Source organism: Mannheimia sp. ZY171111 (genome assembly GCF_017750945.1).
In the GTDB taxonomy this organism is placed as follows: domain Bacteria; phylum Pseudomonadota; class Gammaproteobacteria; order Enterobacterales; family Pasteurellaceae; genus Mannheimia; species Mannheimia pernigra.
Map to the genome: position 1 here is coordinate 1614795 of NZ_CP046532.1, position 57671 is coordinate 1672465.

Sequence of the window (57671 nt, forward strand, 5' to 3'; positions counted from 1 at the left end):
AGATAAAATGTGGCAAGCATATTTAAATGTGATTGCACAAGGTATTTCAACTAGTCTGTCTTTAATGGTGGTAGCATTAGTGATTGGCTTTGTGCTGGCAGTTAGCCTTACTTTCCTGCTTTCAATGGAAAATCGCCCTGTAAAATGGATAATAAATGGGTTTTTAACTTTATTTACGGGTACACCGTTATTAGTTCAGTTTTTCCTAATCTACTATGGACCAGGGCAGTTTGAGTGGATTACGCAAAGTGTAGCGTGGGTATTATTGTCAGATGCCTGGTTTTGTGCGGTATTAGCATTATCATTAAACAGTGCAGCTTATTCGACATTACTATTTTATGGTGCAGTGAAAGCGATTCCAAAGGGGCAGTGGGAAACCTGTGCTGCATTGGGTTTAAGCCGTTTAGATACACTTAAAATTTTAATTCCTTATGCTTTGAAACGTGCGTTGCCTTCTTATAGTAATGAAATTATATTGGTTTTTAAAGGCACATCACTGGCTTCTACCATTACGATTATGGATATTATGGGCTATGCTCGCCAGTTATATGGTACGGAGTACGATGCACTTACTATTTACGGCATAGCTGGTATGATTTATTTAGTGATTACAGGCATTATGACACTAATACTGAGAAAGTTAGAAACTAACGTTTTAGCCTTTGAGCGGTTGGAAATGGAAAAAGCCTAAAAGGCTCATTAATAATAAAGCGGACAAAATATATTGTCCGCTTTTTGCTTTATAGATAACTGATTGCAAAAATTTATGAAAATTTAACCGCTTGTATTTAAGCTTATCTCCAAGCCTTGAATTGGTTAATTAAGCCATTGGTAGAGCTATCGTGGCTGTTAATTTCTTCGTTATTTTCTAACTCAGGTAAAATACGATTAGCAAGTTGTTTACCTAACTCAACACCCCACTGGTCGAAGCTGTAGATATTGAAGATCACACCTTGTACGAAAATTTTGTGTTCGTACATCGCAATCAATGCTCCTAAGCTATATGGCGTGATTTTTTGTACTAAAATTGAGTTAGTTGGTTTATTTCCCGTGAATACTTTGAATGGTACAATTTCTGCTACTTCTTCAAGTGTTTTACCTGCATCTAAAAACTCTTTTTCCACGACTTCTTTTGATTTACCAAATGCTAATGCCTCGGTTTGAGCAAAGAAGTTGGAGAGTAATTTGTTGTGGTGATCGCTTAATGGATTATGCGTTTGAGCTGGTGCAATAAAATCACAAGGAATTAATTTAGTCCCTTGATGGATTAATTGGTAAAACGCGTGCTGACCGTTTGTGCCAGGTTCGCCCCAAATAATTGGACCTGTTTGATGAGTAACCGCTTTGCCATCACGGCCGACAAATTTACCATTTGATTCCATATTGCCCTGCTGGAAATAGGCGGCAAAACGGTGCATATATTGGTCGTAAGGTAAAATAGCCTCAGATTCTGCTCCTAAGAAGTTGTTATTCCAAATGCCGACTAATGCCAAAGTAGTTGGAATGTTTTTTTCAATTGGAGCTGATAAAAAGTGCTGATCCATTGCGTGGGCACCATCAAGCAGCTGCTCAAAGTTCTTGAAACCGATAGAAAGTGCGATAGACAAACCAATTGCCGACCATAATGAGTAACGGCCACCAACCCAATCCCAAAATTCGAACATATTGGCAGTATCAATACCAAATTTTTCTACTTCTTTCGCATTGGTTGAAAGTGCGACGAAATGTTTCGCCACGGCTGATTCATCTTTTGCCGAATCTAATAACCACTTACGGGCAGAAAGTGCATTCGTCATTGTCTCTTGCGTGGTAAATGTTTTTGACGCTACTAAGACTAACGTGGTTTCGGGATTTACCTTGCGTAATACTTCTGCGATGTGAGTACCATCTACATTTGAGACAAAGTGCATATTCAGATGGTTTTTATAAGGACGTAATGCCTCTGTGACCATATAAGGCCCTAAATCTGAGCCACCAATACCGATATTAATCACATCAGTAATTGCTTTACCTGTATAGCCTTTCCATTCACCTGAAATGACACGGTGACAGAAATGGTTCATTTTAGCTAATACCGCATTTACTTCGGGCATAACATCTTTACCCTCAACGGAAATTGGCGTATTAGCGCGGTTACGCAAGGCAACGTGTAATACAGCACGATCTTCGGTACGGTTGATTTTCTTACCTGAGAACATTGCATTTTTAGCTGACTCTAAACCACACTCATTCGCTAATTGGCGAAGAAGTGTTAAAGTGTTGTCATTAATCGCATTTTTTGAGAAATCAATGAGCAGTTCGTTTTCAAAACGAAGAGAATATTTATCAAAACGGGTTGCATCTTCTGCAAAAAGTTGAGGAATGGAGAGGTTATCTGCTTTATGCTCTGTTAAAGCATGCCAAGCAATAGTCTGAACAGGATTGGTTTTCTGCATTTTTATTTCCTTAATTATGAATTTACTCAATTTAAACCAGCTTAGGATTGAGCATCTTGGGTTAATTCATCAAGACGCTTTTCTAATTCGTTTAATTTTTCACGAGTACGGAGTAAAACTTGTGATTGAACATCAAACTCTTCACGGGTGACCACATCAAGGCGAGCCAACTGAGCTTGAAGAATTTGCTTAAATTTTTCGTCTAGATCGTTACCCACATTTTTCAGGCTCTGAGGTAGTGCGCTGTGTAATTGTTGAGCAATGGCTTCTAAATTTTTAGGCGAGAGCATATTAATCTTCCTTTTAATAATAATTTATTCAATTCTAGTTAATTTTAGGTACAAGAGAAAGTAAATTCTGCAATTTATTACGATAGTTAGTCTATTTAAATAGCCATTTTACGCTAATCTTTGTAAAATGCTGCCGCTTGCAAAATATAAGCGAAAAATGACCGCTTGCATTTTCTTGATTTGTGGTTCGTAAACCTCCCACACAAAAAAACTAAGGACACAAAATGACCATTCAAATTCCCAAAGCCGTTGTAATTTTTTCAGGCGGTCAAGACTCCACGACTTGTTTATTCCAAGCGATTGCTGAATTTGGTAAACAAAATGTTGAAGTGATTACATTTCAATATGGGCAACGCCACGCGATTGAACTCCAAAAAGCAGAATGGATAGCCCAAGATTTAGGCGTGCAGCAAACGCTCATTGACACTTCTGTCATTAAAGCAATTACTACCAATGCGTTAATGGATAATAATGCTGAAATTCAGCAACAAGGCAACAGACCCAATACGTTTGTTGATGGGCGTAACGCACTTTTTCTACTTTATGCGGCAATTTATGCGAAAGGGCAGGGCATTCAAACCATTTTTACTGGTGTATGTGAAACGGATTTCAGCGGCTATCCGGATTGCCGAGATGTATTTATTAAGTCAATGAATGTTACGCTTAATCTAGCAATGGATTACAACTTTAATATTCGAACGCCTTTGATGTATTTAACCAAAAAAGAAACTTGGGCATTAGCCGATCAACTCGGTGCATTTGATTATATTCGCCAGCATACTCACACTTGCTATTTGGGCGTTGAAGGTGGGTGCCACGATTGCCCAAGTTGTATATTGCGAGAAAAAGGATTGAATGAATATTTGGCAGAACGACAGTTCGCTGAATAGAAATAAACAGATAGAAAGAGGCACTCGCCGCTTTCTGGCAGATTAAATTTCGATGGAAACCAAATCTACTTTCAGCAATTTTGCAAGACCTTGTGATTTACGTCTAATCTCTTGCCATTCTGAGTGTGGATCAGACGCTTCTACAATGCCTGCTCCTGCATAGAGTGTCACTGAGTTTTGCGAGATCAACGCAGAGCGGAGCGTGACGCAAAATTCAGCTTCATTTTTACTCATCACACCTAAGGTGCCTGCATACCAATGGCGAGCAAAAGTTTCATTTTCGGTAATAAATTGTTTTGCGTTAGGACGAGGAAGACCCGCAACGGCTGCCGTTGGGTGAATGCGGCTTAAACAATCGCTATCTGAAATGCCCTGTTTCAAGGTTGCTTGCATTTGGCGACGCAAATGTTGCACATTATGTAATTGCTTGATTGTAGCTTCAGAAACCTCAAATTCAGTTACGCAATCGGCTAGGTTGCTTTCAATATCGTCAACCACTAATTGATTTTCGTGTATATTTTTCGGATCGCTTAATAACCACTGTGCATTTAATTCAGTTTGGGTTTCACTTGGCGTGACGGCAACGGTTCCTGCTAATGCCTCAGTAAAAAATAGCGAGCCTTTGCGTTGATATAAGCGTTCTGGTGTTGAGCCGATAAATGCCACTTCATCACTTTCTGCCCATAAAAAATGATAACAGCCTTTATTAATTTGCTGACTTTGTGCCATTAAATCATAGCCACAAATCGGAGACTCAAAATGGAGTCTGATAGCATTTGCCAACACTACTTTTTGAAATTTGCCTTGCTCAATAGCCGAAATGGCTTTATTGATATTGCTTTCCCACTGTTCAAAACTACTTGTAGCAGCAACGGATTGCAACTGATTGTCGGGCAAACTCAATTTCACAACATTTTCAAAATTTGCCAAAAATTGCTCAAAAATGCTCGCTTGCTCTGTGGCGTTATCACTATCAAAATAGAAACAAGCGGTCAGATTTTGCGAATTTTTTACTAATGTAAATTGCGGCAAAATAAACAGTGTTTGTCCTTCAAATTGTAAACCGCCGATTAAGGGTAAATGGTGTTGTTGAATAAAGTACTGTGCGTTTTCAAGGGTGTGAAATTGGCGAATTTTCCCGATGGCTAAAATGGTCTGATCTGTATCTCTATATTCTAGAAAAAAGTGAGGGTAGTGCTGATTTTTTGCTTTTAACCAACCAAGTAGTGAGAAGTTTTCTTCAAATAGCGGTACGGAGGCTTGAATTTTTATCAAACCTTTCTTCTCCCCCAGTTTTGAATAACTTTTTATAAGTTCTTGTTTTAATTGATTAAAAATAAGCATTTGCAAAAAAATCAGAAAAAGAAACCGCTTGTTTTTAGCTGATTGAAAAAAAGGAGATCATTTTAACGTATTTTCTCTTTTTTTTCCTCTCAAATTAGAGTAATGTTCATAAATTCATTCTAATATATCCATATTTTAACAGAAAATATCAGCATTAATTATGAGGAAGTCAGCAATGGAACTTTTTCCGAAATCAGATAAATTAGCACAGGTTCGTTACGATATTCGCGGACCTATTCATAAAGAGGCACTTCGTTTAGAAGAAGAAGGACATAAAATTTTAAAATTAAATATCGGTAATCCTGCTCCGTTTGGTTTTGAAGCTCCAGATGAAATTTTAGTCGATGTTATTCGTAATTTGCCAACGGCTCAAGGTTATTGTGATTCAAAGGGGCTGTATTCAGCCCGTAAAGCAATTGTGCAATATTATCAATCGAAGGGTATGCGTGGAATGGATGTAAACGATGTTTACATCGGTAATGGCGTTTCAGAATTAATTACTATGTCTATGCAGGCGTTGTTGAATGATGGCGATGAAATTTTGATTCCAATGCCAGATTACCCGCTATGGACGGCAGCTTCAACCCTCGCTAGCGGTAAAGCGGTGCATTATTTGTGTGATGAGGAAAATGAGTGGTTTCCAGATATCGCTGATATTAAATCGAAAATCACGCCTCGCACAAAAGGGATTTTGGTCATCAATCCAAATAACCCAACTGGTGCGGTATATAGCCGCCAGATTTTACTTGAAATTGCCGAGCTTGCTCGCCAGCACAATTTAATTATTTTTGCAGACGAAATTTACGAAAAAATTATTTATGATGGTGCTGTGCATCATCATATTGCTACTCTTGCACCAGATGTGTTAACTGTGACATACAATGGTTTGTCTAAGGCTTATCGTGTGGCGGGTTTTCGTCAAGGTTGGATGGTGTTAAGTGGGCCTAAACATCAAGCAAAAGGCTTTATTGAAGGATTGGATATGCTTGCTTCAATGCGTTTGTGTGCGAATACGCCAATGCAACACGCGATTCAAACGGCGTTAGGTGGCTATCAAAGTATCAATGAATTTGTATTACCAGGCGGTCGATTATTAGAGCAGCGTAACAAAATGCACGATTTATTGGTGCAGATTCCAGGCATTAGCTGTGTGAAAGCAAAAGGGGCATTGTATATGTTTCCGAAAATTGATACTGAAATGTATGGCATTAAAGATGACCAAAAATTCATTTACGATCTGTTACAACAAGAAAAAGTATTGTTAGTGCAAGGCACAGGTTTTAATTGGCATAAGCCAGATCACTTCCGTGTCGTTACATTGCCTTATGCACATCAAATTGAAGCTGCAATAGGGCGTCTTGCAAATTTCTTAAAAACCTATCGTCAAGATTAGATCAAATCTCTTCTTTCCTCTCTTAAAAAAGAGGGGAAAGGAAGAAAAAAACAATTCAATCCTTTATTGAGTTTGCTATCAAAATTGGTTAGAGAAGTGAGATTCATCAGAGTAGCACTCAATGTGCCTTTACATCGTTATTTTGACTATTTATTACCTGAAGAACGTAATGTTTACAGAGGTAGTCGGGTTGTTGTGCCTTTTGGTCGCCAAATAAAAATTGGCATTGTGGTAGATTTTCCACTAAGTAGCGATGTGCCAACTCATAAGCTCAAGCCAATTCAAGGTGTTTTAGATTTTACTCCAATTTTTGATGACGAAATGTGGCAGCTCCTGATCTGGGCTGCTCACTATTATCACGCCCCTGTTGGTGAAGTGCTAAACAGTGCGTTACCTGTGAAACTGCGTAATGGCGATTCCACCGAGCGTTGTCAGCCAGATTATTTTGTGGTCACTGAACAGGGGAGGAAATCGTTAATACTTGGCGAAAACAAGAAAGCGAGAAAGCAAGTGGCACTTTTAACCGAGCTTGCTGAATTTGCAAAATATTTTGAGAAAACGACCGCTTGTAGCCCTTCGGTTTGGAAAGGGCTATTAGAAAAAGGTTATATTGAAAAAATTGATGTGGATTTTGTGTCGCAATCTTGGCAGCAATCTTTAGGTGAACGGCCATTGGTCAATGTGCAAAATCGTCCTAAGCTTAATAAACAGCAAACTTTAGTGGTGAGTCGTTTGAATGCTCAAAAAAACTTTGCTGCATTTTTGCTTAATGGCGTAACAGGTTCGGGCAAAACAGAGGTTTATCTCCAGCTAATTGAAGCGGTGCTAAAACGGGGAGAGCAAGTGCTGGTGTTAGTACCTGAAATTGGATTGACTCCTCAAACCGTGCAACGTTTTAACGCTCGCTTTAATGTGGAAATTGATGTGCTTCATTCTAATATGAATGAAACCGAGCGTTTAAATGTCTGGCTTCGAGCAAAAAATGGGGAAAGTGCGATTGTGATCGGCACTCGTTCAGCACTCTTTACCCAATTTGAAAAATTGGGCGCGATCATTTTAGATGAAGAACACGATAGCTCTTTTAAACAGCAAGATGGCTGGCGTTATCACGCACGGGATTTAGCCATTGTGAGAGCAAAAAATGTGAATATTCCGATTGTATTAGGTTCAGCAACACCAAGCCTTGAAAGTTTGCAAAATGTGCAAAGTGGTAAATTTATTGAGCTGGAATTGACCGCCCGAGCAGGTAATGCACAAAGTGCGAATCAATATATTATTGATTTGAAAACGCAAAGAATAACCTCTGGCTTGTCTGAGCGGTTACTGTCAATGATGAAGCGACATTTAGAACAAGGTAATCAAGTGATGCTGTTTTTAAATCGTCGTGGTTTTGCTCCTGTGTTGCTTTGCCACGAATGTGGTTGGATTTGTGAATGTGAAGCGTGTGATAAGCCATTTACTTATCATCAAAAGCAGCGGGTGTTGCGTTGTCATCATTGTGCTACACAAAAGGTTATTCCTCGCCAATGTGGGCATTGTGGCTCAACAAATTTAATTACTACGGGTGTTGGCACAGAACAACTTGAACAAGTGCTCAATGAGCAATTCCCAACTTACCAAGTCACTCGAATTGACCGTGATTCGACTTCACGAAAAGGCGCGTTAGAAAATCATCTCACTGCGATTAGAGAAGGAAAAAGCCAAATTTTGATTGGTACACAAATGTTGGCAAAAGGGCACCACTTCCCAAATGTTACCTTAGTGGCAATTGTTAATGTGGACTCTGCACTTTTCTCTACCGATTTTCGTGCGGAAGAAAAATTGGCTCAACTTTATTTACAAGTTGCTGGCAGAGCTGGGCGAGCAGAGAAAAAGGGCGAAGTGGTGTTACAAACCCATTACCCCGAACATCCGTTGCTCAAAACCTTGTTGGAGCAAGGCTATAGCGAATTTGCACAAGAAGCCTTGAAAATGCGAAAACTAATGGGATTACCGCCGTTTTCCTCCCAAGTGTTATTTAAAGCGACAGGAAAAAATAACGAGCAGGCGTTAAAATTGCTTGAGCAGTTGGCGAACGCTTTCCACCAAAAAATCCAACAGCAAAACTGGCAAGGTTTTCAACTTATTCCGCCATTTTCTGCTCCAATGGCAAAAAAAGCAGGATTTTATCGTTGGTTGCTGTTAATTCAACATACAAAAAGAAATGCTGTGCAACAATTGCTTGATTGGTTTGATAAAGAGAGAGAGAGTTTAGATATTCCTGCCAGTGTTCGATTGAGTTTGGATATCGATCCGCAGGAGATCGGATAAGCCGAGCGTGATCAAGCGGTTGTTTTTGTTGAATTTTTTGTAAAAAATAAGGCAGATTAGACCTGCCTTGCTGTTTACTTTTCTTTCCAATATCCAATCCATTCTTTTAGTGCAAGCATATTGCTGTTCATTGCACTTGCTTGTGGAATAAAATGCATAAAGGTTAATTTGTAATGATTAGGGGTGTCACCTGAGCCAACGCTGGCTGGAAGAACCTTAAAGCCTTGTTGGGTAAACAGCATTTCTGCTCGTTTCATATGCCATTGGTTTGTGACTAAAATAATGTGATTAATGTTCTCTTTTTCCAATATTTCGCGGCTAAAAATGGCATTTTCTTTGGTCGTTTTCGCTTTGTTTTCTAACCATTTAGTTTCAATATTAAAGAACATTTTAAACTCACTAGCCATCACTTTAGCTTCAGATGTGCCATTTGGAGCACTGCCTGTGACTAAAAGCGGTAAGCCCGTTTCTTTATGTAAATAAGCAGCATAACGCATTCTTTCTAGTGGCGTGCCAGTAATCGCTAATTTACCGAATAACTCTTGGCTGTCGCGTAATCCGCCACCTAATACAACAATCGCTTGGGCATTTTTGTAGCTTTCGATGGTGGGCTCTTCGCCTTCAAGTAAGGAATTTCCTAGTTTTTGTGATGTGTAAGGAATACTAAAAATATATAAAATCAGCATACCAAGCAGTGCAAAAAAGTAGGCAGGATATTTATAGCCTACTGCAAACAAAATTAATGCTAAAAGCCATAATAGAATAATATTAAATGGCGGTAGGATTATTGCAGTAATGAGTTTAATGAGTTCAAACATAAAATGCTATAGATAGTAGGAGAAAAAGTGTTATTTATTCTCCTAGATTATTTGAGGATTGTCTATTTTTTTGATTATTCATCGGCTTATTTTTTATCCTTATTGAAAAATACGTTATTTAGATAAAAATTTTAAAATAGCTCTGGTATGATGTACTAGGAAGAAACGACAAGACTTTGAAAAATAACGCATTCAAGGTGCTCATATATTGATGGGAAAGTCCCTTATTTTGTAGATAACAAGCGGTTAAATTTATGAAAAAAATTGCAATTATTACAGCACGTGCTGGCTCAAAAGGTTTACCGAATAAAAATGTATTGTTAGCAGATGGCAAGCCATTAATGGCTTATTCTATTGAGGCAGCGATTGAGTCTGGAGAATTTGAAAAAATTATTGTTAGTACAGATTCACAAGAATATATTGATTTGCTTTGCCATTATCCAATTGAATTTATCAAGCGGGCAGAACATTTAGCGAGTGATAGAGCCAGCTCTTTTGTTGTGATTGAAGATGTTTTAAATCAATACCAATCGGTTGATTTTGATTATTTTGTGTTACTACAGCCAACATCGCCTTTAAGAACAGCTCAGCATATTAAAGAAGCTTGTAATAAATTTGAGCGTAACTTTGATCAATTTGATTTCTTGGTGTCGGTGTCTGATGCACATAAGCCAACAACACTGACACGTGTTATTGAAGATGATGAGAGTTTAAAACATTTCCAATTAGATTACTCTAATTACGCTCGCCAGCGTTATCATCCTGAATATTCTCCAAATGGTGCAATTTTTTCAGCAAAACCGACCGCTTATCTAGAGCAAAAGCATTTCTATGGGGCGAAATGTCTTGCTTATTTTATGGATAAAGCGGTTTCTATTGATATTGATGATCGCCAAGATTTTGAATATTTCTATTTTATTCTTCAGCAACGTAACAAAGCAAAAATATTACTTGAAACCATTAAACGCTCAATTTTAATGAAAAAAGAGAACTTTAACGAAGTAAAAGAGATTGCGTTAATTGGTCATTCTATTATTGAATATTGGAATATTGAACGTTTAAACGACAAAATAGTCAACAACTTAGGTATTGCAGGTATTTCAACGAAAGAATATAGCGAACTGATTTTAGATAAAGGTTTAATTTCTGCGTTACCAAAAGAAGTCGTCTTGATGTTTGGCACCAATGATCTGGTGCGTAATGATTGGAGCGATGAAAAAATTCTAGCAGATATAAATCATTTGATTAGCCAGTTAAAAGCAATTCGTGATGATATTAATCTTTATTTCTTAGAAATTACGCCAACAGCTTTTAGAGTGGATCGTAATAACGATGATATTCGCTTATTAAATCAATATTTAAAAGATAATTTATCGGTAAAATGGATTGCGTTAGATAAGCAATTTAGTGATAAATATGGCAAATTAGATTTAAATTATAGCGATGACGGCTTACACTTAAATGAAAAAGGTTATAAAAAATTAACCGCTATTTTAGAAGAAGCACTAAATTAAATGAAAAATATCGAATATATTATCAGCGTTCGTTTTGCGTGCGATTGTTAAATAGATATAAAGCATTTAGTAAATTGGAAAACATTACTACAAGCGGTCAAAAATTTTACATAATTTGTCACTATGAAAGCAGTTAAAGACAGCATTATTTATTTAATTGGGGAATTGGCTTCTAAGTCAATTCCTTTCTTGCTCTTACCTTATTTCTCCCGAAAACTTGGGCTGGAAGGTTACGGAGAGCTCTCCTATTATCAAACTTTTTCAGCTTTATTTGTGATTTTTATCGGTCTTAGTCAAGAAGGGGCTGTAGCTCGTTATTTTTATTTTTATGGTAAACGTTCGTTAAATTTAGTACTTACGACAGGCTATTTATATACTTTTTGTGCGAGCGTATTAATATTGTTAGGCTGTTGGTATTTTAAATCAGAAATTATTGCTTATGTGGCAATTGGCGCAATGTTCCAATCTTTTTTAAATGTGCAGTTAAGTGTAAGGCAATGCCAAAAACAAGCTCTTGCTTATACGGTTATTCAGTTAATGTCAGCAATTTTTTCCGCAGTTATTACCGTTGTTATGATGGAATATTTCAAAACGGATTTAGTGGAAAAACGGATTTTAGCTATTTTAATTAGTAATATGTTGGTCTTTTTTATTGCTTATTTACTTTATGCGAAAAAAACAAAAATAAAGAAATTTAGTTTTGAACGTTATAAAACGGCACTCTTTTATTTAATGGGGTTTGGCTTGCCGCTGGTTTTGCACCATTCCAGTATTTTTCTAAAAGGGCAATTAGACCGTATTTTTATTTTCCATAAATTCAGCGAGGCAGATTTAGGTTTATACGCAATGGGGGCACAAATTGCAATGATTTTAGCGATTATAATTCAAGCTTTAAATAAAGCAATGCTTCCTTATTTTTACGAGGCGTTAAAGCAGAAACGAATTAATGTGAGCCATATTCATAAATGGGCATTTTATGCGTTATTTACGATACCAATTCCAGCATTCGTGATGTGGTTAATTCCTGAAAATGTAGTGGTTTGGATTTTAGGTGATCAATTTATCGGCACAAAATATTACATTATTCTATTTTTAATTTCGACAATGCTGGTTGTGCCTTATTTGATTTTAGTGAATTATTTATTCTTTTACGGCAAAAATAAGTTTATTTCCTTTTGTTCGATTTTATCTACTATTTTCTATTTGCTGGCATTATTCATCTTAACTTTTACTAAAATAGAGTATATTCCTTTTGCAAGCATTATTGGGGCGGTTGTGATTATTCCAATCCTCTATATAATGACCGCAAAAGTAGGAAAAACAGTATGAATTTAATTATTTGTTGTACCCCTTTGCAAGTGCTTATTGCAGAAAAAATCCTTGAAATTCACCGGAATGAACAATTTTTTGGGGTGATGCTTTCAACAGTAAAAAATGCAAAATTTGATTTTTATCAATCTCGTTTAGCGAAAAAATGTCAGCAGTTTTTTGCAATGCAACAGCATAGCGAGCGTATTCAACTGCTCAAAGAAATTATTTATTTAAAATCAACTTTTGGCGGTAAAAAATTCAATAAAGTATTTTTAGCTAATATTAATGAACTGGAAATTCAATTTCTATTAAGTGCAATTAATTTTAATGAAATTAACACCTTTGATGACGGTATAGCCAATATAGTACAAAGTGGAATTTTCTATAAACAAGAATGTTCGGGAATAAATCGTAAGTTAATTAATACCTTTTTAGGTAATAGATATAGTTTAGAGAAATTAAAGAAATTATCAAAAAAACACTATACTATTTATAAAGGCTTTCCGAATATTATAGAAAATACGGTTTATATTGAACTGATTAATTCAACAACGTTACCTGATTCAGAACTAAATAATTCTGAGGTGGTAAATATTTTACTTGGTCAGCCTATTTTTGAGAGAGATGATGAGAAAAATATTATTTTAGCTGAAAAAGTAATTAGGCAATTTAATATTGATCGCTATTTTCCTCACCCAAGAGAGAAATACCAAATCAGTAATGTAGAATATATTAAGACAAACTTAATTTTAGAGGATTATCTTTTCCAAGAGTGTAGTGATAAAAAGTGCCGAGTTTATACCTACTTTAGCAGTGCTGTTATTAATATTTTAAATAAAAGCCCGAATATTGAGGTCGTTGCGTTAAGAGTAAATGTAGATAATCCTACTTATATTGAAAGCTATGTATTGCTTGAAAATTTGGGGATTAACATTATTGATATTAGAGAATAAAATGAAGAAATATTTAATTTCATTAGAAAAAGATGTGAAAAGACGTGAGCTTTTCTTTTTACAGCCCAATACAAGAGATTTTGAAGTGTTTAATGCGATCAATACGATGAGTAGTGATTGGGAAAGATTAAATAATAGCTTTGATTTAGCTAAATTTGAGCAATATTATGGGCGTAAAACCACAAAAGGAGAAATTGGCTGTACTTTAAGCCATTTATCAATTTATCAGAAAATTGCAGATGATCAGACTATTCAAGATGATGATTATTGTCTTGTGTGTGAAGATGATGTGTTATTTGCTCAAGATTTTCAAAAAAATATTCATACTTTATTGGCTCAAAATGTAAAGGCGGATATTATTTTAGTTGGGCAGTCCAAGATCTCAAATTTTGATGATATTGAATTGGAAATTAGTTACCCTACAACTTTTGGCTTTTTACAGAAACAAATTGGAGATAGCGAGTATAAATATGCCTATCCTTATCGTAATTATTTTGCGGGTACCGTTGCATATTTAATTAAAAAATCGACCGCTTGTCAGTTTTTAACGCAAACTTCAAAAGCCTTACCTTATTGGCTTGCAGATGATTTTATTTTATTTAGTCATAAATTCAAATTAGATGTGTTAATTGTTCGTCCGTTAATGGCGATTGAAAATCCAGGATTAGTCAGTAATTTAGAAAATTTGCGTGGCTCAGTAAATAATAATTTTTTTAAAAAAATAGTTAAATATCCGCTTAAAAAATTATTAGCAATTAAACGTAATTTTAACTCATTAAATTTATCATAGGTTGATATGTCAGCACTTTTTAATTTATTTTATATTTATGATCCTTGGTTCTTTCACGTTTTACGCGTAGCATTTTTAGTCGGGATACTGGCTTGTGGGTATTTAGCTTTCCAAGTTATTAAAGGAAAAGCTAGCGGCATTATTATTCCTAAAGACAGCATTATTGTGATTATCGCTTTGCTTATAGCTAGCATTATTCCACTTTTAATTAATGGAACGAAAGAAATAGGTGTGTTGGCAATGTATGTCAAAATGCTGATTTTGTTTATATTTGGCATTGCGGTATATAATATTTTTTATCGAATAGAAGATGGTAAAGCCTTATTTGTGCGTGATTTAAAAATCGGCATTACTATTCAATGCCTTTGTGGCATAGCAGCATTATTAGGTGTGCCGTTTATGGTAGATTTTCTATTATCTAGCAATGCGATGATGCCACGCTTTTTTGGTTCGGAGCAAGAATATAGACTCTATAATATTACCTCATCAGCCTTTTTCCAATTAAGTGCTTTTTACTTAATGCTACTCCATTTTTTATTAGCATATAATAAAAAAACAGATTCAATAAATGGCTGGTTTTTATTCTTAATTTTATGTGTCGGGTTGATTTCAGGTCGAACTTTTTTATTAATATCAGTGGTTAGTATTGTGCTTTATTTTAAATGGAAATATGTATTACCTTTAATCGCTTTTATAGTTTTAATTTTATTTCTAGCGATAGTTTTACCAGAAAATCGTTATGTCGCACACGCTTTAGAGCCAGTAATTAATTTATTATCTGGCACAGGAAAAGTGAGTTCCTCTACCGATAATTTAGTGAAAAACCATTTATTTATTCCAACGCTTAGCCAATTTATCTCAGGAGACGGTCTATATTATACTGAAACGGGTGGCTATTATGGTGCATCGGATTCAGGTTATATTCGCCAAGTCTTATATGGCGGTTTGTTTTATATGTTAACTTGCTTTGCTTTTACGTTTTATTTTGTGCGGAAAGTCGCCATTAATTGGTTTGAGGGAAGTTGGATTTTTACTTTATCGACGATTGGAATTCTTTCCATTTTAAATATTAAAGCGGATACCTTTGCATTCCCAGGGATTATGTTTATTTTTTTAATGTTCTTATCCTTATTTGGTACAAGCGGTCGAAATTTAATATTTTTTTGCAAAAATAAAGAGATAAAAAATGTTTAGTATTATTGTGCCTTCTTATAATCGTAATCAAGAAATTAAGGCATTATTGGAAAGTTTAAAGCAGCAAACGGTTTATAATTTTGAGGTGGTGATTGTTGATGATTATTCAACAATACCTGTTGAGGTAAATAACGATTATCCTTTTGCACTAAAAGTTATCCGTAATAATCCGAATATGGGGGCTGCACAAAGTCGAAATGTTGGAGCAAATAATGCGAGCCAAGAGTGGCTATTATTTTTAGATGATGATGATCGCTTTATACCTGAAAAGTGCGAACGACTCGCACAAGAAATTGCCCAAAATCCAATGGCAAATTTTATTTATCATCCAGCCAAATGCGACATGGTAAATGAAGGGTTTACTTATATCACCACGCCATTTCAACATAAAAGCGAATTAACGAAAGAGAATATGCTAAAAGCGAATAAAATTGGCGGAATGCCGATGATTGGCCTGAAGAAAGCGTTATTTTGCAAAATTGGCGGATTATCTGACCGCTTGCGTTCGCTGGAGGATTACGATTTTTTGTTAAAATTGCTGGAAGAACCAAGTTTTGAGCCACTTTATGTTGATGAAGCTTTAACTTATTGTACTTTCCATACCAAGCGTTCAAGTGTTTCAACCGACACAACAAATACTGAAAAGGCGATTGCATATATTCAACAAACTTATATTAAAACACCTGAGCAGGCGAATAATTTTAAGCTCAATTCACTTTATATTTTAAGTTATCCGCACATAATGAATTTATCTCGTAAGGCGGCTGGTTATTATTTTGAGATGTTTAAACAGACAAAAAATATTAAGCAGTTAGTTATTGCACTTATTATTTTTATTTCGCCGAAATGGGCGATTAATTTAAAAAGGTTTATTTAATGAAATTTTCCGTTTTAATGTCGTTATACATTAAAGAGCAGCCTCAATATTTAGTAGAATGCTTTGAAAGTCTCAAAGCCCAAACTCGCCAAGCCGATGAAATTATACTCTGTTTTGATGGCGCTGTTACGCCTGAGTTGGAAGCGATTGTAGAAGAATATAGTGTGATTTTGCCAATAAAAACAGTAAAGTTCGTACAAAATCGAGGTTTAGGCAAAACGCTAAATGAGGGCTTAACTTATTGCTCGAATGAGTGGATTTTCCGTATGGATACAGACGATATTTGCCTGCCCGATCGTTTTGAAAAACAGGTAGCATTTATTGAGAAAAATCCTGAAATAGTGATTTTTGGTGGACAAATTGCCGAATTTGGACAAGATATTTATGATATTGTCGCTTATCGTAATGTGCCGATAACAGCACAGGAGATTATTCAATTTACCCGTATGCGTTGCCCATTTAACCATATGACGGTCGCCTATCAAAAATCGAAGGTATTGGAAGTGGGGGGCTATCAAGATTTGCAAGAAGATTATTATTTATGGATTAAACTGATTGCTCAGTTTAAACAAGTTGCAAATTTGCCTGATTTATTGGTTTATGCCCGGGTTGGAAATGGTATGGTGAATAGGCGTCGTGGCAAAGCACAAGCAGAAGCAGAATGGCGTTTGTATAAATTAAAAAATCGTTGCCGTATTCACGATCCGATTTCAGGTTTTGGCATTTTCTTAATGAGAGCGGTTCCACGCTTATTGCCATTATCGGTACTGAAAGCAGTCTATGGATTGTTGAGAAAATAAGATTAAGCCACAGATTTTATTCTGTGGCTTTTTTTGCTATTGATTTTTTAAAATTTCATTCATCAACTGAATATCAATGTGGCAATAGCCTGTTGGATTTTTCACTAAATATGCTTGGTGATATTCTTCCGCAGGGAAGTATTGTTCCAACATTTGGTTTTCTATGGCTAAGGGTTTATCAAACTGTGTTTGTAATTCCCTCAAAGCTTGGTTAATAATTGGAACATCTTGCGGATCGGTGTGATAAATCCCTGTGCGGTATTGAATGCCAATGTCGCCACCTTGTTGGTTAATGCTCACAGGATCGATGACTTTAAAAAAATAATCAAGTAATTTAGCTAGACTGATTTGGTTGGCATCATAAGTCACTTTGACTACTTCCGCGTGCCCACTAGCTGAACACACATCTTGGTAGGTTGGGTTGTCCGTGTTGCCGTTGGCATAACCCGATTGAGCCTTAATCACGCCATTAATGCGTTGCATAAAAGATTCTACTCCCCAGAAACAACCACCTGCTAAATAAATTTCACGACTATTTTGCATATTCTCTCCTATCGTCTTTAAATTTAAATCATTTGTAAAAAATAGCTAAAATTATACCGCTTGTAAAATACAAATATCGATTTTGCTGATTTCAGTCATAAATAATTGCATTTTTTACAAGATTTTTTATCTAAAAATAGGTATAGTATTGCCACTTTTTATCACTTTATCTCAGAGGTTCTATGGGTACTCTTAACAGCCTTTTAGGCATTATTGTTTTACTATTCATTGCATTTTTATTTTCGAGCAATAAACGCTCAATAAATATGCGTACGGTGTTAGGTGCATTAGCATTGCAGGTTGCGATTGGGGCGTTGGTACTTTATGTGCCAGCAGGTCGTGATGCATTAAATGCAATGGCAAATGGCGTTTCTAAAGTCATTTCTTATGGTAATGAGGGTATTTCATTCTTATTTGGTGGCTTAGTAAGCGACAAAATGTTTGAAGTTTTTGGTGGTGGCGGTTTCGTCTTTGCTTTCCGTGTGCTTCCAGTCATTATTTTCTTCTCAGCACTTATTTCATTGCTTTACTACATTGGTGTGATGCAATGGGTTATCCGTATTCTAGGTGGCTTACTACAAAAAGCATTAGGCACATCTAAAGCGGAATCAATGTCTGCGGCGGCGAATATTTTCGTCGGTCAAACTGAAGCCCCACTTGTGGTAAAACCATATATTAGCAAAATGACTGAATCTGAGTTATTTGCAATTATGGCAGGTGGTTTAGCGTCTATTGCAGGCTCGGTAATGGCTGGTTATGCTGGAATGGGCGTGCCATTAACTTATTTAATTGCAGCGTCATTTATGGCGGCACCAGCAGGTTTATTATTTGCGAAAATTATGATTCCACAAACCGAACAATTCCGTGATGAATTAGAAGCGGTCGATTTAGAAAAACCAGCGAATATTCTTGATGCAGCAGCCTCAGGTGCGTCATCAGGTATGCAACTTGCGTTAAATGTAGGGGCGATGTTGATTGCTTTCGTTGCTTTAATTGCATTAGTAAATGGTATTTTAGGCGGCATTGGCGGCTGGTTTGGTTATGAAACATTAAACTTGGGTCAAATTTTCGGTTGGGTGTTCAAACCACTTGCTTGGGTAATTGGTGTACCTTGGGAAGAGTCTGAAATAGCTGGTCAAATGATCGGCTTGAAGTTGGCTGTTAATGAGTTCGTAGGTTATTTAGAGTTTGCAAAATATTTAGCTCCTGAATCAACCGTTCAGTTAAGCGATAAAACCATTGCGATTATTACTTTTGCACTCTGTGGTTTTGCTAACTTCAGTTCGATTGCGATTTTAATCGGTGGTATTGGTGCAATGGCACCAAGCCGTCGTGGTGATATTGCACGTTTAGGTATTAAGGCTGTTATTGCAGGTTCACTTGCTAACTTAATGAGTGCAACTATTGCAGGCTTATTTATTGGCTTAGGCGGCGCAGTTTTATAATTTAAATAATCTGTAAAACCACTAGAAATGATCTGCACCTTATCAGTTGGCTGCTTAGTCCAATGTTAGGTGTAGATCAAAAATAGTGGTTTTTATGTTTTTTTAGCGAACGTAAACGGTTGCTTGTCATTTGCCTATTTACAAGCGGTCAAATTTTTATAAAATTTTACTAAGTCATTCATTTAATTAAAAAAGGAGAAATCATGAATGTAAAAAATTCAGCTGAGATTGCACTTTCTTTGATGGATCTCACCACATTAAATGACAATGATACAGACGGAACAATAATAGCTTTGTGCGAACAAGCTAAAACCGATTTTGGCACACCTGCCGCAGTGTGTGTTTATCCACGATTTGTACCGCTAGCACGCAAGATTCTTAAAGCACAGGGCATAGAGCAAGTCAAAATTGCTACTGTGACTAATTTCCCGCACGGCAATGATGATATTGCAATTGCGATTGCCGAAACCAAAGCTGCATTGGCTTACGGTGCTGATGAAGTTGATGTTGTTTTCCCTTATCAAGCATTAATTGCAGGTAATGAACAAATTGGTTTTGAATTAGTTAAACAAGCTAAAGCAGTTTGCCAAGAAAAGGGTGTTTTACTTAAAGTCATTATTGAAACGGGTGAGCTAAAATCAGCAGACTTAATTCGCAAAGCAAGCGAAATTTCAATTCGTGCAGGGGCAGATTTTATCAAAACCTCAACAGGTAAAGTGCCAGTAAATGCAACGTTAGAATCTGCTCGCATTATGCTTGAAACTATTCGAGATTTAGGGGTGGCAGAAACGGTTGGCTTTAAAGCTGCGGGTGGCGTGAAAACTAGCGAAGAAGCGGCAAAATACCTCGCTTTAGCACGTTCAATTTTAGGTAATGATTGGGTAGATAGCTCACATTTTCGTTTTGGTGCCTCTAGTCTTTTAGGCAATTTGTTAGCAACATTAAAAGATGAACAGCAACAATCTGTTCAAGGTTATTAATTATTCATCATAAGAGGAAATTAAAAATGGCAACTCCACATATTAATGCACCTGAAGGGGCGTTCTCTGACGTTGTACTTATGCCAGGCGACCCGCTTCGTGCAAAATATATCGCAGAAACTTTTTTAGAAGATGTTAAAGAAGTCACTAACGTACGTAATATGTTAGGTTATACGGGTAGTTATAAAGGTCGTCGCATTTCTGTAATGGGACATGGTATGGGAATCCCGTCTTGTTCAATTTATGCGAAAGAGCTCATTACTGAATATGGAGTGAAAAAAATCATTCGTGTTGGTTCTTGTGGTGCTGTGCGTAGTGATGTTCGTATTCGTGATGTCATCATCGGGTCGGGAGCTTGTACTGATTCTAAAGTAAACCGTATCCGCTTTCGTGATAATGATTTTGCCGCGATTTCAGACTTTGATATGACTTTAGCCGCATACCAAGCGGCACAACAGAAAGGCGTTAATGTGCGAGTAGGGAATTTATTTTCAGCAGACCTATTTTATAGCCCAGATGTTGAAATGTTCGATGTGATGGAAAAATATGGCATTTTAGGGGTAGAAATGGAAGCTGCCGGTATTTATGCTGTTGCGGCGGAGTTCGGTGCGAAAGCATTAGCAATTTGCACAGTTTCAGACCATATTCGCACAGGCGAACAAACCAGTGCTGAAGAACGCCAATTAACTTTCAATGAGATGATTGAGATTGCATTAGAGTCAGTATTGATTGGCGATAAATAATAAGCGATAACTGATTTATCTTAAAATTGACAAGCGGTTAAATTTTGCAAAAAAATTGCAATATTTGACCGCTTATTACTTTCAGTATGATGTATAAAATATCAAGATATTCTTTAACAAATTTTGTGTACTCATAGAAAATAATGTTTGAATATAAAATCAATATTATTGAATATTTATTCAAAATAAAGATTGAGTTTGCTTACAATTAGGCTTAGACTACAGCATAAAAAGTGAAAATATAAGGATATCTAATGAGCAAATACAAAATTTTTGTAGATGGGGCTGTTGGTACAACAGGATTACGAATTCACGAACGATTGAGTCAAGCCGAGGATATTGAGTTATTAACATTGCCTGAGGCACAACGTAAAGATCTAAACGCTCGATTAACAAAATTAGCAGAAGCTGATTTAACTTTTCTTTGCTTGCCTGATGAAGCCTCAAAAGAGTTAGTTGCCAATGCACCATCGGATGCCAGAATTTGTGATACGTCTACTGCCCATCGCGTGAATGCTGATTGGGTTTACGGTTTTGCTGAATTAACCGGGCAAACTGAAAAAATCAGAAAGGCTAACCGCGTAGCTATACCAGGCTGTCACGCAACAGGCTATATTGCCTTAGTCCGCCCGTTAGTCGAAATGGGCATTTTATCCGCTGATTATCCGTTGAGCTGCCAATCTTTAACAGGCTATTCAGGTGGCGGAAAATCAATGATTGCTGATTACGAAAACCCAAATCGTGTTGATGCCTTAAATGCACCTCGTGTTTATGGATTAGCGTTAAAACATAAGCATTTACCTGAAATGCAAATGCTCACTCAAATGAAAATTCCGCCGATTTTTACTCCAGTAGTGGCAGATTTTTACAGTGGTATGCTAGTGACTGTTCCGCTTCCCATTTCTGCGTTACAAGCGGTTAAATCTGGTGAAGAAATTACAAAGCTATTTGCAGACTATTATCAAAATAGCAAATTAATCACAGTCCATACTTTCCAAGATTTACCAGAAGACGGTATGCTTTCTGCGAATGCTTATTCAGGCAAAGACAGTTTGGATATTTTTGTATATGGAAATGACGACCAAATTTTACTTGTTGCTCGTTTTGATAATTTAGGTAAAGGGGCATCAGGTGCGGCGGTGCAGTGTATGAATATAATGCTTGGGAGAGATGAAATCTCGGGGTTAGAAATTTAATTGGTTACTTTCTTTGCACAAGCAAAGAAAAGTGACATAAAACTGGAGATATTATGGATATTCAAGAAATCAATCAATTCGCAAATTTATTAGAAAAATCAACCGCTTGTCTTGCTAAATGGCAAGATAAAATCATTGTTGTGAAATATGGCGGTAATGCGATGATTAATGAAGATCTGAAAACATCGGTAATGGAAGATATTTTATTGCTTAATCGTTTAGGGATAAAAGTCGTGCTGGTACACGGCGGAGGGCCTGAGATTTCACAAGGTGTAAAATTATTAGGTAAAGTGCCTCAGTTTATCAATGGGTTAAGAGTGACTGATAGCGATACGATTAGCGTGGTGTTGCAAATGTTAGCGGGCAAAGTGAATAAAAGTCTTGTTGCCTTATTGAAAGGTAAAGGCATTGGGTTGTGTGGTATTGATGGAGCAATGTTGCAATGCAAAAAATTAGAAGCTGAGGTGGATTATGGCTTTGTAGGTGATATTGTCAAGGTTAATCCAAAAGTGATCGAAATTGCCTTAAATGCGAGTTTAATTCCTGTGATTTCAACTATTGGTGTGGATGAAAACGGGCAGGCTTATAATATTAATGCCGATACGGCAGCAAGTGAAATCGCAATAGCGCTTAATGCAGCGAAATTAGTTTCAATGACGGATATTGCAGGTTTATTACAAGATCGTTTTGATGAAAGTACGCTTATTCCAGAGGTTGATGTCTGTGATGTGCAAGGACTGATTGATCAGGGTATTATTGCAGGCGGTATGATCCCTAAAATTGCTTGCTGTACGGATTTTATTAATGCAGGCGGTATTGAAGCAAATATTATTGATGGAAGAATCGAACACGCTATTTTAGTTGAACTATTTGGTGGTAAAAATGGAACACGTTTTTACAAAAAATAGATTAGGAAGAAATATATGACAAGTAACAACATCAAACAACTAGATAAAGAATATATTGCCCAAACTTACGGCAGATTTGACCTCGCACTTTCACACGGTAAAGGCTGTGATGTGTGGGATGTTGAGGGTAAGCAATATTTAGATTTTACCAGCGGCATTGGCGTAAATAGTTTAGGGTGGGCTGATGACGATTGGCTTTCAGCGATTACGGCTCAAGCAGGCAAATTGCAACACACTTCAAATTTATTTTTCACTGAGCCATCAAGCCAATTAGCTAAAAAATTGGTCTCTACAAGCGGTCTAAAAAGAGCATTTTTTTGCAATTCAGGCGCAGAGGCAAATGAAGGGGCAGTAAAAACAGCTCGCAAATATAGCCACGATAAATATGGCACTGGGCGATCCACAATTTTAACCTTAGTGAATTCATTTCACGGTAGAACTATTTCAACACTGGCAGCAACAGGGCAAGATGTGTTTCACCAACACTTTTTTCCGTTTACGGATGGCTTTGAATATGTGCCAGCAAATGATATTGATGCACTTAAAATCCGTTTAAATACTGATGATGTCTGTGCTATTTTAGTTGAAGTGCTACAAGGCGAAGGTGGAGTTTGTGCGTTAGATAATGATTACTTGCAAGCAATGCAATCGCTCTGCCAAGAAAAAGATTTAGTTTTTATAATAGATGAAGTACAAACAGGTATTGGGCGAACAGGCACAATGTTCTCTTATCAACAATTTGGCTTACAGCCTGATATTGTGAGTCTGGCTAAAGGTTTAGGCGGCGGACTACCAATAGGGGCTTTTCTATTAGGCAACAAAGTTGAACATACTTTAGGTAAGAGCGATCACGGTTCAACATTTGGCGGTAATCCTGTTACTTGTGCTGGCGCAAATGTGGTTTTAGATAAAATAACGCCAGATTTTTTAAAAGAAGTGCAACGTAAAGGGCAATCTCTGCAACAAAGATTAAATGCTTTGCCAAAAGTAAAATCTGTTTCTGGCTTAGGTTTAATGATTGGTGTGGAATTTGAAGAGGGTATTTTAGCCTCCGATATCGTGACAAAATGTATTGAACAAGGTGTGCTGTTTTTAACTGCAAAAAGTAAATTAAGATTACTGCCACCGCTGATTATATCTGATGAACAGATTGAACAGGGAATAAAGGTATTGAAAGAGGTTCTTGAATCAAGATAGTTTAGTTTTGGCGATGAGATCATTTATAGAAGCATAGAACTCTTACAAAAGATACATTACAATTCTGGCAAGAGCACATCTATCGGTAATGAATATGCAAGGTAGAAATGAACAATATTATGAAGCGTATTTAAATCATAAGCAGATTTCAAGGCGGGGGCTATTACGCACGCTGTTTCAGTCTGTAAATAAAGTGCAGAAAGAGCAGCATATCCGTTTAGCTCATCGCCCACCTTTTGCGGCAGAGGAACATCTATTTCTTGCTGCTTGCAACGGCTGTGGTGATTGTACGCAGGCTTGTCCATATAATTTGATTCAGATTCAGCAACAAAAAGCAGTTTTAGAGTTAGATTATATGAGTTGTGACTTATGTGGAAAATGTGCTGAAAGCTGTTCAAGCAATGCTTTAAATACCCTCTTTAAACGAGATACCGAGCTTCGACCAAATTTTTTTAACACGTGCCTAGTTAAGCAGAATCAGTTTTGCACTGTGTGCCAAGAGAAATGCCCCCAGCAGGCGATTTCTGAACATTTAGTGGTAAATGATGAGTTATGTAATGGATGTGGGGAATGTAAGATAAGCTGTTTTTTATCAGCAATTCAATTAGTTTAATCTTTCAAAAAAGAAAATCAGCACCTCAATGGTGCTGATTTTTTAGCGATATTTATCACGAACGTTTCATAATTTCAAAAAACGCCTCGTTGGTTTTAGCCATCATTAATTTATCAATTAACCATTCGATTGCATCGACATCATCCATTGGATTAAGCACTTTACGCAACATCCACGTTTTTTGTAGTTCATCAGCAGCCATTAATAGATCATCTTTACGTGTACCAGAACGATTGAAATCAATCGCAGGGAAGATTCGGCGTTCTGCAATTCGGCGAGATAGATGTAGTTCCATATTACCGGTACCTTTGAATTCTTCAAAAATGACCTCATCCATTTTAGACCCTGTATCAACAAGCGCCGTTGCGATAATCGTTAAGCTACCGCCTTCTTCTACGTTACGTGCAGCCCCGAAGAAACGTTTAGGACGATGTAACGCATTTGCATCTACACCACCAGAAAGAATTTTACCTGAAACAGGCGTAACAGTGTTATAAGCACGAGCAAGACGTGTGATGGAATCTAATAAAATCACCACATCTTTTTTATGTTCAACAGAACGTTTTGCTTTTTCTATTACCATTTCTGCAACTTGAACGTGTCGTGAGGCTGGCTCATCAAAGGTAGATGCAATAACTTCGCCACGCACCGTGCGTTGCATCTCGGTGACCTCTTCAGGACGTTCATCAATTAACAGAACGATAAGCTCACATTCTGGGTGGTTATGGGTAATACTTTGTGCGATATTTTGTAGAAGAACAGTTTTACCTGCTTTAGGTGGGGCTACAATCAACGCTCGCTGACCTTTACCGATGGGAGCCGCTAAATCTAAAATACGAGCAGTTAAATCTTCTTTTGAGCCATTACCACGCTCCATTTTCAAACGGGAATTTGCGTGTAAAGGCGTTAAGTTTTCAAATAAGATTTTGCTACGAGAGACTTCAGGCTTGTCATCATTAACGGAATCGACTTTTAATAATGCAAAGTAGCGTTCGCCTTCTTTGGGCGGGCGGATTTTCCCTTCTACCTTATCACCAGTTTGTAAGTTAAAGCGGCGGATTTGGCTTGGTGAAACATAAATATCATCGGGCCCAGCTAAGTATGAGCTATCTGATGAACGCAAGAAACCAAAACCATCGGGTAAAATTTCTAACACGCCTTGACCGAAAATATCTTCACCACTTTTTGCGTGTTGTTTAAGAATAGCAAAAACGATGTCTTGTTTACGTAAACGAGCTAAATTTTCTAAGCCCATTTGGTTTTCACCCATTTCGACTAATTCTGAAACTGGCGTATTTTTAAGTTGAGTAAGATGCATAATTTGAATGTTAAATTGTGATTAAATAAGGTTGGAGTTGTTGGTATTGATTTGATATGGCTAAGCCACAAAAGATGAGGCGAAGCATACCTTAATAGAGGCGAAATTGCAAATTTTTTATAAAAAATGACCGCTTGTAGCAATAGTAGCAATAAAAATGCTGATAAAACATCAGCATTTTTATTGGATAGGCTTATTAAGCCTCAACCCCCTCAAATAAAAGGGTGCTTAAATAACGCTCTGAAGCAGATGGTAGTATTACGACGATTAATTTATCAGCAAATTCGGGTAGTCTCGCAATGCGATCTGCTGCTGCAACGGCAGCACCTGATGAAATGCCACCTAAAATTCCTTCTTCTGCCATTAAACGGCGAGCGGTTGCAATGGCTTCTTCGCTTGAAACCTGCTCAACACGATCTACTAACGCTAAATCTAAGTTTTTCGGGATAAAACCTGCACCAATGCCTTGAATTTTATGTGGGCCTGGTTTTACTTCTTCATTATTTAAAGTTTGTGTGATAACGGGAGATTCTGCTGGTTCTACTGCGACAGAAATAATGGGTTTACCTTTATCTTGTTTAATCGCACGAGATACGCCAGTAATGGTGCCGCCTGTTCCTACGCCTGCAACTAAAACATCAATGTTGCCTTGCGTCGCCTCCCAAATTTCAGGGCCCGTGGTTTGTTGGTGAATTGCTGGGTTTGCTGGATTTTCAAACTGTTTTAAGGTGACATAACGGTTTGGATCAGAGGCTGCAATCTCTTCTGCTTTTGCTATGGCGCCTTTCATTCCTTTTGCACCTTCAGTTAAAATCAGGTTTACGCCTAAACCACGTAATAAGCGTTTACGCTCAGTACTCATTGTTTCAGGCATTGTAAGTGTTAATTTATAGCCACGAGCTGCCGCAACGTAAGCTAATGCAATACCAGTGTTACCGCTGGTTGCATCTACGATTTCTTTATCTTTCGTTAAAATACCGTCTTTTTCCGCCTGCCAGACCATATTCGCCCCAATACGGCATTTCACGCTAAAACTTGGGTTACGCCCTTCCACTTTAACTACGATATTACCATTACCGAAATGTTTTAAACGTACAAGTGGAGTGTTGCCGATGGAATATGAGTTGTCTGAATAAATTGTCATAGAAAATTCCTCTCAAAGTAGGTATTAAAATTGTATTTCATCATACTGATCTTTTTGAGCTTGGCTAGTAGCAGAAATTTATTTTGTATAACCAAAAGGAATATAAGAGATGGGTTTACATAAAAAAACGGTCTGTTTTGCAAAAAATAAGCAAAATCAGACCGCTTGTAATAGATTATTTCAGTTCCCTCGCCCCTTGGTTATCCACTTTGCAGATGTGGATAAACCCTTCGTTGTTTTGCAGATACTCTCTCTCCAAATAGTTTACTAAGCGTTGGGCGTGCTCCAAGTCGGGTGCGATGGCAAACATTGTTGGGCCTGAACCTGAAATACCAACCGCTAATGCACCTAAATCTTTACAGCCTTGACGAACAGCAGGGAAGTTTGGGAGTAATCCTTCACGATAAGGCTCGGCAATTAAGTCTTTCATCATAGTGGCAGCTAATACATCTTGATGTGTATGACAAGCGTGAACGAAAGAGCCTAAGTAACGCGCTTGCTGAATCATATCTTGACGCGTATAGCTTTTAGGCAAAATGGCTCGTGCTTCTGCAGTAGAAACCTCCACACCTGGGTAAGCAAGCACCCAATACCATTCATCAAAAAAAGGTAAAGGTTGGCAAATATTGCCCAGAGATTGCGTCATTAATTGCAAGCCACCTAAGTAGCAAGGTGCAACATTATCGTAGTGAATTGAACCTGAAATTCTCCCCTCAAGCTCTCCCATCATTTCTAATAATTCCATTTTTGAAAATGGTTCATTATGGAATTGATTAAGTGCCACTAATGCAGCCACAATTGAACAAGCACTTGAGCCAAGCCCTGAGCCAATCGGCATATTTTTTTCAAGTGTTAAGCGTAAATTTTTTACACTGCCGTTACGTAATTTCAAGCGTTCGCTAAATAGCACATAGGCTTGATAGACAATGTTTTTTTGTGGTTCTTTGGGCAATTTACGTACAAAATAACCTGCACTTTCTAGCTCAAAAGTTTGTTCGCAATCTTCAATTTGAACAACATCGCCTAATAAAGAACCATCAATAGGTGAGATTGCCGCCCCTAATGAATCAAATCCCACACTAATATTCGCACTTGAGGCAGGTGCATAAATGCGTAAGGTCATTAGCTTGCACCTCCTGGTAATGTACGAAGAATATCAGCAAAAATACCTGCTGCAGTTACGCTATTACCTGCACCATAACCACGCAAGAGAAGGGGGATTGGGCTGTAGTAGCGAGTTAAGAAGGCAAGAGCATTTTCGCCATCTTTTACTTTATAAAGTGGGTGATTGTCATCAACAGTTTCAATTGCCACACGGCATTTTGTCCCTGTAATTGAGCCTACATAGCGTAAAACTTTACCTTCTGCTTTTGCTGCTTCTACACGTTTGTTAAATTCTTCATCTAATGCAGGTAATGCTGCTAAAAACTCATCACGGTTCATTCCTTCGGAGAAGCCTTTTGGTAATATGCCTTCAATTTCAATATCTTCAAATTCAAGCGGCAAGCCAGTTTCACGAGCTAAAATTAATAATTTGCGAGCAACATCAGCACCAGATAAATCCTCACGAGGATCAGGCTCAGTAAAGCCTTTTTCCTTTGCCAATAGGGTAGCTTGAGAAAGCGTTAAGCCCTCTTCTAATTTACCGAAAATGAATGAGAGTGAGCCTGAAAGAATCCCCTCAAATTTCTCTACTTCATCGCCAGCTGCTAGCAAGTTTTGCAGATTTTCGATAACGGGCAAACCTGCCCCTACGTTAGTTTCATAAAGGAATTTGTGCTGGCTTTGACGAGCATTCTCACGCATTTCTAAGTAATAGTTATAGCCTGACGTATTGGCTTTTTTGTTTGGTGTAACTACGTGGAAGCCTTCTTTTAACGCTCGGGCGTAAAGGTTTGCTACAGATTGTGCTGAGGTGCAATCAACAAACACAGGATTGACCACGTGGTGGAATTTGATAAAAGAAAGTAGTACATCAAAGTCTGAAGGTTGGATTGCTTTTTCTAAATCTTCTTTCCAGTTATCTAAATTTAAACCGCTTTCGTTAAGCAACATTTTATCTGAATTAGCTAAGGCACAAATACGAATTTCAATATCCTTTTTGGCTAGAAACTCTTTTTGTTGTTTTACTTGCTCAATTAACTCACTTCCAACACCGCCAACGCCAACTAAAAAAATATCTACAACACGTTTGCTATTAAATAATGATTTATGGGTGGCTTTCACGGCTTCAATGGCTTTATTCAGTGGCACCACTGCTGAAATTGAACGCTCTGATGAACCTTGTGCGATCGCGACAATACTAATGTTTGCTTGAGCAAGTGCAGAGAAAAAGCGTGCTGCGATACCTTTAGCGGTACGCATACCGTCACCTACTACAGAAACGATGGATAAATCTTTAATAATATCAATCGGATCAAGTAAGTTTTCAGCTAATTCTTGGGCAAATTCCGCATTTAATGCAAGTAACGCTTTTTCTGCCGATTTAGCAGGCACACAGAAACTAATACTATATTCTGATGAAGATTGGGTAATTAAAATCACTGAAATGCCTGATTTCGACATTGTAGAGAAAACACGAGCAGCCATACCCACCATTCCCTGCATACCTGCACCTGATACGTTAAACATTGCGACGTTATCAAGGTTAGTAATGCCTTTTACTTTCAAGTTATCATTTGCAACATTACCATCAATCAAGGTGCCTTTGCTTTCAGGATTACCTGTATTTTTAATTAAGCACGGAATATTTAATGATACTAAAGGCCCGATTGTGCGAGGATGAATCACTTTTGCCCCGAAGTAAGAAAGCTCCATCGCTTCTTGGTAGCTCATAGATTCCAAACAAACCGCATTGGGCACTAGGCGAGGATCGCAAGTATAAACACCATCCACATCTGTCCAAATTTCACAGACATCTGCTTTCAAGCAAGCGGCTAAACACGCGGCAGAGTAATCAGAACCGTTTCGCCCTAATAGCACTAATTCACCTTGCTGATTGCCTGCAGTAAAACCTGCCATTAATACCACATTCTTCTTTGGAATCGAGTCTGCATCAACACGCTTGGTTGATTCTGGAATATCAACTGAAGATTCCAAATAGCTCCCGTGAGCCAATAATTTTTCAACAGGGTCGATGCGAGTAACGGTGTAGCCTTTTGCTTCAAACCACGCTTGCATCATTGCAATAGAAAGTTTTTCACCACGGCAATGGATTGTTGCTGCAATATCATCCGAGAGTGATTTACTTTTTGCAGAATCTGCCGCAACTTGCTGAATTTGGGTTAATTCAGCATCAACCAATGCTAATAGTTCATTTTTGGCAAAGTTATTGTTTGCTTCATATAAGCCGTTAATGATGTTGTGGAAAATCTCGGTTGCTTCAGAAAGGTTAGATTCAAATGATTCGCCAGCAATTGCTTTATCAACAATGGCGACCAAGTGGTTAGTGATTTTGGCTGGAGCGGATAAAACCCCTGCCGCCTGATCAGCTAAATGGGCTTTTTCGATAATATCCGCCGCTTGCATAAAGCGTTCTGGATTGGCAAGAGAGGTGCCCCCAAATTTAAGAACTCGCATAGTTACTCCTGATGAATATTGGTAAATTTTTCTATAAAAAAACCCGCTTGTAGCGGGTTTCAGTTTATTCTTTTTGTAGCCAATAAAAAACCCGCACTATGCTGGAAACATAATGGTGGTAATAATCATTGTAATTACAGAAAAATGACTCATTGGCTGTTTTCTATGTAATAGAATTAATAATGGGTGAAGAATGCGTGAAAATAACTACTTTGTCAATGGGGGAATGAGAATTTCTTTATTTTTCGTATTTACTTTTAAGATGATTGAATAATCTTGCTCTAGATCAAAAAAATATGCCTTTTCTGGTTATTTCTTGTTAGAATGCGTTTGGAGTTTAACTCTGATTAACCTATTGATTGATTACTATTTGAAAGGAATGAACTATGGCATACACATTACCTGAATTAGGCTACGCGTATGATGCGTTAGAGCCACATTTTGATGCAAAAACAATGGAAATTCACCACACTAAGCACCACCAAGCATATATTAATAATGCAAATGCAGCATTAGAAGCCCATCCTGAATTATTAGAGCAATGCCCAGGCAAATTAATTGCAGATTTAAACCAAGTCCCTGCTGAAAAACGTGTTGCAGTGCGTAACAACGTAGGCGGACACGTAAACCACACATTATTATGGAAAGGTTTAAAAACAGGCACAACTTTACAAGGTGCATTAAAAGATGCGATTGAGCGTGATTTTGGCTCTGTGGATAATTTCAAAGCAGAATTTGAAAAAGCAGCAACTACTCGTTTTGGCTCAGGCTGGGCGTGGTTAGTTGTAAATGAAGGAAAATTATCGGTAGTCTCAACCGCAAATCAAGACAACCCACTAATGGGTAAAGACGTAGCAGGGGTTTCTGGCTACCCAATTTTAGGTTTAGATGTATGGGAACACGCTTACTACCTGAACTACCAAAACCGCCGTCCGGATTTCATCAAAGCGTTCTGGAACGTGGTAAACTGGGACGAAGCGGCAAACCGTTTTGAAAAACAAACGCCAGGCTGCGGCTGCGGAAAATAAATCTAGTTTAGTACGATAAATACAAGCGGTCATATTTTGTAAAAATTTTGCAAAATATGACCGCTTGTTTAATATGCGTTCTGCAACTTAAATTCACATTAAAAAAAGCTAAATTTTTAGTATTCATCACACAAAAAATAGATTAAAATCGCCTTTTTTATTTACAGAGAGATAATTATATGATGAACTCACTCACTCACTCACTCACTCACTCACTCACTCACTCACTCACGGCGTAGTGTAGCCTCGTTGCTACTCACGGTGCTAATTTCAGGCTCGGCGTATGCAGCTGGTAATGGTTACGCTGTCGGTACCAATTCAACTGCGAATGGGGCAGGTAGTTATGCCACTTCAGAAAATGGTGTTGCCACAGGGCATAATGCCGTTGCCACAGGTGGGGGAATGAGCCGCGAGCAATTTGCTGAACGCCGTAAAGTGACAGACGAAATTGTACGCCAACTAGGCGAAAAACAAACTGAAATCAACAAAATTGATGCTCAAATCTCCTCTGTTCAAAGCCATATTGATAATATTGAAGCCAGTATTACCGATATTAACCAACGCCAAGCGCAAATTGCCCCTTTACTTAAGGAATACGCAACTCTTCAAAATCAACGCGATGAGGCTCAAAAGAGATTAGCTGAACAGCAAAACCAATTACAACAAGCGAATGATGCCTATAACCGTTTGCCACAAGATATTATCCGTGGTAGTACTGTTAATTATGATGGAATATTTAAAAAATTAGACTGGAGTAAATTAGGTAACGCATCAGGTAAGGGGCGAGATGAATTAGCGGCTGATATTAAAGTTATTATAGAAGAGGCTTTTCCTGAATTTAAAGGGAATTTTACCGCTCCACAATATAGACAATTAATTGATGGCTATGTTGCGAGTAAAGCGACAGCAGATCCAACTGCTCAATATTTAGATAGCGTTATACGTGACAATATATATGGAGTTAGCCAAGGCTCATCATATAAATTTAAGGCAGATCTATTTAGATCGGTTTTCTACACGGAAGATGATTTAAAAACCCCGAATAAATTGCCAAGATTTAATCCTCGTAGTGATTTAGAGACGCATCTTTCTCCGAATAGTGACCGAACAGAGATTGAAAATTTTAAGTTGAAACTTTATTTCTATCTTTCAGCTAAAAAGAAAGATTCAAATGCCAATATTTTATTGAATACTTATGGTCTTGTTAGCCGTTATTATGACACCATGATAAAGATGCCACCATTAAAAGAAAATAAAAAGATTGATTTAAACTTGATATCAGAGTATGGGTTTAGGTATCGAAATAGTGTTTTGACCGATGGCTATCGAGGCGAGGTTGATGGCTTTAAGAAGCTTAATCAAGAGATAAAAGACCTCGTTAAGCATATTGATGATACTAAAAATGACAGTTGGTGGTTTGATTTAACTGACTATAAATCAAAGCTAGATAGAATTATAAAATTTAATGATACTGTTGAAGAGTGGTTAGAGTTAGATAAAAAATTACAACTAGAGCTTTCCAAACCTTTGGATGAGCAAGATAAAATAGCAATAGATAAAATGAGTCAAGGCATAATAGAAAAGACTGCTTTTATCAATAAAGAGAAAAATAAGCCCGAAAATGATTTTAATACATATACTCCAACATATAAAAATGATGTTATTGAAAAGGAATTCAGCCAAGTTAAACCAATAGTAGAAGAGCTGTATAATCAAACCAGAGAGCGTATTCACACTTACAATCAAAATAATGAGGTAGTTAAAGCCACTAGCGAAAAAGTGAAGCAATTATATGATGCACTCTCAAACGCTAAAGGTTCGATAGATAGCACAGAACAAGATATCAGATATATTATTGATGATATTTCTCGTTTAGGCTTAACGCCCCATGATGAAGCTTTAGCAGAACGCAAACAACAGCAAGAGCAAATGTTAAATCAGCGTAAGGCTGAACTGGAAAAACAAAACCAAGATCTTGCTGCTAAACAAGCGGAATTAGCACAGTTAAATCGACAGTTAGCGAATTCACCAATTAAAAATATCGGTAAAAATTCGCTCGCAGAAGGCGAAAGTGCGTTTGCCTCAGGCGAAAACGCTATTGCCTACGGAGCAAATACCTTAGCCACAGCTGAAAACGCAATAGCATTCGGCAGCAATGCAATCGCTACAGGCAAAAACGCTGTTGCATTAGGTGCAGGTTCGTTAGCGGTTAGCGAAAACGAGGTTTCAGTTGGGGTGGGTAAAAATAATTTAGGTAAAACTGAATTTACCCGAAAAATTACCAATGTTACCGCAGGTGAGGCAGATACAGATGTGGTAAATATTTCACAACTTAAGTATGTGATAGGTGCCGTTGCTAAAGTTGCAAATCAGGTACAAGCAGTGGATGCAAAAATTGACACTGAAGTAGGTAAAGTAAATACTCAACTGAAGGAAGTGATAGGCGCAGTTGTTGAAGTTGACAATAAAGTAAGTAGCCGAATTAACGGCATTGATCAAAAGATAGATAAGGAAATCCTGAAAGTTGCTAATGTGTTAGGTGCAACGCTAGCCGCAGATGGTTCAGTAGAGGTAAAATACGACTATTACGAACAAGGCGAGAAGAAGACGACGAATAATGTGAAAACGGCGTTAAATGCAGCAGCTCAAAATACGAAATATGTTTCTGTAAATAGCACAGGCAATAGTGCGAAGGCAGAGGGTGCGGAGAGTGTTGCAATCGGTGCTAATAGTGTCGCGAAAGGCAGCAATAGCGTTGCAGTAGGCACTGGTTCGGTGGCGATGAGCGACAATGAATTTTCTGTTGGTAATGCCAATGCCGCACGCCGAATCACCAATGTGGCAGAGGGGGTATCGGAGACCGATGCGGTTAATATGGGGCAATTCACCCGAGGGATGAATGCGTTAGGGGGGCAACTGAATCAGTTAGAGAACAAGATAGCCCGCACAGAAAAACGGATGAGTTCAGGGATTGCTGGGGCGTATGCGGCGGCAAGTTTAATCAATGCACCAGGTGCAGGAGACAGTATGTTATCGGTCGGTACAGGCACCTTTAATGGTGCAACGGCAGTGGCATTGGGGTATTCAAAGGTGTCAAATAATGGCAAAGTTTCGCTGAAATTGATAGGCTCAGCGAGCAATAAAGGCGATGTAGGCGGGGGGGCATCAATTGGATTTAAATTCTAATTGATGTGCAAAAAGTCTGCATAGTAGATCGCTTGTAAGCAATCAAAAGAGCGCTTACAAGCGTGGTTTTTTTGAATGAAATATTCAAGAAGCGTTAAAAAGTAAAAATGCACAAGCGGTCATATTTTGTAAAAATTTTGCAAAATATGACCGCTTGTTTATTATTTCTATTGCCTATAATGTAGATTGTTACGAGCAAAACTTAACTAAATTGCTCTTTTAGGCTAATATTTGGCTACATTTATTTTGCATTTGGATTCACTATGGAACAATACTATTCACCACTTACTCGAATTATCGGCTCGCTGTTTTTTTACCCGCCTAATGAGCCTCAAAATAAACCGCTTATTGCTCTGTTTCAAACGGGGGCTTGGCAAGCAGACTGTCACTTTCTCAATGAAAACAAGCGGTCTGAAATTCAGCAAAATTTGCAAAAGGTGGCGGATGAGCAGATTGAGGCTGACTATCAAGCCTTATTTATCGGGCCGAATAATTTGCCAGCTCCGCCGTGGGGATCGGTCTATTTGGATAAAGAGAGCGTTGTGTTTGGCGAGAGTTTGCTAGCGTTGCGAGCTTTTTTGCAACATAGTGGCATTGATTTTTCTTTAAATCAAAATGAGCCAGAAGATCATATCGGCTTAATGTTAATGCTCACCGCTTATTTGCTTGATGAAAATCAGCATTTGCTCAAACCATTTTTGGCAGAGCATTTTCTGCCTTGGGCATATCGCTTTTTTGAGTTATTTAATGCTACATCAACCCCGTTTTATCAAGGCTTGGGCATTCTTGCTGAAGCGTTATTGCTTGATTTGCAAAAAAATTTGGAAATTCAACCGCTTGCTCTGCAACTTTATCGTTAATTGAGCTTCACTTGGCAACAAAGCCAAAGAAAATGTTGCTGTGTGGTTAAAACGTTAAGCAACTTGCCTGCACAATAGTCTAAACCTTTTGCGGTTTAGTCCAACCTTTTGGGGAAATTGACGTTGATCAATAACCCCTTGCCGATGAAACGGTATAGTTTTCCTGTTTTTATTGATCTTTTGTGGGGGAAACTATGCAGAATAAATCTGAAACACCTCTGTGTCTGGATAGACGTGCCTTTTTAAAAGGCTCCGCTGCGGTGGGCGGTGTTGCATTAGCAGCAAGCGGTGTACAAATTCCGATTGCTAAAGCTAAAGCAGAAATCAAGCCAGTTGCTAATTTAGGTGAAGAAAAATTGGTTTGGAGTGCTTGTACGGTTAATTGTCACAGTCGTTGCCCGTTGCGTATGCACGTTCAAGATGGCGTGATTAAATATGTGGAAACCGATAATTTAGGCTCGGATGTTTATGGCGATTTCCATCAAGTGCGAGCCTGTGCAAGGGGGCGTTCTATGCGTCGCCGTGTGTATAATCCAGATCGTTTGAAATATCCGATGAAGCGGGTAGGCAAGCGTGGCGAAGGTAAATTTAAACGCATTTCGTGGGATGAGGCTTTTGAAGAGATTGCTTCCAATTTAAAACGCATTATTGCCCAATATGGTAATGAGGCGTTATATCTACCTTTTGCAACGGGTACACTCGGTGCAACCGTTGCGGCGAGTTATCCGCCACCTCGTAGTATTTCTAGTCGTTTTATGAATAGTATTGGTGGCTGCCTCGGACACCACGGCACTTACAGCTATTCGCAAATTTTTGAAGCCATTCCGTATATGTACGGCAGTAATGCAGGTAATAGCCCAACCGATATCGAAAACGCTAAATTGGTTGTTTATTTTGGTAACAACCCTGCGGAAACTCGGATGAGTGGAGGAGGAGTGACTTATCTTTATCAGCAAGCTCAAGAGCGTTCGCAAGCTAAAACCATTATGATTGATCCTCGTTATAATGACACTATTGCAGGGCGTGGGGAATGGGTGCCTATTCGTCCTGGTACGGATGCAGCATTAATCGAGGGAATGGCGTTTGTTATGATTACCGAAAATTTGGTCGATCAGGCATTCCTAGATACCTATTGTATTGGCTATGATGAGAAAAGCTTACCCGAATCAGCCCCTAAAAATGGGCATTACAAAGCCTATATTTTAGGCGAGGGTGATGATAAAACCGCTAAAACGCCAGAATGGGCAGAAAAAATTACGGGTATTCCACAAGCTCGTATTATTGAGCTTGCTCGTGAAATTGCTACGACTAAACCAGCCTATATCTGTCAAGGTTGGGGGCCGCAACGCCACGCAAATGGTGAACAAGCCGCTCGTGCGATTGCAATGTTAGCGTGTTTAACGGGGAATGTAGGAATTAGTGGCGGTAACAGTGGTTCTCGTGAAGGATTCTATACCATACCTTTTGTACGTATGCCTGTGCATAAAAATCCGATTAATGCGAAAATCCCCATCTTTATGTGGACAGATGCGGTCACTCGTGGTGAGGAAATGACTGCCCTCAAAGACGGTTTAAAAGGCGCGGAAAAACTTAATCAAAATATCAAGTTCATTATGAACTATGCAGGAAACTGCATTATTAATCAACATTCCGACATCAATCGCACCCACGAAATTTTGCAGGATGAAAGCAAATTAGAAATGTTGGTCGTGATTGATAACCATATGACTTCTACCGCTAAATATGCAGATATTCTTCTGCCAGATTGTACTACATCGGAGCAACCTGATTTCTGTATGGACGGTTCGGCAGGTAATATGGGTTATGTAATTTTTGCCGACAAAGCGATTGAGCCACAATTTGAGTGTAAACCAGTCTATGAGATTTACTCAGGCATTGCGGAAAAAATGGGGGTGAAAGAGATATTCACTGAAGGTCGAACTCAAGAAGAGTGGCTACGTCACCTTTATGCTCAAACCCAAGAGAAAAATCCGTTTTTTAAAGACATTACCTTTGAAGCATTCCGTGAGCGTGGAATTATCAAGCAGAAAGATCCGAGCGGGCATCTGGTTGCGTTTAAGAAATTCCGTGAAGATCCGATCAATAATCCGCTGACGACACCATCGGGCAAAATTGAGATTTATTCTGAACGATTAGCGAAAATTGCCGCAACATGGGAGTTACCAGAGGGCGATGTAATTAGCCCATTACCGATTTATACTCGCCAATTTGAGGGGTGGGACGATCCTAAACGTGAACAATTTCCACTGCAATTAGTTGGCTTCCATTATAAATCACGCGTTCACTCTACTTATGGCAATGTAGATGTATTACAACAGGCGTCTTTACAATCGGTTTGGATTAACCCGATTGATGCACAAAAACGGGGTATTAAAAATGGAGACACTGTGCGGATATTTAATGATCGCGGTGAAACTCGTGTTATGGCAAATGTTACACCAAGAATTATGCCTGGCGTAACGGCAATGGGAGAAGGTGCTTGGTATATGCCAGATGGTAATCGTGTAGATCACAATGGTAGTTTTAACGTGTTAACTACGCAAAGACCATCGCCATTATCAAAAGGCAATCCGCAGCATACCAATTTAGTTCAAATTGAACGAGTTTCAGGATAAGGGGGAGAGAAATGAGTAAAAAACAGTATGGTTTTTATATTGATTCTCAGCGTTGCACGGGTTGCAAAACGTGCGAATTAGCCTGTAAAGACTACAAAGATTTAAGCCCTGATGTGAGTTTCCGCCGTATTTATGAATTTTGTGGCGGAGATTGGAAAGCAGAAGGTGATGCGTGGACACAAGATGTGTTTTCCTACTATCTTTCAATCTCTTGTAATCATTGTGATAACCCTGCTTGTGCGAGTGTTTGCCCAAGTGGTGCAATGCACAAACGTGAAGATGGCTTTGTAGTGGTAAACCAAGATGTTTGTATTGGTTGCCAATATTGCTCAATGGCTTGTCCATACGGTGCACCGCAATTTAACCAACGCACAGGCCGAATGACGAAATGCGATGGTTGCTTTGAGCGTGTAGAACAAGGTTTAAAACCGATGTGTGTGGAATCTTGCCCATTACGTGCATTGGATTTATTGCCAATCGATGAGTTGCGTGAGAAATATGGCGACATCAAAGATGTTGCTCCATTGCCACCATCTAGCTATACCAATCCAAATATAGCCTTACGTTTAAACAGTAATGCTAAACCGACAGATTTTGATGGCGGTTTCTTAGCTAATCCGAAGGAGGTTTAAAATGGGTGCAGGATTACACGAATTACCCCTTGTTTTCTTTACCGTCTTTGCTCAAGCGGTAGTTGGTGCATTTATTGGACTATGTGTGGTGCTACTTACCCCGCAAGGAAAGGCGAGTGCAGATCGTTTACACTACGCAATGACGGTGTTATGGGTGTTAATGGCACTTGGCTTTGTAGCTTCTACCACCCATCTTGGCTCGCCTGAGCGTGCCTTTAATGCGTTAAACCGTGTTGGGGCATCAGATTTGAGTAATGAAATTTTCACTGGTTCAATATTCTTTGCCTTAGGCAGTGCTTATTGGGTGGTGGCAACGTCTGGTTTTTTGCAAAAAAATGGCAAAAAATTACCGCTTGCTAGTGCTTTGGCTCACTTTATCGTGCCGATTACTAATAAATTGCCACAAGGCTGGGCTGGGTTTGGGCGAGTTATCGTTGCACTTAGCGGTGTGATTTTTATATGGGCAATGGCTCGCCTTTACTTAATTCCAACTGTACCAACGTGGAATACCCTTTTTACCCCACTTTCATTCGGTTTAACAGCTCTTTTAGCGGGTTCAGCATTAACAGTTACTTTGTTACAACTGGCAAAAGTAGAAAGGGGGCAGAAAGGCTTTGCGATCTTGGCTGCTGTGTTTGCTGCGGTGGCGTTAGTGGTCTCTTTCTTTCATTATCAACATCTGGCCCAAACTAAAACAGCTATTTTTAGTGCATTAGAACTTATACCAAGCTATGCCACTTATAGCGTAATCCGCTTCATTTTGATTGTAGTTGGGTTAGGATTATTGTTTGTGAGCGTAAAAAAACAGCTGGTCGCATTGAGTAGCCTTGGTTTTGTATTGGTTATCGCTGGTGAATTGATTGCCAGAACACTGTTTTACGGCACACATATGACGGTAGGTTTAAAAGCCTTAGGCGGCTGATACTGGGTTGAAAATAGACAAATCCGCTGTGTTATCAGCGGATTTTTTATACTTTACGGAATTGGCTTGGTGAGCTGTTCTTGTAGGTTTTAAACAACTTACTGAAATGAGCTTCAGACTGGTAGCCTACGGCTAGAGCAATTTGTTGAATGGAAAGCTCGCTATGTTGCAGCAGTATTTCCGCTTTTTGTAATCGAAGTTCGGTCAGAAATTGCCCTGCTGAAATGCCACATTTCTCTTTGAATGTCCGAATAAAATTGGAGCGAGACATTGCACAGCGTTCAGCCAAGACGTCCATTGACCAAGCTGCTTCAGGCTGATTGAGCATTGCCTGCACGGCATTTTGTAATCGTTTATCTTGCAGTAGGCTCAATGTGCCACTTTTCAGCTCGTAATGATTCATATAATCTCGAACAAGATAGGTAAAAAGCACACTAGCAAGCGCATTGATGACGGATTTATTACCCAGCTGGCTTTCGCTTTCTTTTTGCAACAGTGACAGTAACGCTAAAATGGAAGCATTATCTGAAGATAAGTGCCATTTCGGCAACTCAAACAACGGGGTATTTGAGGAGTTTCTATAATGAAAGGTGCCACAAAACATTTCAAAATCACTTTCTTGCTGATTATGGCAGAGCATAAATGGCCCGATTGGCTCTTGTTTAATCGGGATCAGCTGACTGTCTGATACCGATAAGAGTGTCGGACAGCTTGCTAACTCGTGCTGAGTGCCATAAGGCAAAAATACGACATCGCCCACTTTCAAATGGTGGCATTCATTTTCGAATTTTACGCAACATTGCCCTCGGGAAATAATATGAAATACCCCGATTGGTTGCTCGGTTTGCGGATTTTTAATTTGCCAATCACCTTGAAAGCGACAAATTACTTGGATCTCACCTTCAATTTGGTGGAGTTTGATAAGATTATCTAAATAGTCCATATCATCATTCGTATTATTTATATTCAAAAATCACTCTTGGTGTGAGTTTGGTAATTAACTCGTAGCTAATTACGCCGATATGTTTTGCTACCTCTTCAATCAGTAATTTTTCTCCCCAAAAAATGGCGTTATCGCCCACTTTATCTTGGCTGTTTTGTCCTAAATCGACAGTGAGCATATCCATTGAAACACGCCCAACAATCGGCACAAGTCTGCCGTTAATTAACACAGGTGTGCCTTCAGGTGCATTACGAGGATAGCCATCGCCATAGCCCATTGCGATCACGCCAAGTTTAGTGTCTTTAGGGCTAACCCAGGCGCCGCCGTAGCCAACAGGTTCACCCGCTTTGTGGGTACGAACGGCAATAAGTGAGGATGAGAGCGTCATTACGGGTTGAAAGCCTAAATCGGTAATTGGAGTATAATGTGGAGAAATACCGTGCATAATAATGCCTGGGCGAACCCAGTCATAATGGGCTTGTTTCCAATAAAGAATACCGCTTGAGGCAGAAATGCTGCGGTCGTGTTGGGAATATTTTTCGGTGGCTTGTTCAAAAACGTCAATTTGCTTTTCGGTATAGCGACAATCTAATTCATCTGCACGGCTAAAATGGCTAACAAAGCTGATGGAATTAACCAGCGAGCAATTTTTCAACCGTTCTACAAACAGATCCACCTGCTCGGGGTGAATACCCAAACGGTGCATACCAGTATCAATTTTTAGCCAGATATGAATGGGAAAGTATATTTTTGTCTTACGTGTCCAAAAGCCTTTTTTTTGCTCTTCATTCCACTCGTTTGCGACTTTTTCTAGCAGCTCAAGTTGCTCAATGTTATGAATGACAGCATCAAATTTGCGAGAAAGAGCTTTGAGTAGCTCTTCACGGTCAAAAAAACCTTCTATCAACACAATTTTGCCCGTGTAGCCAGTTTCTTGAATTTCTAAAGCCTCACGCAAGCGAGCAACACCGAAACCATCCACCATATCCGCTAAAGTGCTGGCAGCAGGTAACAACCCTTGCCCATACGCATTTGCTTTAATCATCGCCAATAATTTTTGATTGGGTGCAAATGATTTAATGAGCTGGATATTATGCCTGAGTGCCTGGCTATCAATAGTTGCTGTTGCTGGTTTCATATTTTTCTGAACAATAAAATAATAAGAACGCTAAATTATACGCCGAAAATGAAAAATCCCTTAGAAAATAATGCAAAAAAGATTAGTATTATTGTAAGAAGAATTCTAATAGGACGATGGTTCAATTATGCTGAATTTATTATTTGAATTAAAAAAAGAGAAGATTATTTCTGATTTAAACTACCAATTTGCTTGTTTTATTGAGAGTAAACAAAAACAATATAATTATTCAGAGAAGCAGAGAGAGCTTGCACTATTGTTGGCGGCATTGATCTCATATCAAGTTGGTCTAGGGCATACAGCATTGCGATTAAATTCTCTCACGCTTTCAACACTGTTTGAACTCAACGCAAAGCCTCAATACCACCTTTTGCTTGAGAAAATTTTGCAAAAAATTGGAAAAATTTCACCGCTTGAATGGCAATGTACCTTGAAGGATCATATTGCTTTTAGCGATTCGCCTGAAAAAATTGCTCCTATGCTCTTCCAAAATGGATTGCTTTATTTTTATCGTTATTGGCAGGCAGAACACCAAGTTGCGGTTTATCTACAACAAGCGGTCAACTTTTCTGAAAAATTACCCAATACAGTATTAAATAATAAAATCATTCAACAGTTATTTGACAATCACACAAGCCCACAACAAGACATTGATTGGCAAAAAGTGGCTATTGCAACCGCACTTGAAAAGCAGTTCACCCTGATTTCTGGTGGGCCAGGAACAGGTAAAACGACCACAGTTGTAAAATTATTGCTCGGGCATCAGCTCAAACAACTAGAGCAAAATGCCCCTTTTCTACAAATTGCCTTAGCTGCCCCAACAGGAAAAGCCGCATCAAGAATGAAAGAGTCGATTGAGAGTAAGTTAGCAGAAGAAAATAAGCTATCGCCTGCCATAATCAAATCCATTCCAACGGAGGCAATGACGATTCATCGCTTACTTGGTGCCAGACCATTAACAGATAACACAAAATTCAATGCGAAAAACCCTCTGCATTATGATTTGGTGGTGCTAGATGAAGCTTCAATGATTGATTTATCTATGATGGCAAAAATGGTACAAGCACTTAAGCCAACTACTCGTTTGATTATGCTAGGCGACAAAGATCAGCTCGCTTCGGTGGAAGCTGGATCTATTATCGGTGAACTCGGTTCTTTATTAGAATATGGTTATAGCCAAAAGCATTGCGATTATTTAAACGCCGTTACAGGCTATCAGATAAATGCGGGTAATGCGTTGCCTATTTGTGATTCACTCTCTCATTTAAAACACAGCTACCGATTTGGTGAAAAAATATGGATTGGGGAGTTAGCAAATGCGGTTAATGAGCAAAAAATTAATCGCTCTTGGGATATTTTTAGCGAATATAAAAATAGCGGGAAGTTGGAAAATGTTCGCTATCCAGAAACGAAAGAGATGTTAGATAAATCAAACTGGGTAGAGAAAAGTGTAAAAATGATAGTTGATAAAGCGATTGAGCTTTACCGTGATTATTTGCAAGCAGTTAAACAAAGAGAAGCGCAGCCGCAATCAATAAGTATCAAAACGATTTTTGACAAATTTCAAAAAGTGCGTTTTCTTTCTGCTTTGCGTGTGAGTGAATTGGGTGTTGAGCGATTAAATATTGCAATTGCGGAAGGGCTGCGAAAAGCTGGATTAGTTAAATTTAATCATAGTCGGGATCGCTATATCGGCAAACCGATTATGATTACCGAAAATATGCCATCAAATAAAATGGCTAGTGGCGATATTGGCATTATTCTGCCAGATGAAAATGGAGAGACAAGCGTTTATTTTGATTCACTACAAGCAGACAACCAATATCATCGCTTACCGCTCAGTCGCATTTCAAATTATGAAGCAGCTTACATAATGACAGTGCATAAATCACAAGGATCGGAATTTGAACATACTATTTTAATTTTGCCACTTTCCATATCACCTGTCTTAACTAAAGAATTGATTTACACAGCAATTACCCGTGCTAAAGATAAATTTACGCTATTTGGCAATGAAAAAGTATGGAAATACAGTGTTGGTACGAAAACAGAAAGACAAAGTGGACTAAAAGAACAATTAATTAACAGATTTTGATAATAGAATAAGCAAGTTGTAGTAAAAATATGCAAGCGGTGATTTTTTTGAAAATTTTTACAAAAAAGGGGTTGCAAGGCATTTTGTTTTGCGTATAATGCACGGCACACAACGACGCGCTGTTGTGAATTATTTAGATGTTGATTACGGTGCGTCGTTTTGTTTTGTTCTTTAACAAATTATCAGACAATCTGTGTGGGCACTTGTTGATAGACTTGATTTAAAACTATTTTTATTTTTAAAACTTGAAGTCTTAATAGGTGCTTATAACTAGAAATTCATTATGTTTGATTTCTTGACTTAAGTTAAGTTTAGAAGTTGAAGTGAACTTTAGCTAAGCAGTTTATTGAGCGATTGAACTTTTAATTGAAGAGTTTGATCATGGCTCAGATTGAACGCTGGCGGCAGGCTTAACACATGCAAGTCGAACGGTAGCAGGTTAGTACTTGTACTAATGCTGACGAGTGGCGGACGGGTGAGTAATGCTTGGGAATCTGGCTTATGGAGGGGGATAACGACTGGAAACGGTCGCTAATACCGCGTAATCTCTAAGGAGGAAAGGGTGGGACTTTCGGGCCACCTGCCATAAGATGAGCCCAAGTGAGATTAGGTAGTTGGTGAGGTAATGGCTCACCAAGCCGTCGATCTCTAGCTGGTCTGAGAGGATGACCAGCCACACTGGAACTGAGACACGGTCCAGACTCCTACGGGAGGCAGCAGTGGGGAATATTGCACAATGGGGGGAACCCTGATGCAGCCATGCCGCGTGAATGAAGAAGGCCTTCGGGTTGTAAAGTTCTTTCGGTCGCGAGGAAGGCGTTGATTTTAATAGAATCGGCGATTGACGTTAACGACAGAAGAAGCACCGGCTAACTCCGTGCCAGCAGCCGCGGTAATACGGGGGGTGCAAGCGTTAATCGGAATAACTGGGCGTAAAGGGCACGCAGGCGGACTTTTAAGTGAGATGTGAAAGCCCCGGGCTTAACCTGGGAATTGCATTTCAGACTGGGGGTCTAGAGTACTTTAGGGAGGGGTAGAATTCCACGTGTAGCGGTGAAATGCGTAGAGATGTGGAGGAATACCGAAGGCGAAGGCAGCCCCTTGGGAATGTACTGACGCTCATGTGCGAAAGCGTGGGGAGCAAACAGGATTAGATACCCTGGTAGTCCACGCTGTAAACGCTGTCGATTTGGGGATTGGGCTTTAAGCTTGGTGCCCGTAGCTAACGTGATAAATCGACCGCCTGGGGAGTACGGCCGCAAGGTTAAAACTCAAATGAATTGACGGGGGCCCGCACAAGCGGTGGAGCATGTGGTTTAATTCGATGCAACGCGAAGAACCTTACCTACTCTTGACATCCAGAGAATCCTGTAGAGATATGGGAGTGCCTTCGGGAGCTCTGAGACAGGTGCTGCATGGCTGTCGTCAGCTCGTGTTGTGAAATGTTGGGTTAAGTCCCGCAACGAGCGCAACCCTTATCCTTTGTTGCCAGCACGTTATGGTGGGAACTCAAAGGAGACTGCCGGTGATAAACCGGAGGAAGGTGGGGATGACGTCAAGTCATCATGGCCCTTACGAGTAGGGCTACACACGTGCTACAATGGCGTATACAGAGGGCGGCGAGCCAGCGATGGTGAGCGAATCTCACAAAGTACGTCTAAGTCCGGATTGGAGTCTGCAACTCGACTCCATGAAGTCGGAATCGCTAGTAATCGCAAATCAGAATGTTGCGGTGAATACGTTCCCGGGCCTTGTACACACCGCCCGTCACACCATGGGAGTGGGTTGTACCAGAAGTAGATAGCTTAACCGCAAGGGGGGCGTTTACCACGGTATGATTCATGACTGGGGTGAAGTCGTAACAAGGTAACCGTAGGGGAACCTGCGGTTGGATCACCTCCTTACCAAAAAAAATCAAGTGCGAGGCTAGGCGAGAGTTTAGCGTCGCGACGACAGCAAGTGTTCACACAGATTGTTTGATAGAAAGTAGAATAAACAGAAACATCCTTTTGGGTCTGTAGCTCAGGTGGTTAGAGCGCACCCCTGATAAGGGTGAGGTCGGTGGTTCAAGTCCACTCAGACCCACCACTCAATGACGTGAGTAAGCGAAAGCGAAAGCACAGAATGTGAGTGAAAACTAAAAGGAAGTGGTAAGTCAATGATGTCTGGGGATATAGCTCAGCTGGGAGAGCGCCTGCCTTGCACGCAGGAGGTCAGCGGTTCGATCCCGCTTATCTCCACCAAGCATCGTGAGTCGTCATACCTAAGGTAGCAAGCGGTTGAATTTGAGCAAAGATTTGCAATATTCAATAAAAAAGAGACCGCTTGTTAATTTAGGTATGATGAGAGTCGAAAGACATTATCATCGTTGTTCTTTAAAAATTTAGAAACAAGCTGAAAAACTGAGAGATTTTCGAAAGAAAGTCTGAGTATGTAATAAAATCTTAGCTGAACAAAAGCAGCTAAGTGTTTAGTTTAAAACAGACTTTAAATGTGTTGTTATGTTGTTTTTTCTTTCCTTTTGATTGAAATACAAAAACAAAAACATTTGAGGTTGTATAGTTAAGTGACTAAGCGCACAAGGTGGATGCCTTGGCAATCAGAGGCGATGAAGGACGTGCTAATCTGCGAAAAGCTTGGATGAGTCGATAAGAGGCGTTTAATCCAAGATGTCCGAATGGGGAAACCCAGTAGATGAAGAATCTACTATCACTTGCTGAATACATAGGCAAGTGAAGCAAACCGGGAGAACTGAAACATCTAAGTACCCCGAGGAAAAGAAATCAACCGAGATTTCGTTAGTAGCGGCGAGCGAACGCGAAAGAGCCAGTGAGTAATAGCGGATTTATTAGAGGAATGAGCTGGGAAGCTCAATCATAGAGGGTGATAATCCCGTACTCGAAAATATTTCCGTGGTACTAAGCTCACAACAAGTAGGGCGGGACACGTGATATCCTGTTTGAAGATGGGGGGACCATCCTCCAAGGCTAAATACTCCTGATTGACCGATAGTGAACCAGTACTGTGAAGGAAAGGCGAAAAGAACCCCGGCGAGGGGAGTGAAATAGAACCTGAAACCTTGTGCGTACAAGCAGTGGGAGCAGATTTATTCTGTGACTGCGTACCTTTTGTATAATGGGTCAGCGACTTATATTTTGTAGCAAGGTTAACTGAATAAGGGAGCCGTAGGGAAACCGAGTCTTAACTGGGCGTATAGTTGCAAGGTATAGACCCGAAACCCGGTGATCTAGCCATGGGCAGGTTGAAGGTTGGGTAACACTAACTGGAGGACCGAACCGACTAATGTTGAAAAATTAGCGGATGACTTGTGGCTGGGGGTGAAAGGCCAATCAAACCGGGAGATAGCTGGTTCTCCCCGAAATCTATTTAGGTAGAGCCTTATGTGAATACCTTCGGGGGTAGAGCACTGTTTCGGCTAGGGGTCCATCCCGGATTACCAACCCGATGCAAACTGCGAATACCGAAGAGTAATGCATAGGAGACACACGGTGGGTGCTAACGTTCATCGTGGAGAGGGAAACAACCCAGACCGCCAGCTAAGGTCCCCAAGTACTAGTTAAGTGGGAAACGAAGTGGGAAGGCTTAGACAGCTAGGATGTTGGCTTAGAAGCAGCCATCATTTAAAGAAAGCGTAATAGCTCACTAGTCGAGTCGGCCTGCGCGGAAGATGTAACGGGGCTAAAACTAGTCACCGAAGCTGCGGCATCAATGGAAACATTGTTGGGTAGGGGAGCGTTCTGTAAGCGGAAGAAGGTGAGTCGAGAGGCTTGCTGGACGTATCAGAAGTGCGAATGCTGACATAAGTAACGATAAAACGAGTGAAAAACTCGTTCGCCGGAAGACCAAGGGTTCCTGTCCAACGTTAATCGGGGCAGGGTGAGTCGGCCCCTAAGGCGAGGCTGAAAAGCGTAGTCGATGGGAAACGGGTTAATATTCCCGTACTTGGTGTAATTGCGATGTGGGGACGGAGAAGGTTAGGTTATCAGGGTGTTGGATTACCCTGTTTAAGCTGGTAGTTGGGAAGATTAGGCAAATCCGGTCTTCTATTAACAACGAGAAGTGATGACGAGACTCTACGGAGTTGAAGTAACCGATACCACGCTTCCAGGAAAAGCCACTAAGCGTCAGATTACACTAAACCGTACTATAAACCGACACAGGTGGTCAGGTAGAGAATACTCAGGCGCTTGAGAGAACTCGGGTGAAGGAACTAGGCAAAATAGCACCGTAACTTCGGGAGAAGGTGCGCCGGCGTAGATTGTAATCCCTCGCGGATGAAGGTTGAACCGGTCGAAGATACCAGCTGGCTGCAACTGTTTATTAAAAACACAGCACTCTGCAAACACGAAAGTGGACGTATAGGGTGTGATGCCTGCCCGGTGCTGGAAGGTTAATTGATGGTGTTATCGAAAGAGAAGCTCCTGATCGAAGCCCCAGTAAACGGCGGCCGTAACTATAACGGTCCTAAGGTAGCGAAATTCCTTGTCGGGTAAGTTCCGACCTGCACGAATGGCATAATGATGGCCAGGCTGTCTCCACCCGAGACTCAGTGAAATTGAAATCGCCGTGAAGATGCGGTGTACCCGCGGCTAGACGGAAAGACCCCGTGAACCTTTACTATAGCTTGACACTGAACATTGAATTTTGATGTGTAGGATAGGTGGGAGCCTTTGAAGATGACACGCTAGTGTTGTTGGAGGCGTCCTTGAAATACCACCCTTTAACGTTTGATGTTCTAACGAAGTACTCGGAACGAGTACTCGGACAGTGTCTGGTGGGTAGTTTGACTGGGGCGGTCTCCTCCCAAAGAGTAACGGAGGAGCACGAAGGTTTGCTAATGACGGTCGGACATCGTCAGGTTAGTGCAATGGTAGAAGCAAGCTTAACTGCGAGACAGACAAGTCGAGCAGGTGCGAAAGCAGGTCATAGTGATCCGGTGGTTCTGAATGGAAGGGCCATCGCTCAACGGATAAAAGGTACTCCGGGGATAACAGGCTGATACCGCCCAAGAGTTCATATCGACGGCGGTGTTTGGCACCTCGATGTCGGCTCATCACATCCTGGGGCTGAAGTAGGTCCCAAGGGTATGGCTGTTCGCCATTTAAAGTGGTACGCGAGCTGGGTTTAGAACGTCGTGAGACAGTTCGGTCCCTATCTGCCGTGGGCGTTGGAGAATTGGTTGGGGCTGCTCCTAGTACGAGAGGACCGGAGTGGACGCACCGCTGGTGTTTCGGTTGTGTCGCCAGACGCATTGCCGAGTAGCTACGTGCGGAAGAGATAAGTGCTGAAAGCATCTAAGCACGAAACTTGCCAAGAGATGAGTTCTCCCAGTCTATAAGACTGTAAGGGTTGTTGGAGACTACGACGTAGATAGGCACAATGTGTAAGCGTAGCGATACGTTGAGCTAATGTGTACTAATTGCCCGAGAGGCTTAACTATACAACGCTCAAGTGTTTTTATAGAAAAAATAAGAAAGCACGAAGCGAAGTAACGTAAAGTAAAGACTAAACAAACAAGACAGACAAACAAATAAACTCAGAAAATAAATAAATAAACTCAGAATCAACAGCTTGTTTTTAGATTAAAGAACAAAAAATAGAAAGACAGAAAATCAACAAGATTTTCCCGACGACAATAGTGCTGTGGTTCTACCTGACTCCATACCGAACTCAGAAGTAAAACGCAGTGACGCCGATGGTAGTGTGGTGATTCGCCATGTGAGAGTAGGGCATCGTCGGGATTTATTTTAAACGACCTCAAGCTTAGTGATAGGCTTGAGGTTTTTGCTTTTTTATTTTTAAAAAGCCAAAAAGCGAAAATTGCAAAAAATATAACTAAAATGACCGCTTGTAGGAATACTTGCGGTCTGAGTGGGAGAGATTGAATATGCAAATTTAGAGCTATAATCTGGCTGCAGATCTTAATATTTCTGCTTTATCTGTTTTTTCCCAAGGGAAATGCTCACGCCCAAAGTGGCCGTATGCAGCAGTTTCACGATAAATTGGTTTGATTAAATCTAACATTTTGATTAAACCATAGGGGCGTAAATCAAAGTGTTGATAAATTAATTTAACTAATGTTTCGTGGCTGACTTTGCCTGTGCCGAAGGTTTCGACCATAATTGATGTTGGATCAGCGACACCGATAGCGTAAGAAAGCTGGATTTCACAACGATCTGCTAAGCCCGCAGCTACAATGTTTTTGGCTACATAACGTGCAGCATAAGCTGCTGAGCGATCAACTTTTGATGGATCTTTACCAGAGAACGCACCACCACCGTGACGAGCAGCTCCGCCGTAGGTATCTACGATAATTTTACGGCCAGTTAATCCACAATCTCCCATTGGTCCACCAATGACGAAGCGGCCTGTTGGATTAATAAAGTATTTGGTATGTTGATTTAGCCAATCAGTTGGAAGTACAGGTTTGATGATTTCTTCCATCACGCCTTCGATTAATTCCTTTTGTGAGATATGCTCAGCGTGCTGGGTAGAAAGTACCACAGCATCAATGCCAATAATTTTATTGTTTTCATAAGCAAAGGTTAATTGGCTTTTTGCATCTGGGCGTAGCCAGTCTAATTTACCTGATTTACGAACGATCGCTTGCTGCTCCATTAAGCGGTGAGCATAAGTAATAGGAGCTGGCATTAACACTTCGGTTTCATTTGTGGCATAGCCGAACATAATTCCTTGGTCACCTGCCCCTTGTTCTAATGGATCAGTTCTATCTACACCTTGATTGATGTCTGGTGATTGCTTACCAATTGCGTTTAATACAGCACAAGAGTGAGCATCAAAGCCCATATCTGAATGGGTATAACCAATATCGCAAATAACTTGTCGAGTTAAATTTTCAATATCTACCCACGCAGAAGTGGTAATTTCACCGCCTACTAATGCCATTCCTGTTTTAACGTACGTTTCGCAAGCAACACGAGCTTTTGGATCTTGTTTTAGAATTTCATCTAACACCGCATCTGAAATTTGGTCTGCGATTTTATCTGGATGCCCTTCTGAAACAGATTCAGAAGTAAATAAATTAATTGCCATTGTTATTCCTCATATTGATTTTAACCCTCACAAGCGGTCATTTTTAGTCAAAAATGAGCAAATGTAACCGCTCGTTTCATTGTTTAGATGTTTTTCCGTCTAGACGGCTATAATAGATTTTTTCAGTATTTTAGGCAAACAGAATTTCACTATTTAGTTTTAGCCTCATATTTTTATTGACAAAATTTTGTTAAAATCGAACCGCTTATTAAGATAAGAAATTATTCAGGGGTCTTTATGTTCTATCGAGTGTTACTTTATTTAAAACAGCCGAGCAATCGTTTATGGATTTCAACTATTCTATCTGTTTTTTGGGCGATTTTATTTGCTTTTGTCGCCAAATTATCAAACTTATTTTTCCCACCTGAAATTTTTCCGAAAATTGAATTAAGCACGTTAGAAAGTTTATTAAATGTGATTGCTTCAACCATGTTTGCAGTGAGTACATTTTCACTTTCTATAATGGTATCTGCATTTAGTTCAGCCGCAAATGGTGCAACGCCAAGAGCCACAAATTTAGTGATTGATGACAAAACCAGTAGGAGAGCGGTTTCAAGTTTTATCTCTGCTTTTATTTATTCAATTATTGCAAAGACTGCATTAGGAATGGAATTTTTTGGGCAAAATGGACGATTTGTCTTATTTATCACAACCCTCGCAGTGTTAAGCTATGTTATTTTCACGTTAATTAAATGGATTTATGTACTCTCTCATCTAGGGCGTTTAGGGAATACTATTGATAAAATATATGATTCTAGTGAAAAAAGTTTACAAAATTATCGAGCAGATCCCTCTTTAGGGGCGACTTGGAAAGGCACTTTAGGCTTACAAGCGGAATCTATTTATGCTCAAGATACAGGCTATTTAACGCATATTGACTTTGCACAATTACAAAAAATAGCTCAACAACTTTCGACCTATATTCATATTGCGATTCGACCAGGTGAATTAATTATGCCTGATACACTTCTCGCTAAAATTGATTGTGTCAGTGATAAAGCAAATACCATTCGTGAATGTTTTATTCTTGATAAAGATCGTGGATTTGACCAAGATCCATTGTGGGGCATTATTGTGTTAAGCGAAGTTGCTCAGAGGGCGTTACCCCCCTCTGCAAATGATCCTGGCACCACGATTAAAGTGATGATGCATATGATGAAGCTCCTCGTGACACCACATACAAATAATCACCCACAGCGCAAGCATTATGACCGCTTATCTATCGTAGATCTCAATATTGGAAAGATTATTTCACACAGTTTTTCGCCTATCGCTCGTGATGGCGGAGCAATAATGGAAGTAGGAATAACGTTACAAAAAGTACTGGCAAGTATTTGGCGTAATGCACCTGAAATAGAGCTACGGGAGGCTGCGATCATTGCGGCTGAAAATTATCTAAAACGTGCCGAAACATATTTAACCTTTAAGGAAGATTACGATCTTTTACGGCAAAAACATCTCACACTATTTAACAAAACAAAGTACTTCAATTAAAAGCAGGTGATTGTGTATTTATCAAATGTTTAAAACGGATTGAGATTACAATGAATAATAAAAAAATACTTTTTTTCACCATATTGGCTATTTTGGGTGCTGCCACTCTGCTTTTTACTCAACCAGATAAAAAGCCCAAAACAATACATCGCCCCGAAACACAACATACAATATCGCAAACCTCCTCATTAGGTAATTACGATATACAGATGAAAAATGACCGCTTGAAGCAAAACCTTGTGGAAACCGATTATTATTTATTAGCCCTTTCTTGGTCGCCAGGGTTTTGCCAAAGGCAAAAACGTAACAATAATGGCAAAGTATTGCCACATTTTAAATATCAATGTGACGGCACCAAGTCATTTGGTTGGGTCATTCACGGATTATGGCCACAAAGTGCGAAGGCTCATGCAATTGACGAACACCCTCGCTACTGTCAAGGTGATTTACCTATGGTTGCAGAAAATACGATCAAACACTATTTGCCAGAATCGCCTGCGGCAACCCTTTTACAAGGTGAATGGGAAAAGCATGGAGCTTGTGCCTTTCATGATGCAAGGGCTTATTTTGAAAAGCAGAAAACGCTTTTCAACGCATTAAATTTACCGAATTTTGCGACGCCAAAATCAGATTTATTCAAATGGGTAAAAGCACAAAATCCACCGTTAAGAGATATTTACTTAGGCGGTGGCAAAGATGAACTTTACATCTGCTATAACAAGCAATGGCAGCCAATGGATTGCCCTAATGGTTGATTTACGCCAATTAAAAATGCAAGTGCAACGCCAATTAGTGCGTGATTTAGAACGTGCGAATATCTACTTTGAGAAAAGATTTATCCAACCAACCATTCATTACAATGTGCGTGGGGTAAAAGCAGGCGTTGCGTATCTTGAACGAAATGAAGTCCGTTTTAATCCTGTATTATTACAAGAAAATGCACAACTATTTATTCCTCAAGTGGTGCCACATGAACTTGCTCATATTTTAGTTTATCAACAATTTGGGCGTGTTCAACCACACGGAAAAGAGTGGAAAATGATGATGGAAACCGTGCTTGGTGTGCAGGCAGAGATTTATCATCGCTTTAATACTCAAAGTGTGCAACAGCAATTTACTTACCAATGTGGTTGCCAAATTCACCTACTTTCTATTCGCAGACACAATGCGACTATACGTAATACACGAAGCTATATTTGTCGTTTATGCAAAACACCCCTGCGTTTTGTGGGCAAATGATGTGTAAAGAATCGTAAATATGTTCGATTTCACTCACTAATTTAGTAATAATTTTAATGTGTTGCTATCACTCTATCAGGGTGATGGCTTTAAATTATTAAGTTACTGATACACTTAGAGGAAATATGAACCACATTTACAAAATCGTCTTTAACAAAGCCACAGGTACGATGACCGCCGTCTCCGAGTTTGCCCGTGGACACGGCAAGGGCAGTTTACGCACCAAGATATTTCGCCCTGTGGTGTTTCGTCTGTCGCTACTGGTAGTAGCCCTAGGACTGGCAGGCGCGGCACAAGCAAATGAAGAGAGCGAAACATCTTTAATATTGAATATGCAACATCAAGATGGAAGGGAAATTAATATATATATGAACCATATGACCGATCGTGTGGTTATTGGTAAAGCCGCTGCAGGGAAGGGAGAAAAATCCACAGTTGTCGGTGATAATGGTCAAGCCAGCGGTGAGCGAGCCACGGCTATTGGCTCGAATACCCATTCTTTTGGCAACCAAGCGACTCTTTTGGGTTATAATGCATTTACCCATGGCGACAACAGCACCGCCATCGCCGCCAATGCCGTCGCCAATGGCGTAGGTGCTATAGCGATGGGCAATGGGGCGCAAACAGGTGGCACTAAGCCTGCTCTAGGTGGACGAATTCAAACTCTAGACCCAGACCAAGGTGTTGAAAACGCCATTGCCATCGGTACACAAAGTAAAGTCAAAGCAAACAATGCCATAGGACTGGGTGCAAACACCCAAGCCAAGCAAGTGGGGGCGGTGGCACTAGGCAGTGGTTCGGTTGCTGATCGTGTAGGGTTGACTGTTGTAGGGTTGACTGCCATTACTACGGCTGATGTTGCTCAAAACAGCGTGTATTCGCCAACTGATACCACAGAAGATAACGCAGAGATTTTGGCAACCGTCAAAGGCACAAACAATGGTGCGGTATCAGTAGGTAATACCAACACAACCCGTCAAATCATCAATGTGGCCGCAGGCAGTGCCGACTCTGATGCGGTCAATGTGGCACAGTTAAAAGCCACGGCCGCCAAATACTTTGCCGATAAAGATTTGTCTGCTGACAAGCCTGCCACTGATAAAGCCACTGCCAAAACTATGGCTAATCGTGTGCTAGGAATTAAGGGTAAAGACACTGCTATAGAACTAGACCCAGACAAAGATAAAACCAACAAAGAACGTAAAAATACAAATAACATCACCACCACCCTTGATACTGCTAACAACACCGTCTCAGTGGAACTCAACTCGCATGTGAGGGGCTTGTCTAGCTTGCAGTTTGGTGATGGGGTGATTTACACTACAGAGAATACTGAAAAACAGCCTGGTATCACTATTGGTAATGCTAAGACAAAAGCCACTCATACCAATATCGCTATCGGTGATAATGCCCAAGCGATAATAAATAAAGATTCTTGGAACGAAGACGCCATTGCCATTGGTTCATATGCTAAGGCAGGTACTGATGATTATTATGTGGATCTCATAAGAAATGGTCACTTACACATTGACGAGATTCGAAATTTAGCTTATTTGGAGGAACTAAAAAAACAAAACAAGACGGAAGATGAGCTCACTTCAGAGGAAAAAAGAGGGATTTTGGTTGCTGCTTATGAAAAAGCCGACGAAGAGATTAAAAAGCTACCAAAAGGCAATACTCAAAAAGTTAAATCTGGGTTCGGAAGCATTGCGATTGGTGGGGGTTCATTAACCAATGGAGACGAAAGCATTGCGTTAGGCGCCCAAGCAATCGCTCAAAAACATCGTGCAATGGCATTGGGTCTTAATTCCGAGGCCTTCGGCGAGAGTAGCATTGCCTTTGGTGTAGACTCAGAAGCGGGGGGCTTGTTCTCTACCGCTTTAGGGGCTCGTGCACATGCAAATGCCAAAAGTGCCACCGCTTTGGGTGAAAGGGCAGAAGTAGCCCACGGTGCTACAGCTGGCACCGCATTGGGTGCGGGTGCTTATGTTTCAGTTTTAGGCGAATCTGGTACTGCCATCGGTACAGTAGCACAAGTTTATGCACAGGATAGCACGGCGGTTGGTTCAAATGCTCGAGCAAGAAAACAAGGTGCGGTCGCATTGGGTGCAAACTCTTTGGCAGATCGTGCTGGACTGACAGAAGGTGCAACCACCGCCAGCACCACAGCTGATGCCGCTCAAAACAGCGTGTATTCGCCAACCAATACCGAAGCAGATAATGCTGGTATTTTGGCAACCGTCAAAGGCACAGAAAATGGTGCAGTGTCGGTAGGTGCAACAGATGAAACCACTCGCCAAATCATCAATGTGGCCGCAGGCAGCGCCGACTCTGATGCGGTCAATGTGGCACAGTTAAAAGCGGTGGCAGGTACCCCTACTTACTTCCATGTCAATGATGGTACAGATACTCAAGAAGCGGGTGATCCTGATACTAACAAGGGCAGTATCAAATCCAAAGGCGGTGCTGTGGGTAGTAAGTCATTGGCCGCAGGTGTAAATGCAAAAGCCAGTGTTCAAGAATCTACAGCTGTTGGTTATGAAGCCATAGCTGCTCGAGAGGGTAGTGCTTTTGGTGCTTCGGCCAAAGCAACTGGTTTACAATCCTCTGCTTTTGGTATTAGGGCTAATGCTACTGGCAACGCCGCCGCTGCATTTGGCAGTGATAGCAAGGCTTCGGGTGCTCAAACAGTTTCTATTGGTTATGCTACTGTTGCTGATGGTGATGGGGCAACAGCATTAGGTAATTACACTAATGCTAATGGCTATGGGTCAATCGCGATTGGTAGTGTAACAAACGCTAAAAAAATATATAGCACAGTGGTTGGCTCAAGAAGTACTGTAGAAGGGGCTAATTCAGGGATATTTGGTTCAAATTCTGTTGTAAAAAGTGAAAAATCTTATACAAGCGGTGTTAATAATGTCGTCGGTGCAACCTCTAATAATGTGGGTGCATTTGGTAACAATAACCAAATTGGTGCAATGACCACTTTTGATACTGAGGGTACGCTCAAAGAGCCTGTAGAATTAACTAGCGAAGTTGATGCTTCAGGTTCTCGTGTGATTGGTAATTATAACATTATTACCAGCCAAAATACTTATGTGCTAGGTAGTGGTATTAATAGTAAAAACAAATATACTAAAGTTGGCGATACTGTTGCTAACTCCGTTTATCTGGGAGATAACAGCACTGCACGTGCCACCGCAGGCTTGAACTATCTGCCTAATAGCGATCAAGTTGGTGCGACCACCACAGGAGGTGTTGGTGCACTTAAAGTAATGCCAATCGTTGGTGAATCTGGTACTCTAGAATTTAGAGGAGCTTTTGCGGGCAATAATGCAGTAGGTGTGGTTTCTGTGGGTGCCAGTGGTGCGGAGCGTCGTATTCAGAATGTGGCAGCAGGCGAACTTAGTGGACAAAGCACCGATGCCGTCAATGGCAGTCAGCTACATAATGCCTATACTATGATTGCTGATATAGCAGCTGCGGCCAAAGTTGAAGAAGGCCTTGGTATCAAAGTAGATGACCAACAACAACCCAACGGCTCAACCATATCTACCGTATCTGTCAAAGTTGATGATAAAACCATTAAGATAAATGGCGAAGGTCAGCTGTATGCGGAAGTTGGTGGTGGTGCTGATGTCAATACTTATTTCCATTATAATGATCATACAAATCAAGAAGCAGGCGATGCAACTACCAACTATGGTGGTATTAAAACCGCAAGCGGTGCCTTAGGGCAACATTCATTGGCGGCAGGTCGTGGTGCAAAAGCCAGTGTTAAATATTCTACAGCAGTGGGCTATGAAGCCATAGCTGAGCAAGAAAGTAGTGTATTT

At 39.7% G+C, this 57671-nt stretch carries 42 protein-coding genes, 2 tRNA genes, 3 rRNA genes and 1 riboswitch (2 of these 48 cut by a window edge); of the genes, 35 read left to right on the top strand and 12 right to left on the bottom strand.

Annotated elements, in window-relative coordinates; translation table 11 throughout:
- Positions 1–6 carry the 3' end of an arginine ABC transporter permease ArtQ gene (gene artQ, locus GM698_RS07805; RefSeq protein ID WP_176810288.1) on the top strand. Its footprint begins 666 nt before the window's first position, so only the last 6 of its 672 coding nucleotides appear in the window; the start codon falls outside the window, past its left edge; its stop codon occupies positions 4–6.
- 1 nt (position 7) lies between these two features.
- Entirely contained in the window at positions 8–691 is a 684-nt protein-coding gene (artM, locus tag GM698_RS07810; protein WP_209289218.1) for an arginine ABC transporter permease ArtM, read from the top strand.
- A 103-nt stretch (positions 692–794) separates the two neighbouring features.
- Here the strand turns inward: artM and pgi are convergent, their stop codons facing one another.
- The gene (pgi, locus tag GM698_RS07815) at positions 795–2435 is read right to left on the bottom strand and encodes a glucose-6-phosphate isomerase (protein WP_176808890.1); all 1641 of its coding nucleotides are present in this window, start codon (positions 2433–2435) and stop codon (positions 795–797) included.
- A gap of 41 nt (positions 2436–2476) precedes the next feature.
- On the bottom strand, positions 2477–2725 hold the full coding sequence (locus tag GM698_RS07820; protein WP_159631018.1) for an accessory factor UbiK family protein: 249 nt from the start codon (positions 2723–2725) through the stop codon (positions 2477–2479).
- A gap of 176 nt (positions 2726–2901) precedes the next feature.
- A riboswitch (PreQ1 riboswitch) is annotated at positions 2902–2946 on the top strand.
- 3 nt (positions 2947–2949) lie between these two features.
- Here GM698_RS07820 and queC point away from each other — a divergent pair.
- A complete protein-coding gene (queC, locus tag GM698_RS07825) occupies positions 2950–3615 on the top strand; it encodes a 7-cyano-7-deazaguanine synthase QueC (RefSeq protein ID WP_159631016.1) in 666 nt (221 codons plus the stop codon).
- A 42-nt stretch (positions 3616–3657) separates the two neighbouring features.
- Here queC and GM698_RS07830 read toward each other — a convergent pair whose 3' ends face one another.
- The gene (locus GM698_RS07830; protein WP_209289219.1) at positions 3658–4959 is read right to left on the bottom strand and encodes an isochorismate synthase MenF; all 1302 of its coding nucleotides are present in this window, start codon (positions 4957–4959) and stop codon (positions 3658–3660) included.
- Positions 4960–5134: 175 nt separating this feature from the next.
- Between GM698_RS07830 and GM698_RS07835 the strand changes: the two genes are divergently transcribed.
- Together GM698_RS07835 and priA are read left to right on the top strand one after the other, a co-directional pair.
- A complete protein-coding gene (locus GM698_RS07835; protein WP_159631012.1) occupies positions 5135–6352 on the top strand; it encodes a pyridoxal phosphate-dependent aminotransferase in 1218 nt (405 codons plus the stop codon).
- Positions 6353–6448: 96 nt separating this feature from the next.
- Positions 6449–8662 carry a primosomal protein N' gene (priA, locus tag GM698_RS07840; RefSeq protein ID WP_176808887.1) on the top strand — a complete coding sequence of 738 codons (2214 nt, stop codon included), beginning with the start codon at positions 6449–6451 and terminating at the stop codon, positions 8660–8662.
- A gap of 74 nt (positions 8663–8736) precedes the next feature.
- Here priA and GM698_RS07845 read toward each other — a convergent pair whose 3' ends face one another.
- Complete coding sequence (locus tag GM698_RS07845; protein ID WP_159631008.1) at positions 8737–9480, bottom strand: YdcF family protein; 744 nt, start codon at positions 9478–9480, stop codon at positions 8737–8739.
- 254 nt (positions 9481–9734) lie between these two features.
- On the opposite strand from GM698_RS07845, the gene GM698_RS07850 reads away from it, so the two are divergent.
- The 7 genes from GM698_RS07850 to GM698_RS07880 all read left to right on the top strand — a co-directional run bounded on the left by GM698_RS07850 (position 9735) and on the right by GM698_RS07880 (position 16919).
- Positions 9735–10994, top strand: a complete 1260-nt coding sequence (locus GM698_RS07850; protein ID WP_176808886.1) for a cytidylyltransferase domain-containing protein — start codon at positions 9735–9737, stop codon at positions 10992–10994.
- 123 nt (positions 10995–11117) lie between these two features.
- The gene (locus GM698_RS07855) at positions 11118–12323 is read left to right on the top strand and encodes an oligosaccharide flippase family protein (RefSeq protein WP_176810285.1); all 1206 of its coding nucleotides are present in this window, start codon (positions 11118–11120) and stop codon (positions 12321–12323) included.
- Positions 12320–13258 carry a glycosyltransferase family 52 gene (locus GM698_RS07860; RefSeq protein ID WP_176810284.1) on the top strand — a complete coding sequence of 313 codons (939 nt, stop codon included), beginning with the start codon at positions 12320–12322 and terminating at the stop codon, positions 13256–13258. The genes GM698_RS07855 and GM698_RS07860 overlap by 4 nt, the downstream gene beginning before the upstream one ends.
- A gap of 1 nt (position 13259) precedes the next feature.
- On the top strand, positions 13260–14048 hold the full coding sequence (locus tag GM698_RS07865) for a glycosyltransferase family 25 protein (protein WP_209289220.1): 789 nt from the start codon (positions 13260–13262) through the stop codon (positions 14046–14048).
- A 6-nt stretch (positions 14049–14054) separates the two neighbouring features.
- Positions 14055–15242 carry a hypothetical protein gene (locus GM698_RS07870; RefSeq protein ID WP_176808882.1) on the top strand — a complete coding sequence of 396 codons (1188 nt, stop codon included), beginning with the start codon at positions 14055–14057 and terminating at the stop codon, positions 15240–15242.
- Positions 15235–16119 (top strand): glycosyltransferase family 2 protein, encoded by an 885-nt coding sequence (locus GM698_RS07875; protein ID WP_176810281.1) that lies wholly within the window; start codon positions 15235–15237, stop codon positions 16117–16119. The genes GM698_RS07870 and GM698_RS07875 overlap by 8 nt, the downstream gene beginning before the upstream one ends.
- Positions 16119–16919, top strand: coding sequence for a glycosyltransferase (locus GM698_RS07880; protein WP_209289221.1), 801 nt, complete (start codon positions 16119–16121; stop codon positions 16917–16919). Before GM698_RS07875 ends, GM698_RS07880 begins: the two co-directional genes overlap by 1 nt.
- 36 nt (positions 16920–16955) lie before the next feature.
- Here the strand turns inward: GM698_RS07880 and msrA are convergent, their stop codons facing one another.
- Positions 16956–17462, bottom strand: coding sequence for a peptide-methionine (S)-S-oxide reductase MsrA (gene msrA / locus GM698_RS07885; protein ID WP_159630992.1), 507 nt, complete (start codon positions 17460–17462; stop codon positions 16956–16958).
- A 182-nt stretch (positions 17463–17644) separates the two neighbouring features.
- Here msrA and GM698_RS07890 point away from each other — a divergent pair, with 182 nt between their 5' ends.
- The 7 genes from GM698_RS07890 to napF all read left to right on the top strand — a co-directional run bounded on the left by GM698_RS07890 (position 17645) and on the right by napF (position 24544).
- Positions 17645–18907, top strand: coding sequence for a NupC/NupG family nucleoside CNT transporter (locus tag GM698_RS07890; protein WP_176810279.1), 1263 nt, complete (start codon positions 17645–17647; stop codon positions 18905–18907).
- A 203-nt stretch (positions 18908–19110) separates the two neighbouring features.
- A complete protein-coding gene (gene deoC, locus GM698_RS07895; RefSeq protein WP_176810278.1) occupies positions 19111–19887 on the top strand; it encodes a deoxyribose-phosphate aldolase in 777 nt (258 codons plus the stop codon).
- 26 nt (positions 19888–19913) lie between these two features.
- Entirely contained in the window at positions 19914–20630 is a 717-nt protein-coding gene (gene deoD / locus GM698_RS07900) for a purine-nucleoside phosphorylase (protein ID WP_176808877.1), read from the top strand.
- A gap of 254 nt (positions 20631–20884) precedes the next feature.
- Complete coding sequence (gene argC, locus GM698_RS07905) at positions 20885–21826, top strand: N-acetyl-gamma-glutamyl-phosphate reductase (protein ID WP_209289222.1); 942 nt, start codon at positions 20885–20887, stop codon at positions 21824–21826.
- Positions 21827–21879: 53 nt separating this feature from the next.
- Positions 21880–22734: an acetylglutamate kinase gene (argB, locus tag GM698_RS07910; RefSeq protein WP_176808875.1), complete on the top strand. Its 855-nt coding sequence runs from the start codon at positions 21880–21882 to the stop codon at positions 22732–22734.
- Between the two features lie 15 nt (positions 22735–22749).
- Complete coding sequence (locus tag GM698_RS07915) at positions 22750–23931, top strand: aspartate aminotransferase family protein (protein WP_209289223.1); 1182 nt, start codon at positions 22750–22752, stop codon at positions 23929–23931.
- Between the two features lie 94 nt (positions 23932–24025).
- Complete coding sequence (gene napF, locus GM698_RS07920) at positions 24026–24544, top strand: ferredoxin-type protein NapF (protein ID WP_209289224.1); 519 nt, start codon at positions 24026–24028, stop codon at positions 24542–24544.
- Between the two features lie 55 nt (positions 24545–24599).
- On the opposite strand, the gene rho is transcribed toward napF, so the two are convergent.
- From rho to thrA, 4 genes are all read right to left on the bottom strand, one after another.
- A complete protein-coding gene (rho, locus tag GM698_RS07925; RefSeq protein WP_159630976.1) occupies positions 24600–25862 on the bottom strand; it encodes a transcription termination factor Rho in 1263 nt (420 codons plus the stop codon).
- Between the two features lie 196 nt (positions 25863–26058).
- Positions 26059–27006 (bottom strand): cysteine synthase A, encoded by a 948-nt coding sequence (gene cysK / locus GM698_RS07930; RefSeq protein ID WP_159630974.1) that lies wholly within the window; start codon positions 27004–27006, stop codon positions 26059–26061.
- Positions 27007–27181: 175 nt separating this feature from the next.
- Positions 27182–28129, bottom strand: coding sequence for a homoserine kinase (gene thrB, locus GM698_RS07935; RefSeq protein WP_209289225.1), 948 nt, complete (start codon positions 28127–28129; stop codon positions 27182–27184).
- The gene (gene thrA / locus GM698_RS07940) at positions 28129–30585 is read right to left on the bottom strand and encodes a bifunctional aspartate kinase/homoserine dehydrogenase I (RefSeq protein WP_209289226.1); all 2457 of its coding nucleotides are present in this window, start codon (positions 30583–30585) and stop codon (positions 28129–28131) included. The genes thrB and thrA overlap by 1 nt, the downstream gene beginning before the upstream one ends.
- A gap of 386 nt (positions 30586–30971) precedes the next feature.
- Here thrA and sodA point away from each other — a divergent pair, with 386 nt between their 5' ends.
- The 6 genes from sodA (at position 30972) to GM698_RS07970 (ending at position 39849) form a co-directional block, all read left to right on the top strand.
- Positions 30972–31613: a superoxide dismutase [Mn] gene (sodA, locus tag GM698_RS07945; protein WP_176810270.1), complete on the top strand. Its 642-nt coding sequence runs from the start codon at positions 30972–30974 to the stop codon at positions 31611–31613.
- Between the two features lie 249 nt (positions 31614–31862).
- A complete protein-coding gene (locus tag GM698_RS07950; RefSeq protein ID WP_209289227.1) occupies positions 31863–34799 on the top strand; it encodes a YadA-like family protein in 2937 nt (978 codons plus the stop codon).
- Positions 34800–35062: 263 nt separating this feature from the next.
- Complete coding sequence (gene dmsD / locus GM698_RS07955) at positions 35063–35659, top strand: Tat proofreading chaperone DmsD (protein WP_209289228.1); 597 nt, start codon at positions 35063–35065, stop codon at positions 35657–35659.
- A gap of 194 nt (positions 35660–35853) precedes the next feature.
- On the top strand, positions 35854–38295 hold the full coding sequence (locus GM698_RS07960; protein ID WP_159630960.1) for a DmsA/YnfE/YnfF family dimethyl sulfoxide reductase: 2442 nt from the start codon (positions 35854–35856) through the stop codon (positions 38293–38295).
- A gap of 11 nt (positions 38296–38306) precedes the next feature.
- Positions 38307–38927, top strand: a complete 621-nt coding sequence (locus GM698_RS07965; RefSeq protein WP_176810263.1) for a DMSO/selenate family reductase complex B subunit — start codon at positions 38307–38309, stop codon at positions 38925–38927.
- Position 38928: 1 nt separating this feature from the next.
- Positions 38929–39849, top strand: a complete 921-nt coding sequence (locus GM698_RS07970; RefSeq protein ID WP_209289229.1) for a DmsC/YnfH family molybdoenzyme membrane anchor subunit — start codon at positions 38929–38931, stop codon at positions 39847–39849.
- A 46-nt stretch (positions 39850–39895) separates the two neighbouring features.
- On the opposite strand, the gene GM698_RS07975 is transcribed toward GM698_RS07970, so the two are convergent.
- The gene (locus GM698_RS07975) at positions 39896–40819 is read right to left on the bottom strand and encodes an AraC family transcriptional regulator (RefSeq protein WP_238348720.1); all 924 of its coding nucleotides are present in this window, start codon (positions 40817–40819) and stop codon (positions 39896–39898) included.
- A complete protein-coding gene (alr, locus tag GM698_RS07980; RefSeq protein WP_209289230.1) occupies positions 40806–41930 on the bottom strand; it encodes an alanine racemase in 1125 nt (374 codons plus the stop codon). Before alr ends, GM698_RS07975 begins: the two co-directional genes overlap by 14 nt.
- A 127-nt stretch (positions 41931–42057) precedes the next feature.
- Between alr and recD the strand changes: the two genes are divergently transcribed.
- The 6 genes from recD (at position 42058) to rrf (ending at position 49787) form a co-directional block, all read left to right on the top strand.
- Entirely contained in the window at positions 42058–44025 is a 1968-nt protein-coding gene (gene recD, locus GM698_RS07985) for an exodeoxyribonuclease V subunit alpha (RefSeq protein ID WP_209289231.1), read from the top strand.
- A gap of 363 nt (positions 44026–44388) precedes the next feature.
- Positions 44389–45929: ribosomal RNA gene (locus GM698_RS07990) — 16S ribosomal RNA — on the top strand.
- A 107-nt stretch (positions 45930–46036) separates the two neighbouring features.
- Positions 46037–46113, top strand: a tRNA-Ile gene (locus GM698_RS07995).
- A gap of 79 nt (positions 46114–46192) precedes the next feature.
- A tRNA-Ala gene (locus GM698_RS08000) sits at positions 46193–46268 on the top strand.
- Between the two features lie 317 nt (positions 46269–46585).
- Positions 46586–49486 (top strand): 23S ribosomal RNA (locus GM698_RS08005).
- Positions 49487–49671: 185 nt separating this feature from the next.
- A 5S ribosomal RNA gene (gene rrf, locus GM698_RS08010) occupies positions 49672–49787 on the top strand.
- Together the 16S, 23S and 5S rRNA genes with 2 tRNA genes alongside form the textbook arrangement of a ribosomal RNA operon.
- A 160-nt stretch (positions 49788–49947) precedes the next feature.
- Here rrf and metK read toward each other — a convergent pair.
- Positions 49948–51099, bottom strand: coding sequence for a methionine adenosyltransferase (gene metK, locus GM698_RS08015; protein ID WP_176808862.1), 1152 nt, complete (start codon positions 51097–51099; stop codon positions 49948–49950).
- 237 nt (positions 51100–51336) lie between these two features.
- Between metK and GM698_RS08020 the strand changes: the two genes are divergently transcribed.
- From GM698_RS08020 to GM698_RS08035, 4 genes are all read left to right on the top strand, one after another.
- Positions 51337–52593 carry a DUF2254 domain-containing protein gene (locus GM698_RS08020; RefSeq protein ID WP_176808861.1) on the top strand — a complete coding sequence of 419 codons (1257 nt, stop codon included), beginning with the start codon at positions 51337–51339 and terminating at the stop codon, positions 52591–52593.
- 50 nt (positions 52594–52643) lie between these two features.
- Entirely contained in the window at positions 52644–53348 is a 705-nt protein-coding gene (locus GM698_RS08025; RefSeq protein WP_176808860.1) for a ribonuclease, read from the top strand.
- Entirely contained in the window at positions 53341–53832 is a 492-nt protein-coding gene (locus GM698_RS08030) for a SprT family zinc-dependent metalloprotease (RefSeq protein ID WP_176809048.1), read from the top strand. Before GM698_RS08025 ends, GM698_RS08030 begins: the two co-directional genes overlap by 8 nt.
- Before the next feature lie 125 nt (positions 53833–53957).
- Positions 53958–57671 carry the start of a YadA-like family protein gene (locus tag GM698_RS08035; protein WP_209289232.1) on the top strand. It continues 9363 nt past the right edge of the window, so only the first 3714 of its 13077 coding nucleotides appear in the window; it begins with the start codon at positions 53958–53960; its stop codon lies off the right edge, out of view.

Coding starts and splice junctions, on each gene's coding strand:
- artM (WP_209289218.1), top strand. CDS start 8: ATGTGGCAAGCATATTTAAATGTGATTGCACAAGGTATTTCAACTAGT.
- pgi (WP_176808890.1), bottom strand. CDS start 2,435: ATGCAGAAAACCAATCCTGTTCAGACTATTGCTTGGCATGCTTTAACA.
- GM698_RS07820 (WP_159631018.1), bottom strand. CDS start 2,725: ATGCTCTCGCCTAAAAATTTAGAAGCCATTGCTCAACAATTACACAGC.
- queC (WP_159631016.1), top strand. CDS start 2,950: ATGACCATTCAAATTCCCAAAGCCGTTGTAATTTTTTCAGGCGGTCAA.
- GM698_RS07830 (WP_209289219.1), bottom strand. CDS start 4,959: ATGCTTATTTTTAATCAATTAAAACAAGAACTTATAAAAAGTTATTCA.
- GM698_RS07835 (WP_159631012.1), top strand. CDS start 5,135: ATGGAACTTTTTCCGAAATCAGATAAATTAGCACAGGTTCGTTACGAT.
- GM698_RS07845 (WP_159631008.1), bottom strand. CDS start 9,480: ATGTTTGAACTCATTAAACTCATTACTGCAATAATCCTACCGCCATTT.
- GM698_RS07850 (WP_176808886.1), top strand. CDS start 9,735: ATGAAAAAAATTGCAATTATTACAGCACGTGCTGGCTCAAAAGGTTTA.
- GM698_RS07855 (WP_176810285.1), top strand. CDS start 11,118: ATGAAAGCAGTTAAAGACAGCATTATTTATTTAATTGGGGAATTGGCT.
- GM698_RS07860 (WP_176810284.1), top strand. CDS start 12,320: ATGAATTTAATTATTTGTTGTACCCCTTTGCAAGTGCTTATTGCAGAA.
- GM698_RS07865 (WP_209289220.1), top strand. CDS start 13,260: ATGAAGAAATATTTAATTTCATTAGAAAAAGATGTGAAAAGACGTGAG.
- GM698_RS07870 (WP_176808882.1), top strand. CDS start 14,055: ATGTCAGCACTTTTTAATTTATTTTATATTTATGATCCTTGGTTCTTT.
- GM698_RS07875 (WP_176810281.1), top strand. CDS start 15,235: ATGTTTAGTATTATTGTGCCTTCTTATAATCGTAATCAAGAAATTAAG.
- GM698_RS07880 (WP_209289221.1), top strand. CDS start 16,119: ATGAAATTTTCCGTTTTAATGTCGTTATACATTAAAGAGCAGCCTCAA.
- msrA (WP_159630992.1), bottom strand. CDS start 17,462: ATGCAAAATAGTCGTGAAATTTATTTAGCAGGTGGTTGTTTCTGGGGA.
- GM698_RS07890 (WP_176810279.1), top strand. CDS start 17,645: ATGGGTACTCTTAACAGCCTTTTAGGCATTATTGTTTTACTATTCATT.
- deoC (WP_176810278.1), top strand. CDS start 19,111: ATGAATGTAAAAAATTCAGCTGAGATTGCACTTTCTTTGATGGATCTC.
- deoD (WP_176808877.1), top strand. CDS start 19,914: ATGGCAACTCCACATATTAATGCACCTGAAGGGGCGTTCTCTGACGTT.
- argC (WP_209289222.1), top strand. CDS start 20,885: ATGAGCAAATACAAAATTTTTGTAGATGGGGCTGTTGGTACAACAGGA.
- argB (WP_176808875.1), top strand. CDS start 21,880: ATGGATATTCAAGAAATCAATCAATTCGCAAATTTATTAGAAAAATCA.
- GM698_RS07915 (WP_209289223.1), top strand. CDS start 22,750: ATGACAAGTAACAACATCAAACAACTAGATAAAGAATATATTGCCCAA.
- napF (WP_209289224.1), top strand. CDS start 24,026: ATGCAAGGTAGAAATGAACAATATTATGAAGCGTATTTAAATCATAAG.
- rho (WP_159630976.1), bottom strand. CDS start 25,862: ATGCATCTTACTCAACTTAAAAATACGCCAGTTTCAGAATTAGTCGAA.
- cysK (WP_159630974.1), bottom strand. CDS start 27,006: ATGACAATTTATTCAGACAACTCATATTCCATCGGCAACACTCCACTT.
- thrB (WP_209289225.1), bottom strand. CDS start 28,129: ATGACCTTACGCATTTATGCACCTGCCTCAAGTGCGAATATTAGTGTG.
- thrA (WP_209289226.1), bottom strand. CDS start 30,585: ATGCGAGTTCTTAAATTTGGGGGCACCTCTCTTGCCAATCCAGAACGC.
- sodA (WP_176810270.1), top strand. CDS start 30,972: ATGGCATACACATTACCTGAATTAGGCTACGCGTATGATGCGTTAGAG.
- dmsD (WP_209289228.1), top strand. CDS start 35,063: ATGGAACAATACTATTCACCACTTACTCGAATTATCGGCTCGCTGTTT.
- GM698_RS07960 (WP_159630960.1), top strand. CDS start 35,854: ATGCAGAATAAATCTGAAACACCTCTGTGTCTGGATAGACGTGCCTTT.
- GM698_RS07965 (WP_176810263.1), top strand. CDS start 38,307: ATGAGTAAAAAACAGTATGGTTTTTATATTGATTCTCAGCGTTGCACG.
- GM698_RS07970 (WP_209289229.1), top strand. CDS start 38,929: ATGGGTGCAGGATTACACGAATTACCCCTTGTTTTCTTTACCGTCTTT.
- alr (WP_209289230.1), bottom strand. CDS start 41,930: ATGAAACCAGCAACAGCAACTATTGATAGCCAGGCACTCAGGCATAAT.
- recD (WP_209289231.1), top strand. CDS start 42,058: ATGCTGAATTTATTATTTGAATTAAAAAAAGAGAAGATTATTTCTGAT.
- metK (WP_176808862.1), bottom strand. CDS start 51,099: ATGGCAATTAATTTATTTACTTCTGAATCTGTTTCAGAAGGGCATCCA.
- GM698_RS08020 (WP_176808861.1), top strand. CDS start 51,337: ATGTTCTATCGAGTGTTACTTTATTTAAAACAGCCGAGCAATCGTTTA.
- GM698_RS08025 (WP_176808860.1), top strand. CDS start 52,644: ATGAATAATAAAAAAATACTTTTTTTCACCATATTGGCTATTTTGGGT.
- GM698_RS08030 (WP_176809048.1), top strand. CDS start 53,341: ATGGTTGATTTACGCCAATTAAAAATGCAAGTGCAACGCCAATTAGTG.